Annotated in this window: 59 protein-coding genes and 2 tRNA genes (2 of these 61 running past the window's edge); 11 read left to right on the top strand and 50 right to left on the bottom strand. The window is 54.0% G+C overall.

Annotation, left to right across the window (positions count from 1 at the left end):
* The 8 genes from G7K71_RS15800 to G7K71_RS19565 form a co-directional block, all read right to left on the bottom strand.
* Positions 1-1,550 carry the 5' portion of an FAD-binding protein gene (locus tag G7K71_RS15800; RefSeq protein ID WP_166348295.1) on the bottom strand. The gene continues 52 nt to the left of window position 1, outside the view, so only the first 1,550 of its 1,602 coding nucleotides appear in the window; it begins with the start codon at positions 1,548-1,550; the stop codon falls past the left edge of the window.
* A gap of 14 nt (positions 1,551-1,564) precedes the next feature.
* Positions 1,565-2,248, bottom strand: coding sequence for a 4Fe-4S dicluster domain-containing protein (locus G7K71_RS15795; protein ID WP_166348293.1), 684 nt, complete (start codon positions 2,246-2,248; stop codon positions 1,565-1,567).
* Positions 2,249-2,273: 25 nt separating this feature from the next.
* Positions 2,274-3,137, bottom strand: a complete 864-nt coding sequence (locus tag G7K71_RS15790) for a CoB--CoM heterodisulfide reductase iron-sulfur subunit B family protein (RefSeq protein WP_166348290.1) — start codon at positions 3,135-3,137, stop codon at positions 2,274-2,276.
* A 14-nt stretch (positions 3,138-3,151) separates the two neighbouring features.
* Entirely contained in the window at positions 3,152-3,553 is a 402-nt protein-coding gene (locus tag G7K71_RS15785) for a 4Fe-4S dicluster domain-containing protein (RefSeq protein ID WP_013822599.1), read from the bottom strand.
* Positions 3,554-3,884: 331 nt separating this feature from the next.
* Positions 3,885-4,073, bottom strand: coding sequence for a hypothetical protein (locus G7K71_RS15780; protein WP_166348287.1), 189 nt, complete (start codon positions 4,071-4,073; stop codon positions 3,885-3,887).
* 201 nt (positions 4,074-4,274) lie between these two features.
* Complete coding sequence (locus tag G7K71_RS15775; protein WP_166348284.1) at positions 4,275-4,607, bottom strand: hypothetical protein; 333 nt, start codon at positions 4,605-4,607, stop codon at positions 4,275-4,277.
* Between the two features lie 227 nt (positions 4,608-4,834).
* A complete protein-coding gene (locus tag G7K71_RS15770; protein WP_166348281.1) occupies positions 4,835-5,221 on the bottom strand; it encodes a DsrE family protein in 387 nt (128 codons plus the stop codon).
* A gap of 471 nt (positions 5,222-5,692) precedes the next feature.
* Positions 5,693-6,001, bottom strand: a complete 309-nt coding sequence (locus G7K71_RS19565; protein WP_243174936.1) for an HD domain-containing protein — start codon at positions 5,999-6,001, stop codon at positions 5,693-5,695.
* 270 nt (positions 6,002-6,271) lie between these two features.
* Between G7K71_RS19565 and G7K71_RS15760 the strand changes: the two genes are divergently transcribed.
* On the top strand, positions 6,272-6,877 hold the full coding sequence (locus tag G7K71_RS15760) for a zinc ribbon-containing protein (protein ID WP_166348277.1): 606 nt from the start codon (positions 6,272-6,274) through the stop codon (positions 6,875-6,877).
* Between the two features lie 214 nt (positions 6,878-7,091).
* On the opposite strand, the gene G7K71_RS15755 is transcribed toward G7K71_RS15760, so the two are convergent.
* The 3 genes from G7K71_RS15755 to G7K71_RS15745 all read right to left on the bottom strand — a co-directional run bounded on the left by G7K71_RS15755 (position 7,092) and on the right by G7K71_RS15745 (position 9,958).
* A tRNA-Leu gene (locus G7K71_RS15755) sits at positions 7,092-7,178 on the bottom strand.
* Positions 7,179-7,345: 167 nt separating this feature from the next.
* The gene (locus G7K71_RS15750; protein WP_166348274.1) at positions 7,346-8,866 is read right to left on the bottom strand and encodes a VWA domain-containing protein; all 1,521 of its coding nucleotides are present in this window, start codon (positions 8,864-8,866) and stop codon (positions 7,346-7,348) included.
* Between the two features lie 18 nt (positions 8,867-8,884).
* Complete coding sequence (locus G7K71_RS15745) at positions 8,885-9,958, bottom strand: hypothetical protein (protein ID WP_166348271.1); 1,074 nt, start codon at positions 9,956-9,958, stop codon at positions 8,885-8,887.
* Positions 9,959-10,078: 120 nt separating this feature from the next.
* Here G7K71_RS15745 and G7K71_RS15740 point away from each other — a divergent pair, with 120 nt between their 5' ends.
* A complete protein-coding gene (locus G7K71_RS15740) occupies positions 10,079-11,068 on the top strand; it encodes a MoxR family ATPase (protein ID WP_166348268.1) in 990 nt (329 codons plus the stop codon).
* A 12-nt stretch (positions 11,069-11,080) separates the two neighbouring features.
* On the opposite strand, the gene G7K71_RS15735 is transcribed toward G7K71_RS15740, so the two are convergent.
* The 14 genes from G7K71_RS15735 to G7K71_RS15670 all read right to left on the bottom strand — a co-directional run bounded on the left by G7K71_RS15735 (position 11,081) and on the right by G7K71_RS15670 (position 23,814).
* On the bottom strand, positions 11,081-11,482 hold the full coding sequence (locus G7K71_RS15735) for a secondary thiamine-phosphate synthase enzyme YjbQ (RefSeq protein WP_243174934.1): 402 nt from the start codon (positions 11,480-11,482) through the stop codon (positions 11,081-11,083).
* Positions 11,483-11,492: 10 nt separating this feature from the next.
* A complete protein-coding gene (locus G7K71_RS15730; protein WP_166348265.1) occupies positions 11,493-11,963 on the bottom strand; it encodes a TIGR00725 family protein in 471 nt (156 codons plus the stop codon).
* Between the two features lie 52 nt (positions 11,964-12,015).
* Positions 12,016-12,657 carry a redox-sensing transcriptional repressor Rex gene (locus G7K71_RS15725; RefSeq protein WP_013822609.1) on the bottom strand — a complete coding sequence of 214 codons (642 nt, stop codon included), beginning with the start codon at positions 12,655-12,657 and terminating at the stop codon, positions 12,016-12,018.
* 239 nt (positions 12,658-12,896) lie between these two features.
* A complete protein-coding gene (gene hemL / locus G7K71_RS15720) occupies positions 12,897-14,189 on the bottom strand; it encodes a glutamate-1-semialdehyde 2,1-aminomutase (protein ID WP_166348262.1) in 1,293 nt (430 codons plus the stop codon).
* Positions 14,190-14,199: 10 nt separating this feature from the next.
* Positions 14,200-14,676, bottom strand: coding sequence for an Lrp/AsnC family transcriptional regulator (locus tag G7K71_RS15715; RefSeq protein ID WP_121451504.1), 477 nt, complete (start codon positions 14,674-14,676; stop codon positions 14,200-14,202).
* A complete protein-coding gene (locus G7K71_RS15710; protein ID WP_166348259.1) occupies positions 14,669-15,139 on the bottom strand; it encodes an AsnC family transcriptional regulator in 471 nt (156 codons plus the stop codon). The genes G7K71_RS15715 and G7K71_RS15710 overlap by 8 nt, the downstream gene beginning before the upstream one ends.
* 3 nt (positions 15,140-15,142) lie before the next feature.
* On the bottom strand, positions 15,143-16,144 hold the full coding sequence (gene nirJ2 / locus G7K71_RS15705; RefSeq protein WP_013822613.1) for a putative heme d1 biosynthesis radical SAM protein NirJ2: 1,002 nt from the start codon (positions 16,142-16,144) through the stop codon (positions 15,143-15,145).
* 22 nt (positions 16,145-16,166) lie between these two features.
* Positions 16,167-17,144, bottom strand: coding sequence for a porphobilinogen synthase (gene hemB / locus G7K71_RS15700; protein WP_313885004.1), 978 nt, complete (start codon positions 17,142-17,144; stop codon positions 16,167-16,169).
* 18 nt (positions 17,145-17,162) lie between these two features.
* Complete coding sequence (nirJ1, locus tag G7K71_RS15695; protein ID WP_166348253.1) at positions 17,163-18,338, bottom strand: putative heme d1 biosynthesis radical SAM protein NirJ1; 1,176 nt, start codon at positions 18,336-18,338, stop codon at positions 17,163-17,165.
* Positions 18,335-19,867 (bottom strand): uroporphyrinogen-III C-methyltransferase, encoded by a 1,533-nt coding sequence (gene cobA, locus G7K71_RS15690; RefSeq protein ID WP_166348250.1) that lies wholly within the window; start codon positions 19,865-19,867, stop codon positions 18,335-18,337. Before cobA ends, nirJ1 begins: the two co-directional genes overlap by 4 nt.
* A complete protein-coding gene (hemC, locus tag G7K71_RS15685) occupies positions 19,864-20,802 on the bottom strand; it encodes a hydroxymethylbilane synthase (protein ID WP_166348247.1) in 939 nt (312 codons plus the stop codon). The genes cobA and hemC overlap by 4 nt, the downstream gene beginning before the upstream one ends.
* 89 nt (positions 20,803-20,891) lie before the next feature.
* Complete coding sequence (hemA, locus tag G7K71_RS15680) at positions 20,892-22,217, bottom strand: glutamyl-tRNA reductase (RefSeq protein ID WP_166348244.1); 1,326 nt, start codon at positions 22,215-22,217, stop codon at positions 20,892-20,894.
* Entirely contained in the window at positions 22,186-22,815 is a 630-nt protein-coding gene (locus tag G7K71_RS15675) for a bifunctional precorrin-2 dehydrogenase/sirohydrochlorin ferrochelatase (RefSeq protein ID WP_313885003.1), read from the bottom strand. The genes hemA and G7K71_RS15675 overlap by 32 nt, the downstream gene beginning before the upstream one ends.
* Before the next feature lie 36 nt (positions 22,816-22,851).
* A complete protein-coding gene (locus G7K71_RS15670; RefSeq protein WP_013822620.1) occupies positions 22,852-23,814 on the bottom strand; it encodes a polyprenyl synthetase family protein in 963 nt (320 codons plus the stop codon).
* Positions 23,815-24,068: 254 nt separating this feature from the next.
* On the opposite strand from G7K71_RS15670, the gene G7K71_RS15665 reads away from it, so the two are divergent.
* A tRNA-Sec gene (locus G7K71_RS15665) sits at positions 24,069-24,166 on the top strand.
* A gap of 69 nt (positions 24,167-24,235) precedes the next feature.
* On the opposite strand, the gene G7K71_RS15660 is transcribed toward G7K71_RS15665, so the two are convergent.
* Together G7K71_RS15660 and G7K71_RS15655 are read right to left on the bottom strand one after the other, a co-directional pair.
* Positions 24,236-25,342 carry a GerAB/ArcD/ProY family transporter gene (locus tag G7K71_RS15660; protein ID WP_166348241.1) on the bottom strand — a complete coding sequence of 369 codons (1,107 nt, stop codon included), beginning with the start codon at positions 25,340-25,342 and terminating at the stop codon, positions 24,236-24,238.
* A gap of 122 nt (positions 25,343-25,464) precedes the next feature.
* Positions 25,465-26,472, bottom strand: a complete 1,008-nt coding sequence (locus G7K71_RS15655) for a restriction endonuclease (RefSeq protein WP_166348238.1) — start codon at positions 26,470-26,472, stop codon at positions 25,465-25,467.
* 137 nt (positions 26,473-26,609) lie between these two features.
* Here G7K71_RS15655 and G7K71_RS15650 point away from each other — a divergent pair, with 137 nt between their 5' ends.
* From G7K71_RS15650 to G7K71_RS15640, 3 genes are all read left to right on the top strand, one after another.
* Positions 26,610-27,164, top strand: coding sequence for an NAD(P)H-dependent oxidoreductase subunit E (locus G7K71_RS15650; RefSeq protein ID WP_166348235.1), 555 nt, complete (start codon positions 26,610-26,612; stop codon positions 27,162-27,164).
* Positions 27,106-28,974, top strand: a complete 1,869-nt coding sequence (locus G7K71_RS15645) for an NADH-ubiquinone oxidoreductase-F iron-sulfur binding region domain-containing protein (protein WP_395858280.1) — start codon at positions 27,106-27,108, stop codon at positions 28,972-28,974. The genes G7K71_RS15650 and G7K71_RS15645 overlap by 59 nt, the downstream gene beginning before the upstream one ends.
* Positions 28,975-29,183: 209 nt before the next feature.
* The gene (locus tag G7K71_RS15640) at positions 29,184-29,954 is read left to right on the top strand and encodes a YkgJ family cysteine cluster protein (RefSeq protein ID WP_166348232.1); all 771 of its coding nucleotides are present in this window, start codon (positions 29,184-29,186) and stop codon (positions 29,952-29,954) included.
* Between the two features lie 41 nt (positions 29,955-29,995).
* Here G7K71_RS15640 and G7K71_RS15635 read toward each other — a convergent pair whose 3' ends face one another.
* From G7K71_RS15635 to G7K71_RS15610, 6 genes are all read right to left on the bottom strand, one after another.
* The gene (locus tag G7K71_RS15635) at positions 29,996-30,838 is read right to left on the bottom strand and encodes a nitrilase family protein (protein ID WP_013822626.1); all 843 of its coding nucleotides are present in this window, start codon (positions 30,836-30,838) and stop codon (positions 29,996-29,998) included.
* A gap of 25 nt (positions 30,839-30,863) precedes the next feature.
* Positions 30,864-31,634, bottom strand: a complete 771-nt coding sequence (locus tag G7K71_RS15630; protein ID WP_166348229.1) for a thiamine pyrophosphate-dependent enzyme — start codon at positions 31,632-31,634, stop codon at positions 30,864-30,866.
* A 157-nt stretch (positions 31,635-31,791) separates the two neighbouring features.
* Positions 31,792-32,259: an N-acetyltransferase gene (locus G7K71_RS15625; protein WP_013822628.1), complete on the bottom strand. Its 468-nt coding sequence runs from the start codon at positions 32,257-32,259 to the stop codon at positions 31,792-31,794.
* Between the two features lie 20 nt (positions 32,260-32,279).
* Positions 32,280-33,059 (bottom strand): phosphoribosylformylglycinamidine synthase I, encoded by a 780-nt coding sequence (gene purQ / locus G7K71_RS15620; RefSeq protein WP_166348226.1) that lies wholly within the window; start codon positions 33,057-33,059, stop codon positions 32,280-32,282.
* Positions 33,056-35,929 carry a phosphoribosylformylglycinamidine synthase subunit PurL gene (gene purL, locus G7K71_RS15615; protein ID WP_166348223.1) on the bottom strand — a complete coding sequence of 958 codons (2,874 nt, stop codon included), beginning with the start codon at positions 35,927-35,929 and terminating at the stop codon, positions 33,056-33,058. Before purL ends, purQ begins: the two co-directional genes overlap by 4 nt.
* A 121-nt stretch (positions 35,930-36,050) precedes the next feature.
* Positions 36,051-36,488, bottom strand: a complete 438-nt coding sequence (locus G7K71_RS15610) for a universal stress protein (protein ID WP_013822631.1) — start codon at positions 36,486-36,488, stop codon at positions 36,051-36,053.
* A gap of 202 nt (positions 36,489-36,690) precedes the next feature.
* On the opposite strand from G7K71_RS15610, the gene G7K71_RS15605 reads away from it, so the two are divergent.
* From G7K71_RS15605 to G7K71_RS15595, 3 genes are all read left to right on the top strand, one after another.
* Positions 36,691-37,977, top strand: coding sequence for an AAA family ATPase (locus G7K71_RS15605; RefSeq protein WP_166348220.1), 1,287 nt, complete (start codon positions 36,691-36,693; stop codon positions 37,975-37,977).
* A gap of 73 nt (positions 37,978-38,050) precedes the next feature.
* Positions 38,051-38,524, top strand: a complete 474-nt coding sequence (gene rnhA / locus G7K71_RS15600) for a ribonuclease HI (RefSeq protein WP_166348218.1) — start codon at positions 38,051-38,053, stop codon at positions 38,522-38,524.
* A gap of 96 nt (positions 38,525-38,620) precedes the next feature.
* Entirely contained in the window at positions 38,621-38,806 is a 186-nt protein-coding gene (locus G7K71_RS15595; RefSeq protein ID WP_166348216.1) for a hypothetical protein, read from the top strand.
* Between the two features lie 15 nt (positions 38,807-38,821).
* On the opposite strand, the gene G7K71_RS15590 is transcribed toward G7K71_RS15595, so the two are convergent.
* The 6 genes from G7K71_RS15590 to G7K71_RS15565 all read right to left on the bottom strand — a co-directional run bounded on the left by G7K71_RS15590 (position 38,822) and on the right by G7K71_RS15565 (position 43,835).
* Positions 38,822-39,301, bottom strand: a complete 480-nt coding sequence (locus G7K71_RS15590) for a DUF456 domain-containing protein (RefSeq protein ID WP_166348214.1) — start codon at positions 39,299-39,301, stop codon at positions 38,822-38,824.
* A 354-nt stretch (positions 39,302-39,655) separates the two neighbouring features.
* Positions 39,656-41,632 (bottom strand): ferrous iron transport protein B, encoded by a 1,977-nt coding sequence (gene feoB, locus G7K71_RS15585; RefSeq protein WP_166348212.1) that lies wholly within the window; start codon positions 41,630-41,632, stop codon positions 39,656-39,658.
* Positions 41,633-41,634: 2 nt separating this feature from the next.
* Positions 41,635-41,856: a ferrous iron transport protein A gene (locus G7K71_RS15580; protein ID WP_041282845.1), complete on the bottom strand. Its 222-nt coding sequence runs from the start codon at positions 41,854-41,856 to the stop codon at positions 41,635-41,637.
* Between the two features lie 214 nt (positions 41,857-42,070).
* The gene (locus tag G7K71_RS15575) at positions 42,071-42,220 is read right to left on the bottom strand and encodes a hypothetical protein (RefSeq protein WP_013822637.1); all 150 of its coding nucleotides are present in this window, start codon (positions 42,218-42,220) and stop codon (positions 42,071-42,073) included.
* Positions 42,221-42,270: 50 nt separating this feature from the next.
* Positions 42,271-42,678, bottom strand: a complete 408-nt coding sequence (locus tag G7K71_RS15570) for a hypothetical protein (protein WP_166348209.1) — start codon at positions 42,676-42,678, stop codon at positions 42,271-42,273.
* A complete protein-coding gene (locus tag G7K71_RS15565; protein ID WP_166348206.1) occupies positions 42,675-43,835 on the bottom strand; it encodes an SAM-dependent methyltransferase in 1,161 nt (386 codons plus the stop codon). Before G7K71_RS15565 ends, G7K71_RS15570 begins: the two co-directional genes overlap by 4 nt.
* 134 nt (positions 43,836-43,969) lie before the next feature.
* On the opposite strand from G7K71_RS15565, the gene G7K71_RS15560 reads away from it, so the two are divergent.
* Together G7K71_RS15560 and G7K71_RS15555 are read left to right on the top strand one after the other, a co-directional pair.
* The gene (locus tag G7K71_RS15560; RefSeq protein WP_013822640.1) at positions 43,970-44,197 is read left to right on the top strand and encodes a DUF1657 domain-containing protein; all 228 of its coding nucleotides are present in this window, start codon (positions 43,970-43,972) and stop codon (positions 44,195-44,197) included.
* A gap of 99 nt (positions 44,198-44,296) precedes the next feature.
* A complete protein-coding gene (locus tag G7K71_RS15555) occupies positions 44,297-44,758 on the top strand; it encodes a PPC domain-containing DNA-binding protein (protein WP_243174932.1) in 462 nt (153 codons plus the stop codon).
* Between the two features lie 52 nt (positions 44,759-44,810).
* Here the strand turns inward: G7K71_RS15555 and selB are convergent, their stop codons facing one another.
* From selB to G7K71_RS15500, 11 genes are all read right to left on the bottom strand, one after another.
* The gene (gene selB, locus G7K71_RS15550; protein WP_166348203.1) at positions 44,811-46,739 is read right to left on the bottom strand and encodes a selenocysteine-specific translation elongation factor; all 1,929 of its coding nucleotides are present in this window, start codon (positions 46,737-46,739) and stop codon (positions 44,811-44,813) included.
* A complete protein-coding gene (gene selA, locus G7K71_RS15545; RefSeq protein ID WP_207712931.1) occupies positions 46,736-48,163 on the bottom strand; it encodes an L-seryl-tRNA(Sec) selenium transferase in 1,428 nt (475 codons plus the stop codon). The genes selB and selA overlap by 4 nt, the downstream gene beginning before the upstream one ends.
* Positions 48,164-48,269: 106 nt before the next feature.
* Positions 48,270-49,337 (bottom strand): cyclic dehypoxanthinyl futalosine synthase, encoded by a 1,068-nt coding sequence (gene mqnC, locus G7K71_RS15540; RefSeq protein ID WP_166348200.1) that lies wholly within the window; start codon positions 49,335-49,337, stop codon positions 48,270-48,272.
* Positions 49,325-50,179 (bottom strand): menaquinone biosynthetic enzyme MqnA/MqnD family protein, encoded by an 855-nt coding sequence (locus G7K71_RS15535; protein ID WP_166348197.1) that lies wholly within the window; start codon positions 50,177-50,179, stop codon positions 49,325-49,327. The genes mqnC and G7K71_RS15535 overlap by 13 nt, the downstream gene beginning before the upstream one ends.
* The gene (gene mqnE / locus G7K71_RS15530) at positions 50,176-51,282 is read right to left on the bottom strand and encodes an aminofutalosine synthase MqnE (protein WP_166348194.1); all 1,107 of its coding nucleotides are present in this window, start codon (positions 51,280-51,282) and stop codon (positions 50,176-50,178) included. The genes G7K71_RS15535 and mqnE overlap by 4 nt, the downstream gene beginning before the upstream one ends.
* A gap of 41 nt (positions 51,283-51,323) precedes the next feature.
* Complete coding sequence (locus G7K71_RS15525; RefSeq protein ID WP_166348191.1) at positions 51,324-52,202, bottom strand: UbiA-like polyprenyltransferase; 879 nt, start codon at positions 52,200-52,202, stop codon at positions 51,324-51,326.
* A complete protein-coding gene (locus tag G7K71_RS15520) occupies positions 52,192-53,628 on the bottom strand; it encodes a menaquinone biosynthesis decarboxylase (protein WP_166348188.1) in 1,437 nt (478 codons plus the stop codon). The genes G7K71_RS15525 and G7K71_RS15520 overlap by 11 nt, the downstream gene beginning before the upstream one ends.
* A gap of 15 nt (positions 53,629-53,643) precedes the next feature.
* The gene (locus G7K71_RS15515) at positions 53,644-54,369 is read right to left on the bottom strand and encodes a demethylmenaquinone methyltransferase (RefSeq protein ID WP_166348185.1); all 726 of its coding nucleotides are present in this window, start codon (positions 54,367-54,369) and stop codon (positions 53,644-53,646) included.
* Positions 54,370-54,388: 19 nt separating this feature from the next.
* On the bottom strand, positions 54,389-55,141 hold the full coding sequence (locus G7K71_RS15510; RefSeq protein WP_166348182.1) for a polyprenyl synthetase family protein: 753 nt from the start codon (positions 55,139-55,141) through the stop codon (positions 54,389-54,391).
* 164 nt (positions 55,142-55,305) lie between these two features.
* Positions 55,306-55,698, bottom strand: a complete 393-nt coding sequence (gene speD / locus G7K71_RS15505; RefSeq protein ID WP_013822651.1) for an adenosylmethionine decarboxylase — start codon at positions 55,696-55,698, stop codon at positions 55,306-55,308.
* Between the two features lie 157 nt (positions 55,699-55,855).
* Positions 55,856-56,505, bottom strand: the 3' end of a protein-coding gene (locus G7K71_RS15500) for a hypothetical protein (RefSeq protein WP_166348179.1). It continues 1,612 nt past the right edge of the window; the window shows 650 of its 2,262 coding nt (coding positions 1,613-2,262); the start codon falls outside the window, past its right edge; the stop codon is at positions 55,856-55,858.

The following is a 56,505-nucleotide window of genomic DNA, read 5'->3' as shown; positions in this document are numbered from 1 at the left end:
TGGCCAAGACCTTCTTTCCGCAGTTCCTCATGGTAGCGTTTGACGTGATCCAGGGTAAGCCTGCCTAATTTTACGCTTTTTGCCCTTTCGGCGGCATTCATGCCGGCCCGGCGGCCAAACACGATGATATCCAGCAGGGAGTTGCCCATAAGCCGGTTGCGCCCGTGCACTCCCCCGGATGCTTCGCCGGCCACGTAAAGATTGGGGATGCTTGTTTCGGCCCGGTCGTTAATCAAAATGCCGCCATTTTGGTAGTGAAGAGTTGGGTAAACCAGGATGGGTTGTTCGGCCATATTTATATTGAAACGTTTATACTGGCGAAACATGGCCGGCAACTCTCTTTCCACCGTGCCCTTGCCGTGAATAATATCGATCATGGGGGAATCAAGCCACACGCCTTGCATCCCGCTGGGCGTGGTTATCCCTTTCTTTCGTTCCTTGCATTCCCGGATGATGGCCGATGAAACCGCATCCCTGGTTTCCAGCGGGTAGACAAATTGCTCACCTTCAGCATTAACCAGCTGGGCGCCGAGACCCCGCACCTTTTCGGTTACCAGTTGCCCGACGATTTGTTCGGGAAAGGCCACGCCGGTCGGATGGAATTGAGTGGCGTCCAGATAAATTAACTTTGCCCCTGCCCGGTAAGCCATGACAATGCCGTCCGCCGTGGCGCCGTAGTGGTTGGTGGTGGGGAAGCCGCCGATGTGCAGGCGGCCGGAACCGCCGGTGGCAATAATCACTGTTTTTGCCCTTACCACCAGGTACTGTTCGGTTTCTAGATTGTACAGTACAGCTCCGGCACACTGCCCGTATTCATCAATAATTAGCTCCACGGCCGGGGAAAATTCAATAACGGGAATACCCCGGTTGCGGGCTTCATCCCGCAGGGTGCGCATAATCTCCGCGCCTGAATAGTCATGGGCAAAATGCATGCGTTTGCGGGAGGTGCCCCCGCCATGAATGGTATGCATGGTGCCGTCGGGGAATTTGCTGAACATGCAGCCCAGGCTTTCCAACCACTGGATGCACAGGGGTGCGTCTTTTACTAAAGCGGCGACCAGTTCGGGGATATTATAATAACCTCCGCCGCCCATCACGTCCAGGTAGTGGATGGCCGGGGAGTCGTTTTCTTTGTCTGCTGCCTGGATGCCTCCTTCAGCCATCATGGTGTTGGCGTCGCCGTGGCGTAACTTGGTAGCGATCAGTACACTGGCTCCCGCTTCGTGGGCTAAAAGTGCTGCCGATGTACCGGCGCCGCCACCGCCAATAACCAGGACATCCACGTCGAAATCTATATTGTCCAGGGAAAAAGTATCGGGATCAAGCATACTGCGGCTTTCCAGCAGGTCGGCATGTTCGTGGGTAAATTTTTCGCCTTTATTGGGGCCTACCTTTACCGGCCTGGTGGCTTCAGGCATATAGTCCGGATGGTAGGAGCGCAAAAGATTTTCTTTCTCTTCCGGCTTCAGACGGGGGAAAGTTTCCTTTAAACGCCGTTCCCTGGTTTGTTCCACGAGTTTAATAGCTTCCAGCATTTCCTGAGTATACATATTATTCACCTTCCTTAAGGTTCAATATCCCGGGCGTTGTATAGCTTTTGTAGTTCCTCTTTATCCATCTTCATCAGCCTGTCCAGTTCCTCATCAAACTTCCCGGCCTTGATTTCTTCTACCCGTTTGGCCAGGTGTTGGGCCGGTGGGGCAATATGGCGGCCATAGAGCCGGCGAGCCAGAATGGCCACATTATATTGAACGATTTCAGCGGGACAGCGGGAAGCACAGAGACCGCACATAATACAATCGAAGGATAAATGGGCCACTTTTTCAATATCTCCCCGCTGGGCCGCGGCTATATAGTCCATTACCTTTAATTCCTGGGGACAGATCTTGGTACACTGGTTGCAACCAAGGCAGCGGGTTGTTTCAGGATAGTACCGCAGCAATGTGGCCAGGGTGGGAGTGAGTTCTTCCAGGTTATAGGTGGCTTTATTGGCCGGGTAAAAGGGGATCTGGGTTAAATACATGTTGTCTTCCACCATGGTTTGACAGGCCAGGCCCACTTTTAGCCTGAAGTCTCCCGGTTTGCGGTAAACCGTACCACAGGCACCGCAAAAACCCCCCCGGCAGCCGCAGCCCCGGATAAAACGGTAGCCCGCGTATTCCATGGCTTTCATAATCGTCAGGCCATAGGGCACCTTATAATGTTTACCCATAATGTATATGTTTACCATTTCTCTTTCTTCGGCCATAATTCTTTCCTCCTTCAAGGCAGATCTACGCTCCCACCAGTAAAGGTCTGGGATCTACATAGTGTTGATCCAGCCCAAGGCTTTCCTGGGGGAGTTCCAGAGCTAAACCTAAAAGCTGGGTAAAATACAAAACGGGGATTTTTTGAAAACCGGCGTTCTTCTGGAAGATTTTTTCCTGCGACCAGTCCAGGTTAAACTGGCAAAGGGGGCAACTGGTGATGATTGCTTCCGCTCCCTTGGCAGTGGCAGAGTTCAGTATTTCCTTCACCTTTTGCATTACCAAATCGTTATCATACAGTATTTGATACGAACCACAGCAGGTTGTTTTATAGGAATATTCTACCACCTCCGCGCCTATGGCACTAACTAGCTCTTCCATAATGGTAGGGTTTTCCGGATCGTCGAAATTCATTTCCGAAGCCGGCCGGACAAGCATGCAACCATAATAACAGGCAACTTTAAGCCCTTTCAGGTTTCTTGTTGCCTTGTCCCTGATTACATCAAGCCCAACATTTTCCTTACAGATTTGCAGCGGGTGGACGGGTTCAATTTCCCCGGCATAATTTTCTTCTAAATAATCATTTAGTTTTTTTCTGGCTTCAAGGTTGTTTTTTATGACATAATTGACCCTTTTTAGTACGTGATAGCAGAAGGAGCAAACCGTAACGAGCTTGCCCCCCTCTTCTTTGGCCGCATTGGCTAAAATGCGTGCTGCCGCGACCATGCCGATGTAATTGTCCTGGGCCAGGGGAAATACCGTGCCGCAGCAGGTCCATTGGGACAGTTCAGTTAATTCGATGCCTAAAGCGGCCAGGGAGCCCCGGGTAGAATCATCCAGACCCTTTGCTTTGCTGTGCAAGGTGCATCCTGGAAAGTATGGGATCCTCATCCTTGTCCCCCCTTTTACGCGCTTAGCTTGCGAAAACCACTGGTTAAGGCCATCTGTGGAACTTCCGTGAGCAATTCTAACGGGATTTTTTCGGCAACCAGTACTTCCCTGCCCTGGCGCAGGTTAATTACCCGCAGGGCTTCCATCAACCGGGCAATGTCTATGCCCCGGGGACAGCGGGCGGTACAAATTAAACAAGTGCTGCACACCCAGATGGATTTTAAATTTAATGCCTTTGTGTTTCCCAGTTGAATCATGCGCATGACCTGGCGCGGTGGAAAGTCCATAACCTCTCTACCCGTACAACTTGCGCTGCAGGTTCCGCATTGCATGCAAAGATTGGCATTTTGCCCGCTTATTTCTTTGATACGCTCAATCAAATCCCGGCTTATTTTACTTGATAGATCCATAGCCATTTTGCATCTTACTCCTTTAAAACAATTTCTTTATTTATCCCACCTTTACTGCTTCCTGGACCTTCCCCTTCCCTCCCACCCTTTCCGAGCAGCATCATTGCTGGGAATTGCATCTTTCCTCTCCCGCTTCTCCTGGGGTTACTAGCAATTTCCTTGCTAGATGACCTGGAGCCTGTTCTGTGAGACTCCCGGGGATTAGTATAATTATTCTTGATAATTACATTAATTCAGCATTATAGCTACAATTCCTGCCCAAAAATAAAAAAATTAAAATTATCAGCACCTTCTAACTTTTATAAATTAACAATAGTTATTAGAAAAAGCTTCTGCATTATTCACTAACAGGAGCGATTCGTGGTACACCCAACCTGTCCAGGTAGTTCACCACTGGAAGGGGCGCTAAACGGCCCTTGACTGCTACTATTCCATCAACCAGGACTACCGGCGATTCCTCAGGAGCCAAATTGCCGTCAAACCGGTAGGTCAACACCACGCCGCTACCATACAGTCGCTCCAGCACGCCCTCTAAAAACCGGTATTGAAAGGATAGATCGCGTTCACCAAACGCGCATCCTTCCGGTAATCAGCCAGGGCGCCCTCCTTCGTTAGACGGAACATTGCCTAAAACTTCCACTCTAACAGGCATCCAGTAGCCCTCCCTACTAATTTGGGGTGGTTAGGATTATGTATACGCCCAAGTTGTGTTTACCGTGGCAGGTGGTCAAATAGTGATAAATTCAAAAAACTGGACCAGTTGATCACCTTTGTTTAAGAGGAGTTCTTCTATCTGGGAGGGAGTTAGACTTCTGATTTCATACGGATTTTCTTTATCAGCCACACTGAACATGACCCTTTTAATCTTTCCTGATTCTATAGCTACCGTAATCACAATATTTTCCTGTTCATTAAAATCCATACTGAATTCAAACTCATCAAAATCTTCCGGTGGATCTGGCAAATAGGTGCAACTAATTCCAAGACAGTTTATCCTCTCTGTGTCTTTTAAATTTTCCGGGTTAATTTCTTTATCCATATATTTGCGAAATCGCTCCATAGAGACTTTCCTCCTTAAAATCCTTAAAATACACTATCTTGTCGATTTTGTCTGATGTCCCGGAAAATGGTGTTTGCATTGTTTTTATTCTTTTCAAAGAAGATAAATCCTGCTTCCGGGCATTTATTACTAAACAAAAATTTCCAGTGCTTAGTGAAGTTGCCGTATGTTGTTCAAGTTATTATTGAAGGGGAAGTTTCTCCCTTCCCCTTCTCGCAGGCACATAGTCAGGGCTTGATGTAAGCATACCCTTCAGTTTGTTTTCTGGCAATTTCTGTTATGCCGGACGCTACAACTGCCACAAAGTTAGGGAGGCTCTCTTCGTCGACATACTGAGCTTTGAGAGCGTTCCGACACGCTACAAAGCTTACTCCCATCTCCGACAACTTCTTCATCTGGTCCATCAGCGATCCGCTAGCTGTTCCGCAGCACTGACCGCCACCCCCGGTCAGCAGGCATCTGTTCCTGAAAACAGAAACCGCCTCACTGTTGGCCACTACTTCGATGTCAGCATTTCCTTGTCCAACATCGTTTAAAAAATTGGTGATGCTCACGAGTGCCCTTTGCCATTTGTCAGATTCGTTAACATGGAAAAGGACTTTAAACCTGCTCATCTCAACGCCCCCTCTCTGCTGAACTCAGGGTAGGGACTTCACCATCTTTGAGCCCATGCTTTTCATCTTTTAAGATACTCAGGCAAATGGTCCGCATTAACAACATCTACATCGCCATTTTTATTATACACCCACATCCTATCCCTCAAAATAACAACTTCCAGGGAAATGCGTCAAGAAAAAACCTGTCAACGCCAGCCAATACCCGAACCACTTCCTCCGGAAACCCTTGCCTCTCCAGCTCCGTCAGAGCTTCGGCTTTCGTGAGGCTCCTGTCCCTGCAGGGCCGGCGCTCCGGGAGTGCCGTGAAGACTTCCACCGCCCGCAACTATTAGCGACAGAGGGTGTATTTCCCCGTTTCTTAAACCGTTCGGGTAGCGGAACTGTCCGGCCTTTCGTGGTGTTCTTTCACTATGCGTTACACCAGCTCCGGCACATCGGGACAGTATTGACGCAAGTAGTACGCTCCCGCTATAGGGTATACGCTGGCGAGTTTGCGGTCCTCACCGTCCAGCCCTTTCTTTCCACTAGTGCCGAGGGGCACGTGATTTTCCCGCAGTCATGGAAGAATACCGCCTGGGTGAGCCATTCCAGCTCCTTTTCTTGCAGGTCCAGCACCCGGCCCACCGCTTCGGCGTATACCGCCGTGGCGATGGCGTGATAATACAGCATCTCGTGCCAGGCCAGCACCTGCACGGCCAGCCTGTTCGGCCCCTGGCGCTTCAACATCTCGGACAGCCATCCGGGCAGGCCCGGGCGATGGGGAATGAGTGCGTGCACGTGCGAACCCCCCTTTCTTTTTACAGTTTCACAAACCTTTTCATTTTTTTGCAAAACTCCACAACAAATCTTTAACAAACTCTTAATTGACCCGCAACAAATGCCTGCTTAAATAAGTATCGAAGATGCCTGCCGCCGAAAAAATTCTTTCGAGGAGGTGGTTACAGAGGATTCCGGCCAAAACCACTTCCGGCCAAACCCGGAGGTAGAAAGCGTCTTCGCTTCTAACCGGGCAGAAGAAGTACGAAATACCAGAGGAGGGAGTTCACGGTGAAAAGAAAAGTTGCCGTGATTATCGCTGTTGCCTTTGCTGCGGTTGCGCTTCTTTCGGGCGTCGCCCTGGCACAAACCACACAGAATCAGTCCGGGGTACCCGCACCGTTCCAGGCCTTCCTGGAAAAATTGGCGGCCAACCTGGGTGTGGGCCAGGATACACTGAAAGAAGCCATCAAGCAAACCGAGTTGCAAATGATTGACGAGGCCGTCCAGCAGGGAAAGATGACTTCCGACCAGGCGGCGAAGATCAAAGAAAGGCTGCAAAACGACCCGTGGGCTTTTGGACGTTTCTTTGGCCACCGAGGCGGTAGAGGCCCAGACATAGCGCTGCTGGCCCAGGCTCTGGGGATGAGTCAGGACGAATTAAAAGCCCAATTGGAAGAAGGGAAGAAAATCGACGACATCGCCAAGGAACAAGGCATAACCATGGACCAGTTGCGCGAGAAAATGCGGGAAGCCAAAATTCAGGCTATTCAACAGGCGGTGAAGGAAGGCAAAATTTCACAGGATGAAGCCGATAAATTGATCCAGCGGCTGCAAAATGCGCCGCAGGACAGAGGTTTCAGGCACTTTGGCCCGCCTGCCTCTGACGCGCAGTAAGTCGTCATTCCGGCACAACCCTGTTAGAATTTCGGCGGCCTGCCCCGGAGAAGGGGGCGGGCCGCTCCGTTTTCGTCCACCAATAAAAAACCGGGTGCCCTTTTACGAGTACCCGACTGTAACCCAAGTTTCCTGAGAACCCACGGGATATTGTGTGGAGAAAAACAAAAGACTTCCAGGTCGGAAACCCTGAAAGCCTTGATTTTACTGGGTTTGGTGCGGCAGAAGGGACTTGAACCCCCACGGGCGTACGCCCACAAGAACCTGAATCTTGCGCGTCTGCCAATTCCGCCACTGCCGCACGTTTTGTTGACAAGTATTATTGTAACATATTACGGGATACTTGACAAGGGGGTAATTTTCATTCATCTAGAAAGGCAACATTTTTTGTTCACGTTGTTCATCTCTTGACCCCTTCAGCAATTACTAATATACGAGAAGCACTGGCAGCTGTCAAGCTTTTTAAAGTTAAAAGATCTGGCGTGCGATTCTGGTTAACTGGGAAAGGTTGCGGCATTCAAAAACGTGCCGGCAGTAGGGTGTGTAAAGATGCATAATGCTGTCTTCCTGGTTCCAGCATTCCCGGGGGGCCGGGTTTAACCAGATCACCTGCCGGACCCGGCGACAAATCTCCCGGAAATACTCTTCCCCGGATGGCTTATAATTGTTCCGGGCATCTCCCAGGATGATCAGGGTAACCTTCCGGTGAAGTACATGCAGGTGTTCATGAAAAAACTGGCGCCAAACCGCGCCGTAGTCGGAAAAACCTGTCCGCCAGATACCGGTTTGCCGCTGGATGTTCCGCACTGTCCTCTCAAGGTCCAGTTCTCTTAATTGGACGGTGACCTCGGCTATGGCGTCAACAAAAGCATATGAACGCACCATGCGGAATTTATTTTGCATAGTGTGGACCAGGAGCAGCATGAACTGGCTGTAAGGAGCCACTGAACCGGAAAGATCGCAGAGCACAACTAAATCCGGTCGTGTTGCCTGGCGGCCCTGGTGACAGAGGATTATGGGCACTCCCCCGGTGGTGGCTGCCAGGCGTACGGTACGGCTTATGTCTACCGCCCCGCGGGTCGCCGGAACGCGCCGGTAACCCTCGCGGGTGGCCAGTCGGCGCCCCAGGCGGGCTACTTGCCTCTTCACTTGTATCACCTGTTCCGGGTCCAGCTCGGCAAAGCAACGTTGGGACAGATTGGCCTCCCGTGCGATGGCTGGAAGCTCCTTTTCTGGTTGCCTTTTGCAGCGCAGCTGTGCGAGTTCCCGGTTGAGCAGGCGTTCCAGCCGCAGGAGATTTTCCTGCTGGCGCAGCTTTTCCGCCTCCCCAAGGGGGGACCGTTCCAGCCAATCCTTTACCTGTGCCCAGTCGAGGCGTATTTTCAACTGGTTTAGCATTTGCCGGGGATCTTCTCCGGGAGCAACTTCATCCGGTGGAACCAGGGTAAATACGGCTTCCCGGGCCAGGGCCTTTAAATCTTCTTCGCTGCCTTTTGCAATGATCATGGCCAGTCGCTGTCCCGCTGCCGCAAGGGGAACCGCACTACCATGTTGAAAATGCCTTTCTCTTCCCTGTTCCGGGCCGTTTCCCTTGCCGCCCCCCTGCCCTCCCGGTTCTCCGCCCCCCGCCGGCAAATCATCTTCACTCTTCAGGGCCTGCCGCAGCCACTCTTTCATCTGTGCCAGTCTGGCGTTAAACTCTTCCCGGGACAGCCGGGGAGGATGAATGGGAATGGCGGTTTTATTGGTTGGCTGTTCCTGCTTTCTAGCCTTTTGTTTGAGTGTTGTCCAGTATAAGTCAAAGAGTTTTTCCAGGATCCTCTCCTGTCCGGTTTCCTTAATTAGGGTGGCCTGCATGGCCAGGAGGAGGTTTTCCCGGGTGGGTTCCAGGAGGGATAGGGCCTGCAAAAGATCCAGCATTTCCCCCGTGGAGACGGGGATGCCGGCCTGCCTTAGCAATTGTATGAAGACAATTAAATACTCAACCATGGTTTCCGGCTGAACTCCTTATTGCCTGGACATTTCCAGTACCCGGTTAGTGAAACTTTCCATGGCCCTGTACAACTGGACTACCCGATCCACTGCCCCTTCCTCTGCCAGGTTAACTGAAGCGGCGAGGCTCATTTGCCTTTCTTTGATGTTATAACTGGCCAGGAAGGTTCCCGGGCGGGTAAAAAGATGAAACCGGTGATCTTTGGTAAATCCCAGGTTTTTAATTAAGGCATGAGGTTCCAGGCTGATTTTATCTATAGTCCGATGCAGGGTTAAATCGGTAAAACCAAGCATTGCAGTCAACTGCTGGTGGAGTTTTTCGGTCAGTAGCTCCGGTTTTTCCAGGTAAAGCTCCGCTTCTATTTTTTGGGCGCTCTGGCGGAAAGTGAGGTGGCCGGCAGGATCAAAAAAGGCCCGCAGGGCATCCTGCTCCTCTAAATAAAGGGTTTGGCCCTGAAAGTGATTTAAAAATTCCGCACAGCACTCCGGCGTTACAACTTTTCGGGTTGATATGGTTAGCACCCCTACCAGGGGTTCTTCCCTGGGTGTGGTTACTTCCGGGGTAAATACCCGCAGCACTTCCGCGAGGGAAATTTTATTTAAGAGCTGCCGGCAATGGTGCTCCGCGTCCCGGAAGTGGGTGGTAAATTTAATCTTGGCCGTGGCTATCCCTCCCTGGACCATCAGGGAAACCGGGCAACTGACCGCCACGTCCCGCGATTGCCACTGCACCTGGAATTGTCCGGCCAGCTCTTCCGCTTCCAGGTCGAGATGTTCCAGCAGGGTTAACCTTTCCATAATTTCCGGTAACGGGCGGGCTATGGCGGTAACCAGAATTTTTTGATCGGTTACCGGCTCGAAGTAAGAGGAAGAGTAGGTATGGGGTACAATGGAAAAAAGCCGGGGGACGATTTTCTCTCCCCATTCCCATTGCCGGGTGGTAATATAAATATAGCTTTGCCCCACGGTCATTTGTAGACCGTCCACAAGGATTTCATTCCCCCGGGTGCACAGGCCCGGTTGTTCCGCCAGAAAAGTCAGCAAGGCGGGCTTTTTGTCCATGTTGCGGGTGAGAATCTCAATACGCACGTTTTGCCACCCGTTATGTAAAGATTTTTAGACTGCGTCTTTTTACTTTCATTTTGTCGGTTCGACTGTGGTTTCGTCAAGGTGCATTTTGCCAGTGTTTCTACGGAGGTAGGAAAATGTATGCACCGCCTGTTCCGCAGTGTGCAAACTGTAGCCGATGGCCTTTTGCGGCAGCAGTATCTGTGTAACCGTACTGTGGCCACTACCCTTTTCCTGGCCGCCCACCTGGGCAAGCCGCTGCTGGTGGAGGGACCGGCGGGCGTGGGTAAGACAGCCCTGGCCCAGGCCCTGGCCGGAGCATTGAATACCCCGCTGGTTCGCCTGCAATGTTATCCCGGTCTGGATGAAGCCAAAGCCCTTTACGAGTGGAATTATCAAAAACAGCTACTTTACATCCAGGTTGCCGCTGGAAGTAAGCAGGTATGGGAAGAACTGCGCCAGGATATTTATACACCGGAATTTTTACTGGCCCGGCCGCTTTTGAAAGCTTTTTTGTCCGAAAAACCGGTGGTCCTTTTGGTGGATGAAGTGGACAAAAGCGATGAGGAACTGGAAAGCTTTCTTTTAGAGGCCCTTTCCGAGTTTCAGGTTTCCATTCCCGAACTGGGTACCATACGGGCCAGGCATATCCCCTTCACCCTGCTTACCAGCAACAGCAGCCGGGAGTTCAGTGATGCCTTAAAAAGGCGCTGTTTGCACCTGTACATCCCCTATCCCACTGCTGAGCAGGAGCGGGCCATTGTTGCTTTAAAGGTTCCCGGAATTGATGGTCGGCTGGCCGCTCAAGTGGTTGATTTCGTTCACAATCTGCGTCGTTTACCCCTCAAAAAAAGCCCCAGCATAGCCGAAACCCTGGACTTTGCCCGCACCATGCTGCTGCTGGAGGCAAAGCAACTGGAGTTGCGGGTGGTAGCTGAGGCGCTGAATGTCTTGCTGAAATACCAGGAAGATGTGGAAAAAGTCATGACCAGGCTGGGGGATTTGCTGCCGGAAGTCCGGGAGGAGGATGGTGTCCCTGCCGCCCAGGGTACCCTTCCCCGTGCGGTGGCGGCAGGTGAAGAAACGGAAGAGGAGCCAGGGGGCGTGGACCTGTCCCGCTTCAACTTTTAGATGTGAGGAAATCTAATCGGCTACCACCTTGACCAGCACTTTGCGCTGCCGGGGTCCGTCGAATTCGCAGAAGAAGATCCCCTGCCAGGTACCCAGGACCAGCTGGCCGCCGGTCACCAGCACGGTCAGGGATGAGCCCACGAGGCTGGCCTTGATATGGGCGTCGGCGTTTCCTTCCAGGTGCCGGTAGTTTCCCTCCCGCGGTACCAGCCTGTCAAGCCCGGACAGTATGTCATGGGCAACTGACGGGTCGGCGTGCTCGTTAATGGTAATGCCGGCTGTGGTATGGGGTACAAAGAGGTGGCAGCATCCTTCGGAGATTTTTTCCGCCTGAACGATTTTCCTTACTTGAGAAGTAATATCCACAAGCTGGGAGCGGGCTGTAGTGTTAACGGTTAGGGTATGGATCATCATGGTTCCCCTTTCAAGTAGAAATTAAAAGCAGAGCCAGCTCCACTGCTTCCCGGGCACTGGTAGCTGGGCGTATGCCACCGGACAGGCCGGGGCGTTCCAATTTCCAGGTGCCCAGGCCAATTACCGGCTTGTTCATTTTAAGAGCCAGGCCGATTTCCGAAAGAGTGCCGTAACCTCCACCGATGGCAATGAGGGCATCGGCGGCACAGGCTATAATGGCGTTTCGCGCATCTCCCAGTCCGGTGGGCAGGGCCACCGTTAAATAGGGATTACCTTCCCCGCGGTGGCGGCCCGGGAGAATGCCGACGACCATTCCTCCTGCCTGGCGGGCGCCCCGGGAAGCGGCTTCCATAATCCCGCCCCGGCCGCCGCAAATTAAAATAGCCCCTCGCCGGGCGATTTCACGGCCCACTTCCTCGGCCAGTTCCCGTTCCGGCTCTGTACATTCGGCTCCACCAATGACACCGATATACCAGGTCATTTTCTATCACCGGCTAAAGGAAAGGCCGTGGTGCACGGCCTTTCACGGTGTTTTACAGGCGTTGGGCGGACTTGAAGCCCAAATTAAAGGTGAGTATTTCCAGTTTCACGGACAGGTCCACATTGCGGATCTCTATCCCTTCCGGCAGGTTCAAGGCTACCGGGGCAAAATTTAAAATTGCCTCCAGGCCGTTTTTAACCATAAAGTCGGCCACATCCTGGGCCGCCCGGGGAGGTACGGCGATAATGCCGATGCGGGCTTTGTGTTCCTGAATTACCTCGGGCATTTTTTCCATGGGCAACACTTCAAGTTCGGCAATTTTCTTGCCTATTTTGGTCAGGTCGTTGTCAAAGACGCCTACAATTTTAAAACCCCGGCTGTTAAATCCCTTGTACGTGCATAGTGCATATCCCAGATTACCGGCACCTACCAGAATCAACGGCCAGTCCTGGTCCAGCCCCAGAATCTTTTTGGTGTAGCGCATGAGATCTTTGACATTATAGCCAACTCCCCGGGTGCCAAATTCGCCAAAGTAGGCCAGATCCTTGCGCACCTGGGCCGGACTTACTCCTACCCCTTCAGCGATTTCCCCGGAGGAGACAGTGGTTACTCCGTTACGGTCCAGCCGTTCAAGATACCGGGAATATATCGATAGCCTGGTTACTGTGGCTTCTGGGACGCGCAGGGTCTTCATCAAATCGCCTCCTTGCTCTTATATTCTATGCAAATAAGGGGCCTTATCCCGGCCCCGGTAGAAGACCGGTTTTTTAAGTTATAAAATTCACATGCTAGGTATTTTATATCATTTGTACCCCTCTCTGTCAAATGACTTTTTCCCGGAAAGCAAAGAAAAGCCCCGAAAAGAAGTTTCTCCCCGGGGAATGGTTGCGAACATAAATTCGCCCTCTCCCTTCAACCCTGTAACTTTTATTTTTATATCTTGCTGGCAGCGGCAAAGGCCTTCCGGGCTGCTTCCACCGTCCGCTGGATTTGTTCGTCCGTATGGGCCAGGCTGACAAAGGCTGCCTCGAATTGGGACGGGGCCAGGTAAATCCCCTGTTCCAGCATAGACTGGAAGAAGGCAGCAAAGCGGCGGGTATCGGCCGTGCAGGCAGTGGCATAATCCACTACCGGTGTTTCGGTAAAGAAAGTGCAGAGCATGGAACCAACCCGGTTAAAGGAGAGCACAAGGCCTGCTTCCCCGGCGGCTTCGGCCAGTCCCCGGGCGAGAAGGGCGGACTTGCGCTCCAGTTCTTCGTAAGTGCCGGGCCGTTTTAGTACCTTTAAGGTGGCCAGGCCCGCGGTTACGGCCAGGGGGTTGCCCGAAAGGGTGCCTGCCTGGTAAACCGGGCCTTCCGGCGCCACCTGTTCCATGATGTGCCGCTTTCCACCGTAGGCGCCCACGGGCAGGCCGCCGCCGATGATTTTGCCCAGGCAGGTCAGGTCGGGATCGATATTGTACAGGGCCTGGGCGCCGCCGTAAGAAAGCCTGAAGCCGGTGATCACTTCATCAAAGATCAATAATGCTCCGTAACGGCGGGTGATTTCCCTGAGGCCCTCCAGAAAGCCTTCCCTGGGCGGTACTACGCCCATGTTGCCCGCTACCGGTTCCACAATCACGGCGGCAATATCCTCGCCTTCCCGGGCGAAGATTGCTTCTAAAGTATCCAGGTCGTTATATGGGGCCGCAATGGTGTCCGCCGCCGTGCTGGCCGGCACACCGGGGCTGCTGGGCACCCCCAGGGTAAGGGCCCCGGAACCGGCTTTAATCAACAAAAAGTCGGCGTGGCCATGGTAACAGCCCTCAAACTTAACAATTTTATTGCGCCCCGTATACGCCCGGGCCAGCCGCAAGGCGCTCATGGTTGCTTCGGTGCCCGAGTTTACCAGGCGCACCATTTCCACGGCCGGTAGCGCTTCTACAATGGCCCTGGCCAGCTCAATTTCCAGTTCGGTGGGAGCACCAAAACTGGTGCCGATTTCCAGGCATTCCTGCAGGGCCGCCGTTACTTCCGGGTGCCGGTGACCCAGGATGAGCGGTCCCCAGGAGCCCACGTAGTCTATGTATTCATTGCCGTCCACATCATAAATCAGCGCTCCCTTTCCCCGGGCAATGAAAAGGGGTTGTCCCCCCACGGCTTTAAAGGCCCTTACGGGGCTGTTTACGCCGCCGGGCATGTAACGGCGGGCCTGGGCGAACAGTTCCTTAGACCTTTCGTAAGACAAGATACCACCCTCATTTCTCCACAAAGTATTTCATACTGCTCTTTTTTAATTCGGCTATACTAAATAACAGACGGTAGTTGGCAACCCCGCTGGTCCGGGAGAGCCGGGCGGCAATCTCCCGGCAATCCTGGGGCGTCTGTCCGTGGACCACGGTAAACAAGTTGTACGGCCAGTCGGGTAGCCGGGCGGGACGCTGGTAACAGTGGGAAACCTCATCAAAGGAGGCCATCAGCCGGCCCACTTCTTCCATGCGTTCCTCCGGGACTTGCCAGACCACCATGGCGTTGGAAACGTAACCCAGGTCCTGATGGCGCACGGCCGCCCCAAAACGCCGGATCACCCCCCGGTCGACAAAATCCCGCACCTTGGCCAAAAGCTCTTCCTCACCAATACCCAGTTTTTCCGCCAGGGCCAAAAAGGGACGGCTGACCAGGGGAAGACCTTCCTGCAGGGCGCGGATAATTTCTTTGTCCAGCTGACTAAGCATTCTCATCCTCCCCCAGGTCAAAGTTCACCCTGATTTTAAAAATTCTTAAAGCCGGGAGGTGGAGCATATCTGCTATGCCGGTGCGTCTTTTGATTTCCTCCAAGGTATTTTCCAGCTTGGCCTGGGATTCCACCAGCAGCGTAAACCACATGTTGTACGGGTGATCCCGCAAATAATTATGGGTTACCCCCGGAAAGCTGTTGATCACGGCCGCCACTTCCTCAATTCTCTCCGCCGGTACTTTCATAGCACATAAGGTACCGCTGTAACCTACCCGGCGGGAGTCAAAGATAGCCCCCAGCCGCCGGATAACCCCCTTTTCAATGAGACGTTTTAGCCGGGCCAGGATGTCCTCTTCAGTGGTGCCCAGGGTTTCGGCGAGTTTTTTGTAGGGTTCCGGTTCGATGGGTAGATGGCTTTGGATTATATTCAACAGTTGTTTATCCAGACTATCCAGAGTCATGAACTATTCCCCCGTTGGTTTTTTGCCTTTCCGGTACAGGCACCAGGGGTCCTCAGCCATATAATCCCCGTGGTAGAAGTAGGCCCGGGCCCGGCAACCACCGCAAATATTCCGGTAGTTACAGCTGCCGCAACCGCCGCCGTACCCGCCGGTGCGCAGCCGTTTGAATACCGGGTTATTCTGCCAGATAAGGCTAAAGGGTGTTTCCCGCACATTGCCCACGGGCATGTTTAAATAGGCACAGGGCTGGACGTCCCCCTTCGGGCTGATGATGCAGTAACCCGTGCCGGCCAGGCACCCCTTTTGAAAGCGCAGTTTTAAGCCCATTTGGGCGGCAATGCGCATAAACTGGGGGGCACAGGTGGGCTTTACTTCAATGGGCACTTCCCTTTGTTTTTTCATTAACCGGTGAAGTAAGCGCTCGTATTGTTCGGCCCTGAGGGATTCCTCTTCCATATTTACGGCCCTCCCGGTGGGTACCAGGAAAAACACGTGGTGAGCTACAGCTCCCATACGCACGGCCAGGTCGGTTAACGCCTCTACCTGTTCGTAGTTCCATTCCACTACCGTGGTATGAATTTGAAAGGGCAAGCCGGCTTTCCGGCAGGCTTCCATGCCCTCCACGGCGGCCTGCCAGGCTCCCGGGACACCGCGGAAACGGTCGTGCTGTTCCGGTTCGGTGCTGTCCAGGCTAATCCCCATGGCCAGCGCCCCGGCCTGCTTTAATTTTTCGGCTACACTGCCGGTAATTAAAGTGCCATTGGTACCAAAAACCGGGCGCAGGCCTTTCCGGGCCGCATACCCCACCAGCTCATATATATCGGGCCGTAGAAGGGGTTCACCTCCGCTGAAGATCATAATTTTAAAACGGGCCCGGGCAATTTCATCAATTAGACTGGCAGCTTCGGAAGTACTTAATTCTTCCTCCATCCTGGCACCGGCGTCCCGGTAGCAGTGCCGGCAGGTCAAATTACAGGCGTTGGTAGTATTCCAGGAAACCAGCACGGCTTAACATCCTCTCTAAGAACTAACCTTCTCGTAACCAGCGGGCCACGTCCTTGGCGTGGTAAGTGATGATAATGTCGGCCCCGGCCCGTTTCATTCCGGTGAGGGTTTCCAGGACAACCCGGCGTTCGTCAATCCAGCCCCGCAGGGCCGCGGCCTTAACCATGGCATATTCCCCGCTGACGTTATAAACTGCTACGGGGTAGTTAAAAGCATCCCGGGCCTGCCGGACAATATCCAGGTAGGCCAGAGCAGGTTTGACCATGATAATGTCGGCCCCTTCTTCAATATCCAGGGCTATCTCCCGCAGAGCCTCCCGGGCATTGGGGGGGTCCATCTGGTAGGAGCGGCGGTCTCCGAACTGGGGTGCCGAGCCCACCGCTTCCCGGAAGGGGCCATAATAGGCCGACGCATACTTGGCTGCATAGGACATGATGGATACATCCTGGTAACCGGCTTCGTCCAGAGCACGGCGGATGGCGGCCACCCGGCCGTCCATCATGTCGGAAGGAGCTACCATGTCGGCTCCGGCCCGGGCATGGGAAAGGGCCGTACGGGCCAGGAGCTCGAGGGTCGGGTCGTTGAGAATGCGTCCCTGTTCTACCACTCCACAGTGACCGTGGCTGGTGTATTCACAGAGACAGACGTCGGTAATGACCACCAGTTCGGGGAACTCCTTCTTAATTGCCCGCACGGCCTGCTGCACAATCCCCTCATCGTCATAAGCTTCCCGTGCTGTTTCATCTTTTTCCCGGGGAATGCCGAAAAGGAGAATGCCGGGTATGCCCAGATCGACCACCCGGGCTGCTTCTTCCAGGAGCATATCCGGGGAAAGATTATACACCCCGGGCATGGCTTCTACGGGGCTTTGAACCTCCCGGCCGTGGGTGACAAAAAGCGGGTAGATAAGGTCGTCTACCGTCAGGCAGGTTTCCCGCACCAGGCGGCGGATGTTTTCCTTCACCCGCAAACGGCGGGGACGGGTTATGGGAAAGGCCACCGGACGCACCTCCTTGTTCTAAGCAATACCGATTTCTTCATCCGTCAAGTAGCAGGCGGGATCGGGTGCCCAGAAATCGTTAAATACCGCTTCTGCCCGGGTACGGAAATTGCCGTTACATATTTCCAGCCAGCGGCAGCGGGCACAGCGTCCCTTTAAAAGAGGCCGGCGGTTTTTCAACCCGGCCAGAATGGGCTGGGAGAGATCCGTCCAGATTTCACCGAAGCTTTTCTCCCGCACATTGCCGAAGGTGTGCTGGGGAGTAAACTGGTCCGGATGGACGTTGCCTTCCCAGTCCACGGCGGCAATGGCTATGCCGGAACGGTTGCCCCCGTTGTGCAAAAGCAGCTGGTAAACCCGCTCTGCCCTTTGGAGGTCCCTTTCCCGCAATTTCAAGTATACATAAATCCCATCGGCATGATTATCCACGGTTAAAATCTCTTTGGACAGGCCCCGGCGGTGGAAATCAAGCGTCCGTTCCATGATCAGGTCCAGGGCGGCCCGGGACTCCTGCTGGGTAATATCGTCTTTTAACATTTCCTTTCCCCGGCCACTGTAAACCAGATGGTAAAAACATACCCGGGGGATGTTTTCCCGCTCAATGAGGTCAAAGATGGCTTCCATCTGGTGAAAGTTATGCCGGTTGATGGTAAAGCGCAGCCCCACCCGCTGCCCCACCGCCAGGCAATTGCGGATGCCCTCCAGGGCGGCTTGAAAAGCTCCCGGCCGGCCCCGGAAGTGGTCGTTGTTTTCCCCGGTGCCATCCAGGCTGATGCCTACGTAGCCCACGCCTATTTCTTTTAAACGGCGGGCTACGGCGGGGGTAATCAGGGTGCCGTTGGTGGAAACGGTGGTGCGGATGCCCCGGCTGGTGGCGTAAGCGGCCAGTTCAAAAAAATCCTGGCGCATTAAGGGTTCGCCGCCGGAAAATAAGAGTACCGGTACCTTGAAGGCAGCCAGGTCATCAATAAATTTTTTGGCTTCGGCCGTAGTTAATTCACCGGGGTGCTTCTGGTTGTCTGCATTGGCATAACAATGAATGCAGCGCAGGTTGCAGGTACGGGTCATGTTCCATACCACCACCGGTCCCTGGCCCGCGGTTGTTCCGTGGATCTGGTTGCGGGAGGAAGGGGTGTAACGCAGCTGATCACCAAAATTGGCGGTATCCAGGAGCAATTTACTGATACTGATCATCTTGATTCCCCCCCTTGGGCTGCCTCAATAACGACCTCCAGCAGGCCTTCAATGGTATAGCGGCGCGCCTGTACGTGCACGGGCAGGCCCAATTCCCGGGCGGTCTGGGCCGTTACCGGGCCGATACAGGCCACCGTTACTCCCTGCAGCAACCGGGGCAGCTTGTGTTCTTTCAGCAGTTCAACGAAATTGCGCACGGTAGACGAGCTGGTAAAGGTAATGATGTGAATCTTTCCTTCAGCCAGCATTTGCCTGACCAGTTGGGTATCCTCCCCGGCTGGGATGGTGCGGTAGGCCACCACCTCGTCAACCACTGCTCCCAGGCCGGATAGCAGTTCGGTCAACACTTTCCGCGCAATGTCCGCCCGGGGTAAAAGGATGCGGTCGCCGGGTTTGATCTGGCCTTTTAAACCGGCAATGATTTGTTCTGCCCGGTATTCATCGGGTACGTAAGTAACTTTCAAAGCATACCTTTCCAGGGCTTCTTTAGTTTTGGGTCCAATGGCGCAAAGATTAGCCCCTTTTAGATCCCGCACATCTTTCCCCTGTTGCAGCAGATGGGCAAAAAAGAAGCGCACACCATTGACGCTGGTAAAGATAATCCAGCGGTAGGAATCCAGCCGGGCAATGGCTGCATCCATGGGTTCGTAGCTTTCCGGTTCTACGATTTGGATGGTGGGAAACTCCACCGCTTCTCCTCCCAGCGCCTCAATGGCCCGGGATAACTGGCTGGCCTGTTCCCGGCTCCGGGTGACCAGGACCCGTTTCCCGAAAAGGGGCTTCTTTTCGTACCAGGACAGCTTTTCCCGCAGGGTTACCACTTCGCCCACAATGATTACGGCCGGGTTGGTAACGCCTGCTTCCATGGTCCGGGAAACAATATTTGCTAAAGTACCCACGACGGTTTTTTGCTCCGGACGGGTTCCCCAGCAGATTACCGCCACCGGTGTTTGGGGGTCACGACCGTGGCTGGTGAGCTGTTTGACAATGGATTCCAGGTTGGCCATGCCCATCAGAAGAACCAAAGTGTCCGCCCCGGTCGCCAGCTTTTCCCAGTTAATGCGGGAACTTTCCTTAGAGGGATCCTCGTTGCCCGTGATCACTGCCAGGGTAGAGGTGCAATTCCGGTGGGTAACCGGAATGCCCGCATAGGCCGGTACGGCAACAACCGAGGTGATTCCCGGCACCACTTCAAAGGGGACGCCTGCTTCCGCCAAAGCCTCGGCCTCTTCCCCGCCCCGGCCAAAAACAAAGGGGTCCCCCCCTTTCAGGCGCACAACCACCTGTCCTTTGAGAGCCCTTTCTACCAGGAGCTGGTTGATTTCTTCCTGGGTCATGGCATGTCCGGCGGGGCTTTTGCCCACATAAACCAGCTCTGCCCCGGGAGCAGCATGGGATAACAGCTTGGGACTGGCCAGGCGGTCGTAAACAATAACGTCGGCTTTTTGAATACAGGCCAGACCCTTAACAGTAATCAGTCCCGGATCCCCGGGACCTGCTCCTACCAGATAAACAGTTCCCTTTTTCATTCAAGATCAAACTCCTGTCGCGCCTTTTTTAAGATTTCCCCCGCCCCCAGTTTTATTAATCGGACGGCCAGCTCCTCTCCCAGCTTTTCTGCCTGGTTTGGCGGGCCGGAAATGCTATCCCGCACCAGTTGGCAGCCGTCAAAACTGGCAACGGCTCCTTCCAGGAGCAACTGCTCATGCTGTATTTGTCCCAGGGCGCCAATAGGTACCTGGCAGCCGCCTTCCAGTTTCCTCATCAGGGCCCTCTCGGCGGTAATGGCGGTCCGGGAAGCGGGGTCATCCAGGGGGCGAATTAATTCCTGCATTTCCGGATCGTTTGCGCGAATTTCAATGGCAATGGCTCCCTGGCCTACGGCGGGCAGGCAGATGTCAAAGGGGATAAGCTGGGTGATGCGGGCATCGTACCCCAGGCGGTGTATTCCGGCGTAGGCCAGAATTATGGCATCCAGATTTAATTCCTCCAGTTTGCGCAGCCGGGTCGTCAAATTTCCCCGGATGGTGGTAACGTTAAGGTCAGGCCGGAAATGGAGCAACTGGGCAGTGCGCCGCAGGCTGCTGGTACCGATGCGGGCACCCGGGGGCAGGGTTTCCAGGGTATGCCCATAGCGGGAAATCAACACGTCCCCAGGGTATTCCCGCTGGCAAAAGGCCCCGATGATAAGACCCTCGGGCAAACGGGTGGGGAGGTCCTTCATGCTATGAACGGCCAGATCAATTTCCCGGGCCGATAGAGCCAATTCCAGTTCCTTGGTAAACAGGCCTTTATCGCCTATTTTAGCCAGGGCCACATCCAGGATGTGGTCTCCCCGGGTTTTCATCCCGCGCAGGACAAACCTTTTCCGGGGGTACAGTTTTTGTAATTTTTCCAGTACCCACCGGGCCTGCCACATGGCCAGCTGGCTGTCCCGGGTACCGATGATGATTTCTTGCTTCATAAATTTGCCTCCATGAATAAGACCCGTTCTTTTGGTCCGGAGCCGGGCACTGTTGCCACCAGCTTACTCCCATTTGGAAAGATTTAATCTTATCTGCCGGTAGCCAGGTTACCCTGCACAGGCTCTTTGCCACCCTGGGACTGTTCCCCCGGGAGTTCCAGTTTGAAAAGATTCTGCAATACTTTCATATACAGGTGACCCTCGGGGGTAAGGGCATAAGCTTTAAGCTGGGCCACCGGTACGTGCAGCAGCTGGTTGACAATGGAGTTGGCCAGGGAACTGACCACCTTGCGATCATGTTCGGAAATGTCCCCCAACCGGTTGAGTGCCCGGCGCAATTCCTTTTGTTTAATTTCTTCTCCCCGTTGCTTCAGGGCCGCAATGGTGGGTACGACAAACTGCATACTCAACCATTGCATAAACTGATCCAGTTCTTCCTCAATGATGCTTTCTGCTGCCACGGCGGCCTTTTTACGCTGGGCCAGGTTGTGGTCCACCACCTGTTGCAAATCATCGATATCATAAAGAGTTACTCCCGGCAGTTGGCCCACCGCCGGGTCAATGTCCCGGGGTACCGCAATATCGATGATCATCAGCTCCCGGCCCCGGCGGCGGGCAATGGCTTCCGCCACGTCATTAAGGCGCACCACATAATGGGAGGCCGCGGTACAGCTGATGATAATGTCCGCTTCCTCGATATGCTGGTAAAGTTGATCGAATTTTACTGCCCGGCCGTTAAACTGGGCGGCCAGACCCACTGCCCGCTGGTAGGAGCGGTTGGAAACAATCACTCCCGACACCCCGTTGGCTACCAGGTGGCGGGCGGTCAACTCGCTCATCTTGCCGGCGCCAATAACCAGTACGGAGCGACCGGAAAGGTCCTTGAATTGTTGTTTGGCCAGCTCCACGGCGGCATAGCTGATGGATACGGCGTTCTGATCGATACCCGTTTCCGTGCGCACCCGTTTGCCTACCGTGATGGCCTGCTGGAACAGCGTGTTCAGCACCCGGTTGGTTGCCCCGTACTGGCAGGCCAGCTGGTAGGCATGACGCACCTGGCCTAGAATCTGGGTTTCCCCCAGGATCATGGAATCCAGGCCGGCTGCCACCCGAAAAAGGTGGCGGATGGTATCATAGAGGGTATGGGCGTAGGTATAGTTTTTAATTTCCGAAATGTCCACACCGGATTTCCGGGAGAGGAAGTCCCAGATGGCATTTAACCCCTCGTCCAGTTCCCGCGTGGCGGCGTAAATTTCCGTCCGGTTACAGGTGGACAGGATGATACACCCTTCAATGGCGGGATAACTGTTTAACCGGGCCAAAGATGCTTCCAGGGAATGATCCGAGAAGGAAAGCCGCTCCCGGATTTCCACTGGTGCTGTTCTATGGTTCACTCCGACCGCGATGATAAGCATTGATTACCCGCTCCTTTGCTTGCTCGAGTTCTCCCCTGGCCAGCAGTTGCAAAACCTGATCATCCAGGATGGCCGTTAGCAAGTCCCGTCTTTTCCTGGGGTCGGCTGTATTGTCTAAAATATCGTGGCGTATTTCGCCCAGTAAATCAACCAGAAGACCGTATTCCGGTCCATAACGTTCTTCGAGCTCCTCTTTAATCTTACGGGCCAGCAGGGGGCTTTTGCCGTCAGTGGAGACGGCGATTTGCAGGGAACCCCGCCTTACCACCGCCGGGACATAAAAATTGCCGTGGGGTGGATCGTCCACCACGTTCACCAGCATGTTTCTGGCCATTGCCTCGGCTGCCACCCGGCGGTTGATCTCATCCCGGTCGGTGGCGGCGATTACTAAAAAGATGCCTTCCAGGTCTGTAGTTTCGTATTCCCCCTGCCGGTAGCTGATTTCTCCTTTTTCCGCCACTTCTCGTAAGGTTTGGGTAAGGGTTGGACTGACCACCTTTACTTTAGCCTCACAGGCCAGGAGGGATAAAACCTTACGCTCGGCTACGCCGCCGCCGCCCACTACCAGGCACGGGCGCCGGGATAAAATTAAAGACACAGGGTAAGTCTTCGGCAAGAAGCCTCAGTCCTTTATCTAGAATTTTCTAATGCTTATAAAATCTGCAATAGCTTCTAATATTTTCTTGGCGGGGCGTGCAGGCAAATTCTTTAAAGCCCCTTTAGCTTTCCAGATGTATTTTTCAGCTATTTCAATGGAGTATTTAATCCCGCCACAATGCTGGATTATGGTAATTGCTTCCTGGACCTGTTCCTCATTCTTATCCCGGCATAAAATCAACGTTCTTAAACGTTCTCGCCGGGGGCTGTGCTCCAGGGCGTAAATCATTGGCAGGGTAATGATGCCCTGGCGCAAATCGCTGCCCACCGGTTTGCCCAGTTGGCGCTGTTCGGCCACCAGGTCCAGGATGTCGTCGGTTATTTGAAAAGCCATACCTATGTTATGCCCGTACCGTCGTAAAGCGAGATGTATTTCCTTCGGAGCACCGCAGGCTACGGCCCCTAACTGGCAGCTGGCGGCAATGAGCAGGGCGGTTTTGCGGTTAATGCGATAAAAATAGTCCTTTACCGTTTGTCCGGTATCAAAGCATCCGGAAATTTGCTGGATTTCTCCTTCACACATTTTTACGCTGGTATCGGCCAGCACCCGGGGTATCAGGGGTTCATCATAACTGGCAATAAGAATCAGGGATTGGGCAAGCAGGTAGTCTCCAATATGAGTAGAAATCCGGTTTCCCCAGCGAGCTTTAATGGTGGGTACACCCCGGCGGGTCATGGCCGCGTCCACCACATCGTCATGAACCAGGGTGGCCATATGGATGAGTTCTAAAGCTACCGCCAGAGGTAGAACCCGCTCCAGGTGAAAATTGGCGCACTTACCTCCTAACAAGCTAAAGGCGGGGCGCAGGCGCTTCCCCCCTGCCTTTAAAAGATGGGTAGAGGTTTCGGTGAGAAAGGGATCCGGGGTTTGCAAGGTGGCTTGTAATTCCCGTTCTACGATGGCCAATTCATCTTTGATTTCTTCAAACAACTCCAGCATCTTTTCTTGAAAGCTCACCTGCCTGTAATCAAGTCAAACCCCGGCTTTTCGTATTATTCCACGGGTAACTGGCAAAATCCTTCTCAAGCCAGCTACCGGACAACTCTCTAATCTAGGGTATTATATTTTTCCCTTAAAATCAATGGCAGTGGATGGAGAGGTGTAGTTATTGATAAATCTCGGGCAACATGCTATAATATCTTCTGCCTCCTTGTAAAAATACCGGGGAACCAGTAATCTAAACCCAGACTTTCGGGAGTGGATGGGGCCTGGTGGCCCTCCTGGTCTTCAAAACCAGCTGTGGGGCGGCAATCCCGTCCCGGGTGAGTTCGATTCTCACACACTCCCGCCATAATTGTTTTAGGCCAGGTCCAGCTGGTTAACACCCGGCTGGATTATTTTTTTAGCCAAAATTCCCGGTTTACTTTGAGGGGTTACGTTTAAAGGCGGGTTTTTCTCTTAGGAAAGCCAGGAGAAGCAAAAAGGTGGGAATGCCCATTTCAAAGAGAAAGGCGTAGGGAATCCAGGGACCGTTAATCCAGGCCACCATTTCCGTTAAATTTTTAAACTGGCTCAGGGACAGGGCAATGAGCAGAATACTTAACGGAACGATAACGGTTCGATGGTCTTTAAGTCTGAGCAGTTGGACGGTGCCCATTATCGCGGCATAATGAAATAAGGCTATCTTTCCAAAGATACCCACGATCCAGATTATAATCCAGATGGCGTCAAGCCGGGTTAGAAAGGTACCAAAACCGGCCAGCCTCACCAGTTCGAAGGTGGCAAAATTAAACCTTCCGGTGGAGACATCGAAGACGGCGGTACAGGCGAGGGCGTTTATAGTAAGGATCAATCCGATGGCCGCTACGGCAATGATTCCGTTGCGCCGTGCCAGATCAGGCCTGGCCAGGTATGGAAAGAACATGCCCAGGAGAAACACCTCCCCCCGCCAGGCAATTGGATTGAGGCTGGCCCGGATGATGGTTTTGAAATCATGTTGGAGCATCGGGAACAGGTTGGCCGGTTGCATGTGCCCGGATACCAGAATGAGAATTAAGCCAAAGAGGATTAGCATCAACGGGTAGATTAATTCCATGACCCGGGCTACCACTTCCAGGCCATGGTACACGCCATAGCTGCAGACAGCAACCATTAAAGCGGAAAAAACTACCTGCGGGGTTTGGGGCATAATGGCAGCAGCAACCAGTTCACCAAATTCCCGCACGATCACTCCGTTCACGTGCAGAAAAAATAGCACGTAGAAAAAAGCGATGATTTTTCCCAGCCAGGGTCCCAGCAGTTTTTCTATGTACTGCACAATAGTCCGGTCGGGAAAACGCCGGCCCAGGGCTGTAATTACCAGGATGACGTAAAAACCGGGCAGGGTGGCCAGAACCGGGGTTACCCAGGCATCCCTTTCCACTATGGATGCAGTAAACCCGGGCAAAAAGACCAGGGCCGTAGCACCAACAACATTGATGAGCAAATATACCATTTGCAGACCTGAAATCTTCCCCGGATCGTGCATCGTGACACCTCAATAAATTACATATCGATATTGTTAGTAACTTACATTAATTCTATGTACCATCAAAAACATAACTAAAAGGGCCACCTTTGACGGTGGCTCCACATTTTTTCCGAGAGTCGTTATATTTCGGGCTGGAGGTCGTGGAGATCCGGCGGCGCCGTTTCCCTTTCCCCGAAAACCAGACAGAACACGGCCAGCACGAGGTTGACCGCGGCCAGGAAAAGGTAAGCCTTGCCGACCGGATTGTTTATCCCTAACAGGAAATGGAAGCCAGTTAAAAGCGCTCCGGCGGTCAAGTAAGCGCGCCCCTTTTTATAATCAAGGGCAACTCGCTTAAAGGCAGACAGGGACGGGAGGGATATGGTTTTTTCCGCCGTTATCTGGTCTGTAGACTCCTTTATTTTTTCTGCCTGGGCCACGAGGTACAGCAGTTCCTTTTCCGGCACCAGGGCAATGCGGTATTGGCTGCGCAGGGAAGCCACCAGCCGTCTGGTGCTCGGGGCAAATTCCCCGGGGGTAACCAGGAGGGCGTACTGATAACCCTGCTTTTTCATCGTCCTGACCAGGTTATGCACCGCGGAAACATCCACCGGACTCTGGTCGGCGGGTATAAACTCGACGAGTACGGGTACATTACGGTAAGTTGCCTGGATAACTCCGGCCGGTACTTTTGCCGTCTTGTCCCTTTTTCTACCCTTTGGCCGCGCCTGCTCAAACTGGGGCAGGCTTTCCAGGATCGGCCATAAAAAGGAAGCCAGTTCTTCAGCAGTTCTGAAGTGCTTTAATTTCTCCCGGTACTTTTCAGCTAAAGAGCGTATTCTGCGATAGATGGTTTCCGTCTGGAACCTTTTCTTTTGGATTTTTGCCGCCAAAAGACCGGTGGAACTTACGAGGGCCAGGGAAAAGCACAGAGCGATCTTACCGGGCCAGAACGTGGTTAAAAACATGAAACTCAATAGCCACAATATTAAAAGAGTACCGTAGAAATCCAGCCAGCGGGCAATACAGTTGCGGCTGTCTTCTTTTGGTTTGACGTAGTAACGCAAAAGTTCACCCCGCTGGCGGCGTTTTTGCCAGGACCGGTAGGCCAGATACAAGGCGCGGCGGGGAAATTTAAATACTTTCATACTGATCCTCCTTTGAGTTTGTTTTATGGTTTATCATTCTTACGTGTAGGATTACCATTTTTTGTATATATGATTCCTTAAAGAGGTGAATTTATTAATTCTTCCCACGGCAAACTATCCTGTAGGAGGTGAAAGCCGTGGCCGGCGGGGAAAAGGAGTTGGACGAAAAGTACCGGCAGCTGGACGAGATAATTGAACGCTACGGCCAGCAAGAGGGACAGCTAATCCGCATCCTGAAAGAGGCTCAGGATATTTTTGGTTACCTCCCGGAGGAAGTGCAAACCTATATTGCCGGCAAGCTGGACCTGCCGGTAAGTGAGGTTAATGGGGTGGTCACGTTCTATGCCCTCTTTCACACGGAACCCCGGGGAAAATACGGCATCAATGTCTGCCTGGGAACGGCCTGCTACGTTCAGGGCGCCCAGGGTATTCTCGACGAGTTCAGGCGACAGCTGGACCTGCACGAGGGCGATACCTCCGCTGACGGTTTATTTACGGTGAAGAGCACCCGCTGTGTGGGTGCCTGCGGGCTGGCGCCAGTTTTAACGGTTGAGGATGAAGTGTACGGAAAATTTCGACGCCAGGATGTGGCCAAGCTGTTGCGGAAGTATCGGCGCAGGGAGGTGACTGCCGGTGATCAACGGGCTGAACGACCTGATCGATATCCGGAAGAAACGGCTCCCGGACATTAACGCCCGCAGGGAAAAGCCGGGGGCGGCCCCCGGCTGGCAGGTGCTGGTCTGTACCGGTACGGGTTGCACCTCTTCGGCCAGCCACGAGGTGAGGGAGGAGCTGGCCAGGCAGGTTCAGTTAAAGAAGGTCCAGGCCCGGGTGTTCAGGACCGGTTGTTTTGGTTTTTGTAAAATGGGACCCCTGGTGGTTATTTATCCCGGGCAAACTCTTTATTGTTTGGTAAAAAAAGAAGATGTTGCCGAAATTGTGGAAAAACATTTGCTGGAAGGTCAGGTAGTGGAACGCCTCCTCTATGAAGAACCGGCTTCCGGGGAAAGAAAGCGACGCCTTTCAGATATCCAGTTTTTCCGCGCCCAACACCGGGTAGCCCTGCGCAATTGCGGTTTAATCAACCCCGAGGATATTACAGAATATATAGCATGTGAGGGCTATTTTGCCCTGGCCGATGTCCTGCTAAATTGGACGCCGGTCCAGGTGGTGGATGCTATTAAGCGATCCGGTTTGCGGGGACGGGGCGGTGCGGGTTTTCCCACCGGCCGCAAATGGGAGCTGGCGGCGGCCGCGGAGGGACCGGTAAAATACGTGGTTTGTAATGCGGACGAGGGGGATCCCGGGGCGTTCATGGACCGGAGTATTCTCGAGGGGGACCCCCACAGCGTGCTGGAAGCCATGGCCATTGCCGGCTATGCCATTGGGGCCCGGGAAGGTTATATTTACGTGCGGGCAGAGTATCCCATTGCCGTGGACCGGTTGGAACGGGCTATTGCCCAGGCCCGGCAGTATGGATTACTGGGGCGGCGCATATTCAATACTAATTTTGACTTTGACATTGACCTGCGCCTGGGTGCCGGCGCCTTTGTTTGCGGCGAGGAGACCGCCCTTTTGCGTTCGGCCGCTGGCGAGCGGGGTGAACCCCGCCCCCGCCCCCCCTACCCTGCCCAGTGCGGTCTGTGGGGAAAGCCCACCCTGCTGAATAATGTGGAAACCTACGCCAATGTGCCGGTGATCATTCGCGAAGGGCCCGCCTGGTTTGCCTCCCTCGGTACGGAAAACAGCCGGGGAACCAAGGTCTTTTCCCTGGCCGGCAAGGTCCTGAATACCGGTTTAATTGAGGTGCCCATGGGAACTACATTACGTACTGTAGTTTTTGACATTGGTGGGGGGATTCCCGAAGGTCGGCAATTCAAGGCGGTACAAACCGGCGGCCCCTCCGGGGGATGTATTCCGGAACGTTACCTGGATACGCCCATTGACTACGAATCCTTAAAGCAGCTGGGCTCCATGATGGGTTCCGGAGGCATGATCGTTCTGGACGAAACCGATTGCGTTGTAGACATTGCCAAGTTTTACCTGCAGTTTAGCCAGGATGAATCCTGCGGCCAGTGCACTCCCTGCAGGGTGGGAACCAAGCGCATGCTGGAAATTCTGGAACGGATCACCCAGGGAAAAGGGGAAATGGAAGATCTTAACGAACTGGAAGAACTTTCCCAGGAGGTTATGGACGCATCACTGTGCGGTCTGGGCCAGACTGCGCCCAACCCTGTTCTTTCTACCTTAAAATACTTCCGGGACGAATATGAGGCCCACATCAGGGATAAGCGCTGTCCCGCCGGAGTCTGCCGGGCATTGTTGGACTACGTAATAGATGAAGAAAAATGCGTTGCCTGCGGCTTGTGTGCCCGGGAATGTGTCGCTAAAGCCATTATGGGGGAAAAGAAAGGTAAGCCTTATTTTATTGACCGGCAGAAATGTTTGAAATGCGGGGCCTGTTTGGCCCGCTGCCCCAAGGGAGCTATTTATACCGCTTGAGCAGGGGACGGGTGCATTTTCAATGTGCCTGTCCCTTGTATTTCTGGCAGGAAAGATTGGCTTGCTATTTCGGACAAAAAAGGGTTATAATGAGTTAGTCTAAAGAGAGAGGACAGGTTGGCCGCGGTGAGAGGCGGCGATTGGGAAAACCTTGTTTTACAATTAACTTAACTATAACTTAACTACTGGGAAGAGGGGATACAAAAATTATGGCCAATGAAAAACCGTTTCTGAGCAGTGACAGCAAGTTTCACTTTTCCTGCCATCCGGGACTTTCCTGTTTCACCCACTGTTGCCGGGATGTAAACATTTATCTCTCACCTTTTGACGTCCTGCGCATGCGCAAACGGCTGGGACTTTCCTCGGGGGAATTTCTGGATCGTTATACCGTCTCATTGATTGGAGAAGGAACCGGCTTACCCGTGGTACTCTTGAAAATGGATGAAGAACAGGATAAAAAGTGCCCCTTTGTAACTCCCCGGGGATGTAAGATCTATGAGGATCGCCCCTGGGCGTGTCGCATGTTTCCTTTAGACAGGTGTTCTGAATATGATCAGTTCACTATCTTAACTGACCCGTCCCGTTGCCGGGGCCTGGAAGAGCCTCAAGAACTGTACGTTGAAGATTATCTCAGGGAGCAGGGACTGTTCATCTATGAGGATGTAGAGGCCATCTTCAAGCTGCTTTCCAACAGCCCCCGGGTACTGAACGAAAAGGTGGCCAACCCGCGCATTATCCAGATGTATTATATGGCCTGTTATGATCTGGACAAGTTCAGGCAGTTTATCTTTGAAAGCAGGTTCCTGGATGTTTTTGAAGTGGAGCCGGAGGTCGTGGAACGGATCAAAACCGACGACCTGGAATTGTTGCAGTTCGGGTTTAGATGGCTGCAATTTGGTATGGTGATGGGAGACGCCCTGAAAATCAAGGAGGAGGCTCTCCAGGAAGCTAAAAGGAAACAGGCTGCCCGTGAGGGCTAAAGGATTATGCGCATAAATTAACCCCGGCAAGATTTCCGGGGTTAATTTGTTAACTGGGTATTTACTAATAACTGGTATAACTCCGGTCTCCTGGACTGCAGGTAAAAGCTGTGGCGCATACTGGTAGCCTCATTGTGGCGGATGGTATTGATGAGCCGGGAGTCCAGGTCAACCACCAGCAACCCTTCCTTTCCCCGAAAATCTTCGGCCACCACATTGCCCTTAGGATCAATAACCAGCGCTCCGCCACAGAATTCCTGGTTTTCCCCGGTCGGCCCCACCAGGTTGCAGGCCGCTACGAACACGCTATTATCGTAGGCCCGGGCAGAGAGATACTTGAGCCAGATATCCCTCCGGTCCCCCACAATAGTAGGTGAGGCGTGAGGGGCAAAAATAATTTCTGCTCCCTGTAATGAGAGCACAGTGGTAACTTCAGGGAAATGCAAGTCCCAGCAAATTTCCACACCGAACCGGGCTTTTTCCGTTTCAAAAACCGGCAGCTGGTCGCCGGGGGTGAAATGTGGTTTCTCGCTCCTGCCCAAATGGGTTTTGCGGTATTTATCCACCTGGCCGTTGGGGTATGCTACCACCTGGGTGATGTAGGGTTTCTCGCAGCCGGAGGTTTCCGCCAGCCCGGCCAGTATGACCATGTTAAAGGAGCGGGCCAGCTGGCTGATGTGGTTCGTGCTTTCCCCGGGAATGGGTTCGGCAAATTCCCGTGCCCTTTCCCGGTTATACCCCTGCACGCATAGCTCGGGGAAGAGAATCATCTCCACCTTCCTGCCGGCCGCTTCCTCCACAAAGGCAGCTATTTTCTCCCGGTTCTTTTTTACGTCGCCAATGGTTACCTGCATTTGAACCAGGGCAATGCGCAGATCTTTCATTTTTCTCTCCTAACACCCCCCACCATTATATTTCTGCCTTTTCCCCCGTTTCCCTACCTTTCCCCGGAACCTTTATTTCACCTATCTTAAAAAATTTGGGCATGACCTCTTCGATATATTTCCATGTTTCTTCCGCATTGGTTCGCCAGTTGGTGGGGCAGGAAGATAAAGCTTCCACAAAGGAAAAACCATTTCCGGCCATCTGGTTTTCCAAAGCCTTTTTTAAGTAGCCCTTCAACTGGCGCAGGTTGGCTATGGTACCCCGGGCCACGTAGGCTCCTTCCCGGGTGATGGCAGCAACCATCTCCGGTCCTAGCATGGGGTAGCCCGTTTTCAGGGGGTCCCGGCCGTAGGGGCTGGTTTCCGTTTTCTGGTCCGGCATGGTGGTGGGAGCCATCTGGCCGCCGGTCATGGCATAGACGGTGTTGTTGACCAGAATCACGGTGATTTTCTCATTGCGTGCCGCGGCGTTGACCAGGTGCTGGGAGCCGATGGCATAACCGCCCCCGTCCCCCATATAGGCGATACAGATTAGCTCCGGCCGCGCCCTTTTGATGCCCGTCATGACCGGGGTGGTGCGCCCGTGGTGGGTTTGCACGGTATCGAGATTAAAAAAGTCCCAGGACAGCAGGGAGCACCCGATGTCACAGCCAAAGACGGCCCGGTCCTGAATGCCCAGCTCATCAATGGCATCTCCCAGGGCTTTCAGGACCAGGCCGTGGCCGCAACCGGGGCAGAATTTGTGGGGTTTGGTATCCACCCGCCAGCATTTAGGCATTACCGGCTGTACACTCATGGGTAAACTACCTCCAGGGGGAAAGTTTAAAAGCTAAACGTTAGGTCAAATCTCTTGGACTTCCAGTATAGTGTGTACACCGGTAATGCCTTTTATTAATAACTATGGTAATGTCGCATAAGCTTTGACACAAAAAGGGGACGAACTACACCCATTATTACTGCAGAGTTTTAACCAGCTCGACGATCACTGCCTCCTCTTCACAGTTGGGGAACTTGGGGCAGTTGATGCACTCCTTCCACACCTTCTGAGGCAGCTTTTCCTTGGGGATGGGCTGGAAACCGCACTTGATAAAAAAGCCCGATTGGTAAGTGAGGGCAAAAACCCGGGGAAGCCCCAGTTCCCGGGCTTCCTCGAGAAAAGATTGGACTAGGCGGCGCCCAATGCCCCGGCGGGTGTAACGAGGGTCTACTGCCAGGGCCCGGATTTCCGCCAGGTCTTCCCAGATGATGTGCAGGGAGCCAGCGCCTATAATCTGCCCTTTTTCCTCGGCTACCGTAAATTCCCTTACGGCCTCATACAGAGCGGAGCGGGGACGGGCCAGCATCAGTCCCTGGTCCGCGTAATAATTGATTAACCTGTGTACCGATTCCATATCGGTAATTCTGGCCTTGCGAATGTTCATCCTTTTCGGTTCTCCTCTTCTCACATCTCTTGAGCATAAACCACAGCGTTGCGGAAAATGGGCAGGCCGTGGGGTTCGTGGAATTGCTGGCGCCGCCAGTTGGGGTGCTGGGTGAAATCCACGAAACGTTCCGGATGGGGCATTAGCCCCAGCACCCGTCCGCTGGGATCGCAAATGCCGGCAATGGCGGCCAGAGAGCCATTGGGGTTGTGGGGATAAATGCTGGTGGGGTCACCGTTGCTGGTGGCGTAACGGAAAACCACCTGCTTGCCCGCTTCGATGCCGGCCAGAGTCTGGGCATCGGTATAAAATTTGCCTTCCCCGTGGGCGGCCTGGAAATGCAATACCCTGCCGGCCAGTCCCCGCGTAAAGATACAGGGCGTGTCTTCCACCCGCAGGTGAACCCAGCGGCACTCAAAGCGGCCGCTGTCGTTGTGCATGAGGGTGGTCCTGATGTCCCCCATTTTAGCTGCAGGCAGAAGTCCGGTACGGACGAGCACCTGAAAACCGTTGCAAATCCCCAGCACCGGCTTGCCGCTGTCCACAAATTCCTGTAACTGTTCCATTAGGAAAGAGGTCAGTTCCACGGCCAGTATTTTGCCCGAGTGCACGTCATCCCCGTAGGAAAAGCCACCGGGAATAACCAGGATCTGATACTCGGTGAGCTTTTTCTCTCCTGCCCGGAGCTGGTTGACGTGTACCAGATGGGGGTCCCCCCCCGCCCGTTCAAAGGCATAAGCGGTTTCCCGGTCGCAGTTGGTACCATCGGTACGCAAAATACACACCTGCGGTTTTTTCATGCTCCCACCTCCCGGCTATGACCGGTACTAGGACTGCCGAAGATCCGGGCCATGGGTTCCTGCCAGGCCCTTTTCAGGTTGGCCAGGGGAACACTGCAAAGCCGGCGCCCCTCCTGTTCCACCACAACTGCCGGATCATCCGTGGTTTGCCCCAGCACAAGGTATGGTAAGCCGGCAAGCGTTTTTTCGGGTTTTTCTGTGGGGGCCATTTCAACCAGGAAGCACCCGCTGGTTTCATTAAATAGAAAATAATCCGGGCGCTCACCGGCAGGGATGGTGATCCGGGCTCCCACGCCGCCGCCAAAGCACATCTCAGCCAGGGCAGCGGCCAGCCCCCCTTCGCTGATATCGTGACAGGCCAGGATCTTTTCTCCCTGGATAGCCTTGTGAATGCCATCCCACACTCGAGTGACAATCTCCAGGTTGATCCGGGGGAGGTTTTTACCCAGGCAACCAGCTAAATCAAAATAAACCGATCCGGCCATTTCGGAAAGATTACGCTGGCCCACCAGGATAATTAAATTTCCGGCTCCCTTAAAATCCGCTGAAACGGTACGTTTTACATCGGGAAGACGGCCAAAAACCGAAACACAGAGTACCGGTGGAATTTTGATCACCTCTCCGCCGTCCCCGCGGTAGGTGCTGGACAGGCTATCCTTTCCGGAAATAAAGGGCATTCCGGTGGCCCGCACAAAATCCACGCAGGCATCCACGGCCCGGTCCAGGGCACCCAGTGCCTCCTCATCGGGGAAGGGCCAGATGAAGTTGTCAATCAATACCAGCTCTTTCGGGTTGGCCCCTACCGCCACAGCATTGGAAACTGCTTCCGTCGCCGCCCAGAGGCTACCGTAATAGGGATCTATTTGATTTAAAACCGGATTTAGACCGTGGCTGATCACCACCGCGGCGGGGGAACCAAGCAGGGGAGTAAGGACCACCGCGTCGTTGGGGCCGTCCTGCTCCACCCCACCAAAGGGCGCCAGGGTACAGGAGCCCTGTACTCCGTGGTCGTACATGCGTACAATGGGTTCTTTGGAACACACATTCAGGTGGCCCATCACCTGGCAGTAAGTCTCCTCCCAGTTTCTTGGAGTTGAAACTTGGGGGTCGGTCAGCGCCGGCTGTTGCCAGCGGGCAGTGAGGACCCGTTTGGGCAGGCCGTGGTGGAGAAATTCCATATCCAGATCGCAAATAGTTTGATCCTCATAGGTTACCACCAGCCGCCGGTCGGAAGTAAATTCCGCCAGCACGGTAGCCTCGACGTTCAGCCCCCGGCAAATCTCCAGCAGCCGCTCCAGGTTTTCCGGGGATACGGCAATGACCATGCGCTCCTGGCTTTCGGAAAGCCATATTTCCCAGGGCTTAAGACCCTGGTACTTCAAAGGCACTCTCTCCAGCCAAACTCTGACGCCGGTTTTTTCTCCCATTTCGCCCAGGGCTGAGGAAAATCCCCCGGCCCCACAATCGGTGATGGCCCTGATGAGACCGGCTTCGCTGGCCGCCAGCACGGCATCGGCCACGCGCTTTTCTTCGATGGGATGGCCGATCTGGACGGCGCTAGCATTTACCTCGGTAGTCCGGTGGGTCATTTCCCCGCTGGAAAAGGTGGCCCCGTGAATACCGTCCCGGCCCGTCCTCCCGCCGATGACCACGGCCAGATCTCCTGGCTGTGGTTGGCCTTTCCGGCAGCGCTCCACAGGTAGCAGCCCGTATGCCCCCACGATCACCGAGGGCTTGGCCCGGAAGTCACGGTGGAAATGCACCGAGCCGTTATTGGTGGGGATGCCCATGCGGTTGCCGTAGTCCCGCACCCCGGCCACCACCCGGCGCAGCAAATAATGGGGGGAGAGGCAACCCGGGGGAATATCTTCCCGGGGGGTATCGGGTGGTGCAAAGCAGAACATATCTGTAGAAGCGATTACCCGGGCCCCCTGGCCCGTGCCCATGATATCCCTGAATACCCCCCCGCTGCCCGTCATGGCCCCCCCGTAGGGCTCAATGGCGGAAGGGGAATTATGGGTTTCTACCTTGCCGCATATAGCCCAACCGTCGTAAAACTCCATCACCCCGGAGTTATCCACAAAAGCCGAAAGCACCAGGGGGTGGTTGGTCGCGGCGGTTGCATCCTGCAAACGTTTTAAGAGGGGTTCCTTTTCCCTGCCGTCAATCAGGAGGCGCGCCTTAAAGGTTTTGTGGCCGCAGTGCTCGGACCAGGTTTGGGCCAGGGTTTCTATTTCACAGTCCGTAGGATCTCTGCCGATGGCTTTAAAGTAATCCTGGATGGCATGCATTTCTTCCAGGTTGAGGAAAAGTCTGTCGCGGCTCAACTCCATCAGTTCCGCATCGCTCATCCCGCGTAGGGGGATGATTTCGGTCCGGCCCGGTTGGCCCGGGATGAGGAGGGTGGCGGGTTTTTCGGTGACCACCCGTTCCACGGTGGTATTGACCAGCAGCCGGTTAAGGATGATTTCGATATCCCGTGAATTGATGTCCGGGCCGTAGAAACCATATTCCCGGCTGGAATCGGCGGCCACCAACCCTTCAACTCCCAGGTCCCGGGCTGCCTTCATCAATGAGACGGCCTCGGGGTTCATGACCCCCGGCTTGTAGGCCACTTCCACTACTACCGGAGCGTCTTTGATGATGGGGCCGTTGATGGTGTAGTCCTGAAAAACTGCTTCGGCCAGCAGTTTTTCGGCCAGCAATTGGGCCTTTGACTCATCGATACCTTCAAAACGGTATACCTTGGCCGTACGCACCCTTTGGACCGCATTTATGCCCAGGGCATACTTTATCTCATGGAGAACCTCCTCCCCTGCCGGATCAGGCAGATGAGGACGGTTCGTGACCCTGATCTCTACAATAGCCACCTGTATTGCCACCTCCTGGATGAAGACTTCAGGAAAAAGAAAATTTCCCGGCGGCGTACCGCCGGGAGCATAACTCCCAAAGAAATTTTAGTATACTTGTGCCGGAAAAACAAGAGTCTTCTTAGCGGACGATGAGCACCGGGCAGGGAGCATGACGAACCACCCGGTTGCTCACGCTGCCCATTAAATAACCGCGGATTTCCCCGAGACCACGGCTGCCCATGATAATGATGTCGTAACGACCTTCCCGGGCTTCCCGGCAGATTTCTTCCGCCGGGTTGCCCCAAACGGATTTAACTTCTAAATCCAGGCCGTAGTGCGCCAGTTCCTCCTTAACCCGGTTTAAAATCTCTTTTCCATTTTCCTCCATTTGCTTTTCAATATTGTGGTAGACTTCGCCCAGCCTGTCCTCATACTTATTCACATAAGGCGGCAGGGGCGGAATGACATGAAAGATAGTTAGATGGGCTTTGAAATGCTTGGCTAATTGCGCCCCGTGTTCGGCAGCCAGGGCTGCCCGGTGAGAACCATCCACTGGAACAAGCATTTTACGATACATAATAACCCCCCTTTAAGGAACGTGTTCACATTCACAAACCCCTTTTTTATGTTACTTCATGGATAGAAAACCTGTCAATCCTTTTAAAACATTTCTCAGGTCGATGGTCTATATCATGAAGTTTATTGAAATTGCGTTGGTGAAAAGATAGAAGTGTTGACTGTTATGGTACCTGCTTAGAGAATTTAAGGAGGAAGAATGCATGTCCATCACCCTGTCCATACCAAAAACCTCCCTGGTGGTTTTGTGTGGTTCCGCCGGATGCGGTAAATCCACTTTTGCCGCCCGCTGGTTTAAGGATACCCAGATTGTCTCCTCCGACCGTTGCCGGGCGCTGGTTAGCGATGAGGAAGAAAACATGGCTGCCTCACCGCAGGCTTTTAAAGTGTTTCATTGTCTCATTGAGCAACGTCTGGCCCTGGGGCGGTTGACGGTAGCCGATTCTACCGCTTTAACTGCCCGCGCCCGCCGGGATTTGTTGAAACAAGCCCGCCAGTATGATTTCCAGGCCGTCCTGATCGTGTTTAATTTTCCGGAAAAGCTCTGTCAAAGGCTTAATGCCGGGCGACGGCGGGTGGTGGAATCCCGGGTGATTACCGAACACCAGCGCCTGCTCCGGGAGAGCTTATCCACCGTGCACCGGGAGGGCTTTGACCAGGTGTACATCCTTGACCCTGAGGAGGCACGCCGCGCCCGGGTCGAAATCGTCCCTTTGCCCGTGGAATCACCGGCCAGGGGCCCCTTTGATCTCATCGGTGATGTTCATGGCTGCCTGGTGGAATTGGAGGATCTCCTTACACGGTTGGGTTACCGGCGCCAGGGGAAAATCTGGTTTCACCCGGAAAACCGGAAGGTGGTTTTTCTGGGTGATCTGGGGGACCGGGGACCCTTTAACCTGGCCGCCATTAACCTGGCCATGGATATGGTGGAGGCGGGGCACGCCCTGTATGTGCCGGGAAATCACTGCAAAAAACTGGCCGGGTTTCTTTCCGGGCGCCGGGTACAGGTGCGCCACGGTCTGGAGAAAACCATCCGGGAACTGGAGCGATTAAGCCCGGCGGAACGGGACGCCTTTGCCCGGCGTTTTTTGCAATTCTTTCACCGGGCTGTTCCCTATCTTATTTTGGATGAGGGGCGGCTGGTGGCGGTTCATGGTGGAATTAAAGAGAAAATGATTGGCCGCCTTTCTCCCCGGATCAGGGATTTCTGCCTTTATGGCAATGCCACCGGGGAAGTAACTCCGGAGGGTTTACCCGTGCGACGGGACTGGGCCAAAGAATACCGGGGGCAGGGACTGGTGGTTTATGGACATACACCGGTACCCCTGCCTGTTTTTCGTAACAACACCATTGATATCGACCAGGGTTGCGTTATGGGGGGAAAACTAACCGCCCTTCGTTATCCGGAACGGGAGATCGTGCAGGTGCCGGCCAGGCAGGTGTATTATGCCCCCGTGAAGAGCCTGGCCGGGCGGGTGGCGGCAAAATAAATTTTTACTAGTACCCCGGATAAGGTGGTGTTACAATATAGGAGTAATTTAGCATTGACTGGGGAAAATATTGATGGCTGATCTGCCGGAAGTGGAGATATATACCGATGGTGCCTGCAGCGGTAATCCCGGACCCGGTGGCTACGGGGTGGTGTTGCGCTACGGTAACCACATTAAAGAGATATCCGGGGGATACGCGCAGACCACCAACAACCGCATGGAATTAATGGCCGTAATTGAAGGGCTGAGAGCGCTAAAGCGCCCCTGCCGGGTCACCATCTATACCGACAGCCGGTATATTGTGGATGCCATGACCCGGGGATGGGTCAGACGCTGGCAGGCCAACGGCTGGCGCCGGGAGAACGGCGAGCCGGCCAAAAATGCCGATCTCTGGCGGCAAATTCTTTCCCTGGCCAGCAAGCATCGCATCACCTGGGTCTGGGTAAAGGGCCACGCCGATAATATCTACAATAACCGCTGCGATCAGCTGGCGGTGGAGGCCAGTCGCCGGGCTTCTTTGCCCGTGGACCCGGGTTTTCAAGCATGATGAGAGCCGGGTTCGTTTAAGGGGCTTTCTGTTAAGGTATGACGCCATTGATAACAAAAATAAATAAAAATAACCGTTGTGGAGGTGCTCTTGCTATTGCACCGTGTCAAACGCAAGGGACAGGTGAGCCGGGTGCACGTCCTGCTCACGGGAGAAAATCCGGGGGAAGAGACCAGGGTAAGTCAGCCCGGCCCTAACCAGGAAGTTGACGGCTTCCAGCTGAACACCGCCGGTGGGCCCCTGGATGAAGAATTCCGGGAGAAAGGCCCCCGCCGGGATTAAACACAGGTTAGGCCATCACCAGATGGCTGCAAAAAACCAGACGATCATCCCTATCTCCAGTACCAGTTTGACGGCCATCCCTCCTGCAAGGCCGACCAGGGAACCCCAGCCGGCCAGAATGGCCTGGGTTAAGGGTTTGCGGGCAAGCAGCTCCCCAATTACCGCCCCTACCAGGGGGCCAAAAACTATACCCGCGGCTCCAAATACAATTAACCCCAGGATCATACCAGCCGCGCTACCCCAGATGGCATAAGCGGAACCACCGTAGCGGCGTACCGCCCAGGCTCCAGCCAGGTAATCCAGGGCCAGTACTAGAGCCGTTGCCAGTGCCTGGCCCAGGTAAAAGCCCCATCCCAGGGTAGAGAAACCGGTGGCCAGGCCATAAACCAGCATTCCCAGCCAGATGAGCGGTGCGCCGGGTAGGGCCGGCACAACCGTCCCGGCCAGGCCGGCAGCAAAGAACAGGCACGCCGTTATCAAACCCAGGAGGGACATTTTAGTCTACCTCCCCTGTTTTTAGATTTATATGCAACGTTCGACAACCTATGATGCTTCCCCTGTTAAAAACAGGGGCCGGTTTGGAAACCAGCCCCTTGAGCCATTTCAGATTCCTTTCCGTGGCCCCTTATCAGCGTGTCCCGCCGACAGGGGCATGCACCCCCCGGTGCATTTTTTGCAGCTGCCCTGGCAGTACTGCCATGTCCATAGAAAGTGGTTGCAACGGGGGCAACGGGTAGCGTTAACCTCAGTTACTTTATAACCGCAACAAGGGCAAATGTCTTTAAACATTGCATACCCTCTCCCTCCCTGTGTCACTAGTGGCGGCTCCCGGGAGCACCTTTAGATTCCCTACCCCGGAATATTGGTGGTGGGTCTGGCCCGGCGAAGGAACATGCACATTCCCACAATGGCCAGGGTAAGGGCTGCGAAGACCAGTATTACCGGCAAAACCTGCACTTTCCCGTTGGCGGGGCTAAAGAGCCGGGCCAGCTGGGCTACCAGGCCGCCCACGAGAAATGCCGCTACCCAGCTGCTACACCAGATCATCAGGGCTTCCTTTTTGGTCCGTTCCTTAAAAATTACCAGTATGGAGGCAATGCAGGGTACGAACAGGGTGATGGTAATCAGGGCCACAATGGTTTGGAGCGGGGTTAAGGCCAGATCCGTTAACCCGGCGGCCCCAAAATCACGCCGTACAATCCCCATAATGAAGGCCGTGGCCGCCTCGCGGGGGAGGTTCAGCCAGCCCACGGTGAGGGGCGCCAGGAGGTTTTGTAAGAACTCCAGGATGCCCGTTACCTGAAAGGTACTGATGATCAATGCCCCCAGGGCAAAGAGTGGCGCGGCTTCCTTAAGGAAATGGTAGGACTTGGTGCCAGTCTTCTTTAACACGTTGTCCAGCCGGGGCAGCCTCAAAGGAGGCAGATCGATGAACAGGTCAGCCGACTTACCCGGCAACAGGGTGGACAGCAGCGTACCGGCCATCACCAGCACGCTGAAGATCACCAGGGCATACAGGGCTACGTACTGCGGTCCCAGTGTGGCCAGCATGCCGGCGATGACCCCCAGTTGGGCGGAGCAGGGAATGGTTAACCCCAGCAGAAAAATGGCGATCTTCCTCTCCCGGTCCGAAGATAAGAGCCGGGTGGTGATGGTGGCCATGGTTACGCAGCCAAAACCAAGAATAATGGGAATTACCCCCCGGCCATTTAACCCAATGGAGGTTAACAGGCGGTCGACCAGGGTGGCAATCCGGGGTAAATAACCCGAGTCTTCAAATAAAGACAGGAAGAAATAGAACCCTACCACCAGGGGCATCAACAATCCCAACAGGTAGGTCACCGTCATGGTAAGCAAACCGAACTCGCCAATCAAAATGGCACCCGGTATGGAAGACTGGGGTATAAATTGTTCTACGAATTGACGCACCGCAGGCTCATATATGCCCTGCATAATGGTTTCCTCAGTAATACCTACAACGGTGCCGGCGATAAAAACACCAATGGCTTTGTACATGGCCCAGAGGGCCAGCAACAGGATGGGAACCCCCGTAAGCGGCTTGATCATCCAGCGTCCCAAAGTGGTGGCCACACTGGCGCCCCGGGAGGTTTCCCGCACCACCTGCTGGCAAATTGCGTTAACCCTCTCCCTCCGGCGGCGATAAATTTCCTCTCGCCGGGTGTCCGGCTCCAAGCCGTGGCGAGCGGCAATTACCGGGTCTCCTTCCAGGACCAGCAGTGCTTCCCCCCGGCTACCCACCCGGTTGAGCAGTTGGTTGAGCTCCTTTTCCAGCCCCGGTGTGGCGTGTCCCGGCCGGGCGGTAAAGAGTTCCGCCTTCAAGCGGTCAAACCCCTCTTTTTTCACGGCCACCGTGGGGATGACGGGCACTCCCAGCAACTGGCTTAACCGATCCACATCAACTTCAATGCCCATCCTCTTAGCATCGTCCATCATGTTCAGGGCAACGATTACCGGTACTCCGGTATCGATGATTTGCTGGGTGAGGAAAAGATCCCTTTCCAGATGGGCGGCCGAGACCACATTGAGCACCAGGTCGGCGGAAAGGATGATGTCGCGGGCAATACGCTCTTCGTCGTTAAAGGAGGATATACCATAAACCCCCGGTGTATCAATTACCACGTCAGAGCCGTAACGCCCGTAGGAAATATCCAGGGTCGTTCCCGGGTAGTTGGAAACATCCACATACATGCCGGTAAAGTGGTTGAAAAATACCGACTTTCCCGTATTGGGATTACCGGCCAGCACGATGCGCCGGGCCCCGGCAGGTATTTCTATTTTAAGTCCGGGACAATGGCAGTGAGCCATGGTTAAAAACTCCCTTCCACTTCGATCTGCCGGGCCAACCCGCGGCCGATAGCGATTTCCTGACGGTTTTTGCTGATCACTACCGGTCCCGCAGGTACTACTTCACAGCAAGTTACAACTTCCCCTTCAGCGATGCCAAAACGCAGGGCCTGTGCCCGAACCAGTTCCGAGGGTATGGATAAAATGCGGCAACGCTGACCTCTTTTCATGCGATCAAGGGTCACGGCAAGTCCCTCCCTATGTATGTAAGGCGTAGATAAATGCATGATGATGAGAATCATTATCACTCAGTGGTAATACTATTAAAGCGAAAAGCAGGTTTTACGTGATTTGTGAGAATGAATCTCAATCTAGATACAGTTTAAACCCTCCTGCTTGCCCCTGTCAAGCTATTTTTTAAAAAAATAACGGGGTGTGGAACCCCGTTTAGGCTAGTTTTTACAGGTCGTCATCCGCTTTCGCGCATTCGGCGCAAGAATCAGCGGAAAGATCATTTTCTGCCGGACAGCCACCCGTGCCCTCCAGAGCCGGGCAGGCAGTATCGTTCCTGCGTTCTGCTGCGCGATTGGTTTTGTCGTCACGGGACATATTTTATCACCTCCTGGAACATATTTTGTCCCCGGAGGCACAAAAAAAAGCTAACGAAAATTGGTATTAATTTTTAAACAGAATTTTAAATTATTTAACAATTGTTGCATGGCCTGCCGGGAATTCTCAACCAGGAGGTTTATATCTTCCGCTTGCGCCCTTTCCACATGGAGCCCGGCTACCACGACCACCGGCTGGCCGCTGGCTTTGGCCAGTTCTTCGGCCAGGGGTTTGGCTATTTCGTCGTCCTTGTGCCCCAGCCTGGGTACCACCGTGGAGGTACAGCTTAAGCGGCCGGGATCGGCCAGGCTGGGGCGGGGAATGCTCAAAACTACCGCTCCAACATGGGGCTTTTCACCGCCGAAAAGGGAGATTATAATACCCTCGCCGGTGACGGTTGCCTGCAGCTGTACCCGGTGTTTTCCTTCCCCGGCAGCAAAAAAAAGGTTTTTGATCATGGCTGCCCCCTGCCTTTTGGTCCCTTTGTAAAACCGAGCAGGTCAGGTTGCCCAACCCCTTTGCATAGCGCCAGAACCTTAAAGATTCCTCCCATTCCTTCCGGTAAAAGCAGTTTTTTTACGGCCATGACGGTACGCGTGGTCCTTTCGTCAAAAACGTATTCGGGGGCGGACCGGGGAATGGCCTCCATAATGCCCAGGTTCAGCAAGAAATTCATTTGGGTGGTATACCCGACGGGGTGCAGGCCGGCCTCCCGGCCCCAGTGCATGAGGGCGGAAAAATTAACATGGGCGGTGATATCCTGCTGCCCCACATTATTCAGGGGATCGCTACCTAAACGATGTTGCCGGTAACAGCGCAGGGTGCCTTCAAAGCGGGAAGGATGGTAAAGCTCCGGGGATTCCATGCCGTAGTCAATAATGAGTACAAAACCCCGCCCCAGCCCGCCCGCCACTTCCCGCAGCCATTCCCGGGCAGCCAGATTTACTTCCGCTGCCTGGCCAGGTGCAAGTTTTATGCCCAGGGTGGTAAAGTATTCCTCCAGGAAGGGGGTGGAAAGTTCACCCTCCTCCTCTACCAGTCTGCCGTCACGCCAGTTAACGTAAATTTCCTTGAGCCCTGACGCAGTTTGGCGCACCCGGTGGACCGGAAAAGCGTCCACCAGCTCGTTGCCAAAAATGATTCCATTAATATGGCCAGTATCTCCTACCTCAGACAGGGCATTGACCCAGGATAATTTTTCCTTTGAAAAGGGGGTCAGAAGCTCTTTTTGCCGCCGGACCATCTCCAGGCTGGCCTCGATGATATAATAGCGCACCCCTTCCCATGCCGGGGGAAAAGATGTAGCCAGTGCGTTCAGGATGTCCCGGGCTAAAAGGCCTTTACCCGCTCCATATTCTACGAGCACCCAGTTTTGCGGCCGCCCAAGGTATTCCCACATCTGGAAAAACTGTTTGGCCAGCATGGCCCCGAAAAGGGGATGTACGTCGGCGCTGGTGTAGAAATCACCACGGGGCCCAATTTTTTCCCCAGCGCCGGTGTAATACCCCAGTCCGGGGTAATAAAGGGCTATTTGCATAAAATCTTTAAAAGTAATGGGCCCCCGGGCCTTAATTAAAGCGATAAGTTTTTCCAACAGGGGGTTCAAATTACTCACCTTTATTGCACCCAGTTTTTTTATGAGTTAATTTTGTATATTTGTCCATAATAATCCGGTGATATCTTCTCGTAAAAACGTCCACACTAGAACTGCAATTGAAAAATTTTTCTTAAAAACAAGGAGGTAAATCTATGACCATTGGCGAAAAGATGCATCAAACCCTGGCCTCTTTGGAAAGTGCGGCTGCCAATTTAAAGACCTTCTCCCTGGATACCCAGGATCAGACGGCCAAACAAATGTTTGCCAGTTATTCGCAGCAACTGGAGAACATTTGCAAGGGCCTGCGGGGACGGGTTAATTACATTGAACAGCAGGAACCCCAGTACAAAGTATTGCAACCACAGCAAAAGCAGCAGTAGCGCTAATCTCGCCTGGACGCAGCATAGCCGGAGGACGCGGGGTTTTTCCCGGGTCCTCCCTGTCTTTCAGCCAGAGTCGGGAGAAATTTTAACAGGAGGATGGTCAGAATTTATATGCTCGTACAACCGGTAAGCCGTGGGCGCATGATTATGGGACGACTAAAAAAGGGATCCGATTTACTGGCTTCCCTGACCCAGCTTTGTGTGAATGAAAATATCCAGCTGGGCGTAGTGCGGGCCATTGGGGCGGTCACCCGTGCCCGGGTGGGCTTTTATCACCAGGACCGGCGCACCTATACCTATCTGGAGTTTGATAATCCCCATGAAATCATCGGCCTCGAGGGGAATATCTCCCTTAGGGACGGGCAGCCCTTCATTCACGCTCATATTGCCCTGATGGCTGCAGATGGACGTATGGTCGGCGGCCACCTGGCGGAAGGGACAGAGGTTTTCGCCTGCGAATATGTGATTACCGAACTCCTCCATGAGCATGAACGCGACTTTGAACGGGTCTTTGATGAAGCTACGGGGCTATACCTCTGGCCCATGGCCGGGGACTAGTTATCCCCCAAAAAGGGCCAGGGTGGATGGCCGGCTGTAACCGTATTTACGGTTATGACCGGTTTTTTTGTTTCTCCGCCCGGGTGAGGACCCGCTTATCCTCCACCCGCCGGGTAGTTTTTTCCCGGTCAAAATACTCTAAGAGGGGCAGCGCGTACTTCCGGGACGTTTGCAGCAAATCCCGGGTTTCTCCCACCGTGATTTCTCCCTTTTCCCGCAAATAGTCAACCAGTGCCTGCCGGGCCCTGTCTACACAGTCCGGGTGAAAGTACAGATCGTCGGCTACCCGCACCAGCAGGCCTTTCTTGAGCAGGTATTGCAAAATCTCCTGGGCCGCTGGGCCTTCCAGCCCTGCCCTGCGGGCTGCCTCACCCCAGGCAGGTGGCTGGTAATTTGCCTCCCTGTACATCTCAAGCAACTGCTTTATTTGTTGTTCCTGTTTATGGTTGGGCCTCGGGGTAAATTCAGGCAGGGCTATATCCTGGGTGTAAAGCTTCACCAGCCCATCTTCTTCCATAACCTGGAGAAGAGACTGAAACTGTTTGCTGTTCAGCCCTGCAAGAAGGCGGGAACGCATTTCTTCTTTGGGGAAACCTTCCCGCAGCGGAAAGTCCCGGTGGTATTCCTGCAGGATTAAGCGCATATTTTCCGCCCACTGCAGATAGACTTCCTGGAGAAGATAATAAACCTGGTTTTCGGAGGGTATGGGGCGAACCTGCTTTTTTTCCACCAGGGAGAGCAGGGTATCCTTTACTGTCTTCTCATCCAGCCCGCTGGCCTTAACCAGTTCTTCTGCCGTAAGGATAGTCCGGTGACTATTGAGTTGCTGAAGCAGGAGTTCTTCAGGTGTACCCTTTTCCCGGGTTAAGAGGCTTTCAATTACTTCTGCGCGCAGGCGCCGGTGTTTTGGTGCTACCGGATCAATGATCCTACCGCCGCCAATGGTGCGTACCGGGGAATAGGAACGTACGACAAACCGGTCCCCCTGCACGGCTACCGCGGGTTCCTCCAGCTCCAGCTGGGCCAGGGCCGTCTCCTCCGGGGCCAGTTCATCCCGGTCCAGGAGGATTACCCGGCACATAATTTCCGCCGTTCCCAGGTGCAGGCGCACCCGGCTCCTGTTTTTCAAGGGTCTGGCTGTTCCCAGCAGCACAAAGCGGACATCCAGGCGGTAGGAGGGGGTCAGACTGCCGGGAGTGGCCAGGACACTGCCCCGGGGCACTTCCTCGACTTCTACCCCGGTCAGGTTTACCGCTACCCGCTGTCCGGCCCGGGCTTCTTCCACTTTCCGTCCGTGCACCTGCAGCGTGCGGACCCGGGAGGCTATTTTGCGGGGCATAATTTCCAGCGCATCCCCGGCGCGCAGTATGCCGCTCCACAAAGTACCGGTGGCTACGGTGCCAAAACCGGTGATGGAAAAAACCCGGTCAACAGGGAGTCGTACGTGACCGGTGGCCGGTTTTTCCTTGACCTCCTGCGCTACCAGATCGATGGTGCGTAAAAGTTCGTCCAGCCCCTGACCGGTAACACTGGAAACCTCCACCACCGGTGCACCTTCCAGGGTGGTACCCTTGAGAAAATCCACCACCTCTTCCCGCACCAGGTCCAGCCATTCCCGGTCCACCAGGTCCACTTTGCTCAGCACTACTACTCCCCGCGGTATTTGCAGGAGGTGAATGATATCCATATGCTCTTTTGTTTGGGGCATAATTCCTTCATCGGCGGCAATGACCAGGAGCACCAGGTCAATACCACCGACACCGGCCAGCATGTTTTTGATAAAACGCTCATGGCCCGGGACATCTACGATGCCGGCCTGCCGGCCGCTGGGCAGGGTTAATGAAGCAAAGCCCAGTTCAATGGAGATACCCCGTTCCTTCTCTTCCTTTAAGCGATCCGTATCTACTCCGGTAAGAGCCTTGACCAGCATGGTTTTGCCGTGATCCACATGACCGGCGGTTCCGATGATCAAATAGGTCACCTTTCGACCTCCTCCCCGGGTTGAAGTGCTGCTGTGACGGCTTGAACCAGAATCTCCTCTTCTCCAGGTAAAACGGTGCGGATGTCCAGGATCAACCGGTCATCCTGCACCCGTCCCATGACCGCCGGTTCCCCGGTCCGTAAGATCCTGGTCAGATTCTCGCTATCCGTTTGCCGGGGTCGCACTGTGACGGCCATGGAGGGCAGGTCGGCCGTAGGCATAGCCCCTCCCCCTACCCGGGAAATGACAGGTTCTATCTCAATGAGGGCCTTTTCTCCGACCATCTGGCGCATTTGCTCCGCTAGTTTCCGGGCCCGTTCTTCCAGCTCGGTTACGCTTGCAGTGAGCATGCGTAGGGTGGGGATATGGACTAAGGCCTTGTCGGGCTCGAGGTACAGCCGCAGGGTGGCTTCCAGGGCGGCGGCGGTAAACTTGTCAATACGTATGGCCCGGGTCAGGGGATTTTTCTTCATTTTTTCGATGTACTCGCGCCGGCCCACGATAATGCCCGCCTGGGGACCACCTAAAAGCTTGTCGCCGGAAAAGGTGACCACATCGGCGCCAGAGGCCACGACCTCCTGTACCGTTGGTTCAGCAGGGAGTCCAAAATGGCTTAGGTCCACCAAAAAACCGCTGCCCAGGTCGCTCATCACCGGTAAACCATATTCTTTGCCCAGTATGACCAGTTCGTTAGCGGTAATTTCCCGTACGAAACCTACCATGCGGTAGTTGCTGGTATGAACATGCAGGAGAAGAGCGGTCCGGTCGGTAATGGCCCGGCGGTAATCATCGGGATAGGTCTTGTTGGTTGCTCCCACTTCCACCAGGGTGGCTCCGCTTTGAGCCATGACCTCGGGAATGCGAAAGGAGCCGCCAATTTCTACCAGTTGGCCCCGGGAGACAATAACTTCCCGGCCCCGGGCCAGGGTGCTCAGGGCAAGCAAAACAGCGGCGGCATTGTTGTTCACCACCATGGCTGCCTCCGCTCCGGTCAGACTGGTGAGCAGCCCTTCCAGGGGAGCATAACGGGAGCCCCGGCGACCGCTCTGAAGATCCAGCTCCAGGTTGCAGTAGCCGGAAGCCACCATCTCCACTGCGGCCCGGGCGGTATGGGCCAGCACGGCCCGGCCCAGGTTGGTATGCAGCACTACCCCCGTGGCATTGATCACCCGGCGCAAATTTGCCCGGGAGCGGCGGGCGGTTTCCCGGATAACTTCCCCCACTACCCGGGCGGTAATTTCTGCGCGCCCCATCTCCTCCTTTGCCCCCTCCGTTAAGAGGGCCTGGCGCCAGCGATCCAGAACTTTCCGGACCGTTTCTACCACCAGGTTGCGGGGCTTTTCCGCCAGCAGGTCTGCCACTTCCGGCGAGCGCAATACTTCGTCCACTGCCGGCAATTTGCGTAAAGCTTCTTTATTGTCCATGATTCTGTTTGCCTCCGCTACCATTGTCCCCAACATTATAGGGCAAGCATGCCGTTCAAAGCAAGTGCGCGGGGTATGCCCGGTTTGCTCTGCCCAGCTTCCCCTATCAATATTCCCGGATGATCTGATAAAAAGTGGTGCGCTGGGCCGCGGTGAAACCCGCCTCCCTGATGCAGCGGATTATTTCCGGTAACGGCACCCGGTAGTTTACCCCCGCTGCCCGGACCACATTTTCCTCCAGCATGGTGCTACCGAAATCATTGGCTCCAAAGAAGAGGGCTATCTGGGCTATTTTGGCTCCCTGGGTGACCCAGGAAGCCTGGAGGTTGGGTACGTTATCCAGCATCAGTCTGGCTACGGCCAGGGTGCGCAGGTAATCAACCCCGGTTGCCGTTTCTCCCCCCAACTCGGTATTTAGGGGTTGGAAGCTCCAGGGGATGAAAGCGGTAAACCCCCGGGTTTCGTCCTGAAGCTCGCGCACCCGCACCATGTGCAGCACCCGCTCTTCCGGAGTTTCTATATGTCCAAACATCATGGTGGCGGTGCTTTTCATCCCCAGGCTGTGGGCGGAGCGCATTACCTCCATCCATTCGGCCCAGGAAACCTTGTGGGGGCTGATGACCCGGCGGACGCGGTCCACCAGTATCTCCGCCCCTCCCCCGGGCAGGGAGTCCAGTCCGGCTTCTTTCAACCGGGCCAGTACCTCCTTCACCGGCAGGCCGGACTTCCTGGCTATGTGCACTATCTCCGGTGGCGAAAAGGAGTGAATATGGATCTGGAAACGTTCCTTGATGGAGCGCAGCATGTCCAGGTAGTAGTCCAGGCCCAGATCCGGGTGTAGCCCTCCCTGGATAAGCACTTCCGTGCCTCCCGCCCGGATGGTTTCTTCGATCTTTTGAAAAAGTTCTTCCTTAGTAATTAAATAGGCATCGGGATCTTGCGGGTGGCGATAAAAGGCACAAAAACGGCAGCGACAATGGCATACGTTGGTATAATTAATGTTGCGGTCAATGATAAAAGTCACCCGGTTTTCCGGGTGCAATCTACGGCGTACCTGGTCGGCCGCCCTGGCCAGGGCCAAAAGGTCGGCCTTTTTGAGGATTTCCACCCCTTCTTCCAGGGAGAGCCTTTCTCCCGCTGCGGCTTTCTCAAGCAGAGCCGTTACCTCTGGCACTTGTCTTCACCCCAGACTGAAAGCCTGACCCTTTCTTCGATGATGCCGCTCTTGTAGGCATAATCATAAAAAGTGAGCAATGCCCGGCGGTAGTCCCCGTCAAAGTCGTAACGGATGGTGTGAAAATAATCTTCCAGTACCATCAGGGGTAGTCCTGTGCGCCGGTGTGCTTTTTTAATAAGTGTGGGCAAATTCCCCATGCCTATTTCCAGGGAGTGGTAGAGCAGTTTGGCCAGGGCTGTGGCTTCCCGGGGGTGGGCTTCGGCAAATTCCCGCCTGATCACCCACAGGGCATAAACCATCTTTTCCCCGGTGAAGTCTTTCCAGGCCTGACCCAGGTCGGTGATGAACACCGGCATGCCCTCCCCGATTACCTGCTGGTGGGCCAGCATGGCGTCGTCACCAATGAGCAGTGCCCCGTCCCCTATTTCCAGCATGGTTTTTAAATCTGCTTTCACCGGGTAGAGTTCTACTTCCACGTGGTAGTAATGTTCAAAGAGGATACGCAGTAAAACCACGGAGGTAGCCGAGGTCGTGGTTACGCAAACCTTTTTTCCCTCCAGTTCGGTAACCGGGAGGTGGCTGAAGAAAAGGACGCTGGCCACCCTGCCGTCGCTTGCTATGGATAGGCGGGGTAAAATGAAACAATCCCCGGCGTGGCGGGCGTATTCAATGGACGAAAGAGGGGTACAGTGGAGATCTCCCTCGAAAAACATGCGGTTTAACCTGGTAGGTGGTCCCTTTACCAGTTCCCCATCCAATGGAAGTAACCCTTCCTCCAGGGCATGGTAGACCGGCAGACAGTTCAGGTATTCTATCTGCCCCAGGCGCAACCTGGTCACTGCAACCCCTCCCGAATTACATTATACAGGGTGTCCCGCTCCACCGGTATTCGCCCTGCCGCCCGGATCATTTTAATGAGTTTTTGCTTGGGCATGTACTGGTCCGTTTCAGCACCCGCGTCGTGGGCAATTTTTTCCTCCACCACCGTGCCGTCCAGATCGTCCACTCCAAAGGAAAGGGCTACCTGGGCCAGTTTAGGGCCAATCATAATCCAGAAGGCTTTGATGTGATCGAAGTTATCCAGCATCAGGCGGGCAACAGCCAGCACTTTTAAATCCTCGTAACCGGTAGTGCCGGCCAGTCCCAGGGATTCCAGCTCGGTGTTTTTGGGATGGAATGCCAGGGGGATAAAGGCCAGAAAGCCACCAGTACGGTCCTGGAGCTCCCGTAACCGGATTAAATGATCCACCCGTTCTTCAATGGTTTCAATGTGGCCGTAAAGCATGGTAGCGTTGGTCCGCATGCCCAGGCGATGGGCCGTTTCGTGCACTTCCAGCCAGCGGTCGCCACTGATTTTGCGCGGGCAGATCCGCTCCCGCACCCGGGGGGCAAAAATTTCCGCCCCTCCGCCGGGTAAGGAGTCCAGTCCGGCGTCTTTTAGCAGTTCCAGGGTTTTTTCAAGGGAGAGTCCGTTGCTCCGGGCGAGGTAATCCACCTCCACAGCTGTAAAGGCTTGGATTACCGTTCCCGGCAGGGCCCGTCGCACCCGGCGCAGCATTTCTAGGTAGTATTCCAGGTCCAGGGCGTCATTTAAACCGCCCACAATGTGAATTTCCGATACACCCTGTCCCCGGCATTCCAGCGCCCGGGCTTCAATTTCATCAAGGGTCATGGTATAGGCTCCCCGGTCACCGGGGTCCCGTCCGAAGGCGCACAGGGGGCAACGATTGATACAAATATTCGTATGGTTGATATGCCGGTTGACAATGAAGTACGCGCGGTTGCCGTTTTTCCGCTGGCGGACCTGGTCCGCCAGGTAACCAATGGTTAAAAGATCCCCGGATTTAAATAAACGCACCCCGTCTTCAAAACTCAGGCGTTCTCCCACCTGTACTTTTGCGGCGATATCCTTTAGCTCTTCAGAAACAAAAAATTTATCCATTATCTCCTTCTCCCTTAAAAATTTTTACTTGTCTTCCCCGGCTAAAAAAGGTGCAGGGGAAAAAGAACGTCTAAAAGGGTAAAGACAAACATTACTACACTTAAAGTCCCGTTAAGATTGAAGAAAGCCACCCCGGCACGGGAAAGATCCTGGGGTGAAACCAGGGTATGCTGTTTGAATAAAAGGGCCACAGCAATCAGTACACCTGCCAGGTAAAATATTCCAAGGTTTAACACAAAGGCCACGGTGATGAAAAATAGCGGTGCGACAATGTGAAAGAAGGCTGAAATCAGTAAAGCCCGTTCCAGGCCAAAACGGGCCGGAATGGAGTGTATGCCGTATTTACGGTCAAAATCATAGTCATCGCAGGCATAGATTATATCAAAACCTGCCACCCAGAAAAGAACTCCCAACCCGATGAGTACAGGGGCCAGATCAAAACGGTTGGCGATGGCAATCCAGGCACCCACCGGGGCCAACCCCAGGGCCAGACCCAAAAAAAGGTGGCAGGTCCAGGAAAAACGCTTGGTAAAGGAATAAAAGGAGAGAACCGCCACTGCGATGGGAAAGAGCTTAAAGGCTAGAGGGCTCAACTGGTACGCCGAAAAAAACAACAGGGCAAAGGAAAGGATGATCAAAAGCCCCACTTCCTTTACGTTAACCAGCCCCCGGGGTAACGCCCGGTTGGCTGTACGGGGATTTAGCGCATCAATATGCCGGTCAATTAACCGGTTGAGAGACATGGCGGCAGTGCGGGCCCCCACCATGGCCAGGGTTATCCAGATCAGGTCGTGCAGGCTGGGTATTTGTTTTTGTACCAGGAGCGCACCCACATAAGCAAAGGGCAGGGCAAAAATGGTATGTTCAAATTTAATCATTTCCAGGACAATGCGTGTTTTATATACTATCCTATAGACCATAGCTCTCCCACTTCCTGTCTACAAGTTCCTTGATGTCGCGGCTCATCTCTATATCCGGGGGCCATTCCCTCATGTGCCCTTCCCCGGGGCCTTTTTGAGTGGCGTCAATGCCCATTTTGCTGCCGTAGTAAGGTAAGGGTGAAGAATGATCCAGGGCGTCTAAGGGGCCCTCCACCATCAGGACGTCCCGGCGGGGGTCCACATTATTGAATACCCTCCACATTACTTCGGAAAGGTTTTGTACGTCCACATTTTCATCCACCACAATGATCAGCTTGGCCAGCATCATCAGCCCCATTCCCCACAGGGCGCACATCACCTTTTTGGCCTGGCCGGGGTAACGCTTTTTAATTGATACAATTACACAGTTATGAAATACTCCCTCAAAGGGCATGTTTATATCCACAATTTCCGGTAGCTGTAGCCGCATGAGGGGCAAAAAGATGCGCTCGGTGGCCTTGCCGAGATAAGCATCTTCCATTGGTGGTTTGCCCACAATGGTCGCGGTGTAAATAGGGTTTTTACGCCGGGTAATACAGGTTAAATGGAAAACCGGGTAGTGATCCGGCAGGGAATAATAGCCCGTGTGGTCACCAAAGGGCCCCTCCAGGCGGGTTTCCCGCGGGTCCACATAACCTTCCAGGATAATTTCGGCATTGGCCGGGACCTCCAGGTCCACCGTTTCACAGCGTACCAGTTCCACCGGTTCCTTACGTAAAAAACCGGCAAAGAGCATTTCGTCGATTCCGGGAGGCAAAGGAGCCGTTGCGGCGTAAATAACAGCCGGGTCAGCGCCGATGGCCACTGCTACGGGCATGGGCCCGTCATAGTTTCGTACATGTTCTGCCCCTCCCTTGTGGATGTGCCAGTGCATACCGGTGGTGCGTTCGTCAAAAACCTGCATGCGGTACATACCCACATTGCGCCGTCCCGTAAGAGGGTCCCGGGTGAAGACCAGGGGTAGGGTGATAAACGGCCCCCCATCCCGGGGCCAGCATTTGAGCACGGGCAGTTCTTTCAGGGAAGGGTTGTCCCGGATAATCACTTCCTTGCAGGGGCCGGTCTTTACTATTTTTGGTATAAACGAGGACAACTGAGCCAGCTTCGGTATGGCTTTTAACTTATCTATAAAAGTTACAGGCAGTTCGGCAGGTTGCAAAATACTGATTAATTCTTCTCCAATTCGATCCAGGCTTTCTACCTCCAGGGCCAGACACATCCGTTCCAGGGAACCAAAGGCATTGGTCAACACGGGCATATCATAACCCCGCACATTTTCAAAAAGCAATGCCGGCCCGCCGGCTTTGCAAACCCGGTCTGTAATCTCGGTTATTTCCAGTTCCACATCCACTTCCGTGGTGATTCTTTTTAACAGGCCCTTCCTTTCCAGTACCGAAAGGAAGGCCCGCAAATCTTTATAAGCCATGATACTACCCCCGCCTTAAACCACGGTACCCACGTGTACGGTAACAATTCCCCCGGTAAGCTCGTAGTAGCGGGCATCTGCCAGGCCCACATCACTGAAGAGCTCTTTGATTTCCCGTTGATGGGGAAAATCCTTTAAAGAATTGGGCAGGTAGCTGTACGGGCCGTCGAAGCCTATTCCCAGACGCCCTAACAGGGGTACCAGGTGATTGAAATAAAAGTAATAGAGTTGCTTGAATAGGGGGGCGCTGGGTTTGGACAATTCCAGGGATACCACTTTGCCCCCCGGCCGGACCACCCGCGCCATTTCACTGATGGTTTTGCGGATATCGGGTACATTGCGCAGGGCAAAGCCAATAGTGGCACAGTCAAAGGTATTATCCGGGAAGGGCAAATTAACGGCATTTCCCTGTACAAACTGGATTTGTTCGGAAAAGGGAGTTTTTTTCACGTTTTCCCTGGCCTTGGCCAGCATGTTTTCACAGAAGTCCAGCCCTACCACCCGGCCCCGGGGACCAACCAGGCGTGCTTGCTCGATGGTGAGCATCCCGGTGCCGCAACAGACATCCAGCCCACAGCCTCCCGGTTGCAGGCCGGTCTGGGCGGCGGCGAAACGGCGCCAGTACTTGTCCCGGTTAAAGCTTAAGGCCGTATTTAAAAGGTCGTATCGGTGGGCAATGGAAGAAAAGATGGCATGTACATATTCTTCTTTGCTGCGATAGGGTGATGGAATGTGGACCATCAATCTTGCTCCTTTTTGCTTATCCTACCTGGACGGCCAGTCCCGCGTTTTGTTTTTGGAAAAGCCGGATTAATTGTTCTAAAGTATCGCGGCTTTCCCCGGGGGGAAGTCCGGCCAGAGCCACAAGGGCTTCCCCAAGGTAGCCGTTGGTTTCCTGGGCATATTCGCTTAGTCCCACGGCCATACCAAAGCTTGTTCCCAGCCTGTCCAGCGCTTTTTGTTCACGTTCCGACGCACCGGCCAGGTCGCCGGCCAGACGGCAGCCGCCGCCAAAAAGGATGGCCGTTTCCTTAAAGACTATTTGTTTGAGCAAATCTGCATTTTGGAGCCCATCCCCACTTTGAACGCGCAAGATGCCGCCTTTACTCATTTCACAGATTATTCTCGAAAGGGGATTTAAGTACTTCACCACACCGTGGTCGCACAGGCATGTAAAAAACCGGCTATAAAAGTAATCACCCACAAGCACTGGAAACTGGTAGCCGTCTTTCGGGTCCCCCGGTACGGGGCACTCCCGGACATTACGGTGTATGCGGGCAGCCAGGTAGATGAACTGTATGACGGCTGCCAGGGCAACGGCCTGGGAATTTAGAGGGGCAAAAATCCTGGCCGACAACAGTACCAGGGCGGGGCGGATGAAGTCATGAAAACTGCCGGGTATCAGACGGGTAAACCTGCCAAGGTGCCCGGCCCGGATCTGGTAGGTTTTGGCCAGTATGTTTTGCGCTTCCTGAAGTTCTGCTTTAATGGGGGCGAGCACCCGCTCGAACATTTTAAACCTCCTTTTATCCTAACTTAGTATTGATTCGTTACGGCTAAAAAATTTCCTTCCTGGTGTGAAAAATGCCCCAAAAATGCAGTGAGCCCTGCAATCTTTTTTCAGATCGCAAGGCTCACTAGCCCTTGGTTAGCCGGGTACTAATAAAAATCCCCCTCCTAAAGATTGACAGCTACCTGTTGATCAGCCAGTTGTTCAGCCACAGGAAAGATACCGCGTTTGGTTTCTCTGGCCGACATGTGCTTGGCACGAAATTGGCTGGTCAGGTAGTTGCAGGCATCCCAGGGATTGACCTTATCGCCACAGGTAAACACATCCACCGCTGCATAACCCAGTTCCGGCCAGGTATGGATGGCCAGGTGGGACTCGGAGATAACCACCACGCCGCTGACTCCCTGCGGGCTGAATTTATGGAACACGCATTCTCGCACTTCCGCTCCTGCTTCGAGGGCTGCATTGACCATGATTTCTTCCACTTTTTCGATGTCGTTGAGGATGTCGAATTCGCAGCCATAAATTTCAGCCAAGACATGGCGGCCCAAGTGTTTCATCTTAGTTATCTTCCCCCTTTGACCCAAAATATTATTGGAATCAAGCCATCTGACAAACTCGACATTTGTCAGGATTGGCCAATTCCAATCAAGTTCAATTGTAGCATAAGATTTGCGGTTGTCAAATAAAATTTTAAAGGTCCTGATAGGGTTTCTTTTACATTTTTGGTGTTTCTTCGCCAATTTCTTTAAGTACCAGATAAACCATGGGCGGGGCGCCAAAAACCATGGTGGTAGCTGCGGCCACTATCCCAGAATCATTAAAAATCAGGGCCAGGATGCTGGCCGTCGTGACGCCAACAAAGCCGCGAAACAGGTCGGGATACTTGCTCCTGATGGCCGCCATCACGCCTACTGGCCGGTGAAAGAGCAGCACCAGGCTACCCAGGCTGGCCAGGAAAATGCGGCTCCAGATGGTATAACGGACCAGCTTGATGTTCAACTCCGACTTGCGCTGGATAATATCCACCACTACCGGCCAACCGCCCTGTAATACAAGGGCCGTATTGCGCCCGATGTGGGACTGCAGCCAGGGCGGGCGATGGAGATCGTAAATCATAAAGGCCACCAGCACGGCCATCGCACCCAGGCCAATCCGGATAACGTTGTGAATGGTCAGGGGCCGTCCTGTGAGCAATAAAAAGGTAGTAAAGAACGCACCGGCTGCGGCTATGGTTCCCCCCACATTGGTACCCAGTTGCGGGGCGGCCAGAACATAAATGGTGACCAGGTAAATTACCCCCGTAAAGGATAACAGGGGTTTCCGCCAGTGGGGTAACCGGGTTAGCAGGGCTGTAGAGCCAATAA

Origin of the sequence: Desulfofundulus sp. TPOSR (assembly GCF_011393055.1) — a bacterium.
Classification (GTDB): domain Bacteria; phylum Bacillota; class Desulfotomaculia; order Desulfotomaculales; family Desulfovirgulaceae; genus Desulfofundulus; species Desulfofundulus kuznetsovii.
This window is presented reverse-complemented; position numbering and strand designations above follow the sequence as displayed.

Excerpts from the sequence above, each read along its gene's own strand:
- G7K71_RS15605 (WP_166348220.1), top strand. The coding sequence starts at position 36,691 with ATGTCCATCACCCTGTCCATACCAAAAACCTCCCTGGTGGTTTTGTGT.
- purQ (WP_166348226.1), bottom strand. The coding sequence starts at position 33,059 with ATGAAAAAACCGCAGGTGTGTATTTTGCGTACCGATGGTACCAACTGC.
- G7K71_RS15735 (WP_243174934.1), bottom strand. The coding sequence starts at position 11,482 with ATGATGATCCATACCCTAACCGTTAACACTACAGCCCGCTCCCAGCTT.
- G7K71_RS15610 (WP_013822631.1), bottom strand. The coding sequence starts at position 36,488 with ATGTATCGTAAAATGCTTGTTCCAGTGGATGGTTCTCACCGGGCAGCC.
- G7K71_RS15710 (WP_166348259.1), bottom strand. The coding sequence starts at position 15,139 with ATGACTCTGGATAGTCTGGATAAACAACTGTTGAATATAATCCAAAGC.
- G7K71_RS15625 (WP_013822628.1), bottom strand. The coding sequence starts at position 32,259 with ATGAACATTCGCAAGGCCAGAATTACCGATATGGAATCGGTACACAGG.
- G7K71_RS15640 (WP_166348232.1), top strand. The coding sequence starts at position 29,184 with ATGGCCAATGAAAAACCGTTTCTGAGCAGTGACAGCAAGTTTCACTTT.
- G7K71_RS15660 (WP_166348241.1), bottom strand. The coding sequence starts at position 25,342 with ATGCACGATCCGGGGAAGATTTCAGGTCTGCAAATGGTATATTTGCTC.
- G7K71_RS15775 (WP_166348284.1), bottom strand. The coding sequence starts at position 4,607 with ATGGAGCGATTTCGCAAATATATGGATAAAGAAATTAACCCGGAAAAT.
- G7K71_RS15555 (WP_243174932.1), top strand. The coding sequence starts at position 44,297 with ATGGTCAGAATTTATATGCTCGTACAACCGGTAAGCCGTGGGCGCATG.
- mqnE (WP_166348194.1), bottom strand. The coding sequence starts at position 51,282 with ATGGATAAATTTTTTGTTTCTGAAGAGCTAAAGGATATCGCCGCAAAA.
- G7K71_RS15740 (WP_166348268.1), top strand. The coding sequence starts at position 10,079 with ATGCACCGCCTGTTCCGCAGTGTGCAAACTGTAGCCGATGGCCTTTTG.
- hemC (WP_166348247.1), bottom strand. The coding sequence starts at position 20,802 with ATGAAGCAAGAAATCATCATCGGTACCCGGGACAGCCAGCTGGCCATG.
- G7K71_RS15715 (WP_121451504.1), bottom strand. The coding sequence starts at position 14,676 with ATGCTTAGTCAGCTGGACAAAGAAATTATCCGCGCCCTGCAGGAAGGT.
- selA (WP_207712931.1), bottom strand. The coding sequence starts at position 48,163 with ATGGACAATAAAGAAGCTTTACGCAAATTGCCGGCAGTGGACGAAGTA.
- G7K71_RS15515 (WP_166348185.1), bottom strand. The coding sequence starts at position 54,369 with ATGGTCCACATTCCATCACCCTATCGCAGCAAAGAAGAATATGTACAT.
- G7K71_RS15560 (WP_013822640.1), top strand. The coding sequence starts at position 43,970 with ATGACCATTGGCGAAAAGATGCATCAAACCCTGGCCTCTTTGGAAAGT.
- G7K71_RS15770 (WP_166348281.1), bottom strand. The coding sequence starts at position 5,221 with ATGAGCAGGTTTAAAGTCCTTTTCCATGTTAACGAATCTGACAAATGG.
- G7K71_RS15790 (WP_166348290.1), bottom strand. The coding sequence starts at position 3,137 with ATGAGGATCCCATACTTTCCAGGATGCACCTTGCACAGCAAAGCAAAG.
- nirJ1 (WP_166348253.1), bottom strand. The coding sequence starts at position 18,338 with ATGATCAGTATCAGTAAATTGCTCCTGGATACCGCCAATTTTGGTGAT.
- G7K71_RS15570 (WP_166348209.1), bottom strand. The coding sequence starts at position 42,678 with ATGATCAAAAACCTTTTTTTTGCTGCCGGGGAAGGAAAACACCGGGTA.
- cobA (WP_166348250.1), bottom strand. The coding sequence starts at position 19,867 with ATGAAAAAGGGAACTGTTTATCTGGTAGGAGCAGGTCCCGGGGATCCG.
- G7K71_RS15590 (WP_166348214.1), bottom strand. The coding sequence starts at position 39,301 with ATGTCCCTCCTGGGTTTGATAACGGCGTGCCTGTTCTTTGCTGCCGGC.
- G7K71_RS15575 (WP_013822637.1), bottom strand. The coding sequence starts at position 42,220 with ATGTCCCGTGACGACAAAACCAATCGCGCAGCAGAACGCAGGAACGAT.
- G7K71_RS15510 (WP_166348182.1), bottom strand. The coding sequence starts at position 55,141 with ATGTTCGAGCGGGTGCTCGCCCCCATTAAAGCAGAACTTCAGGAAGCG.
- speD (WP_013822651.1), bottom strand. The coding sequence starts at position 55,698 with ATGAAACACTTGGGCCGCCATGTCTTGGCTGAAATTTATGGCTGCGAA.
- G7K71_RS15785 (WP_013822599.1), bottom strand. The coding sequence starts at position 3,553 with ATGGCTATGGATCTATCAAGTAAAATAAGCCGGGATTTGATTGAGCGT.
- G7K71_RS15655 (WP_166348238.1), bottom strand. The coding sequence starts at position 26,472 with ATGAAAGTATTTAAATTTCCCCGCCGCGCCTTGTATCTGGCCTACCGG.
- G7K71_RS15630 (WP_166348229.1), bottom strand. The coding sequence starts at position 31,634 with ATGAGTGTACAGCCGGTAATGCCTAAATGCTGGCGGGTGGATACCAAA.
- G7K71_RS15730 (WP_166348265.1), bottom strand. The coding sequence starts at position 11,963 with ATGACCTGGTATATCGGTGTCATTGGTGGAGCCGAATGTACAGAGCCG.
- G7K71_RS15670 (WP_013822620.1), bottom strand. The coding sequence starts at position 23,814 with ATGCTGGAGTTGTTTGAAGAAATCAAAGATGAATTGGCCATCGTAGAA.
- G7K71_RS15795 (WP_166348293.1), bottom strand. The coding sequence starts at position 2,248 with ATGGCCGAAGAAAGAGAAATGGTAAACATATACATTATGGGTAAACAT.
- G7K71_RS15750 (WP_166348274.1), bottom strand. The coding sequence starts at position 8,866 with ATGGTTGAGTATTTAATTGTCTTCATACAATTGCTAAGGCAGGCCGGC.
- rnhA (WP_166348218.1), top strand. The coding sequence starts at position 38,051 with ATGGCTGATCTGCCGGAAGTGGAGATATATACCGATGGTGCCTGCAGC.
- G7K71_RS15525 (WP_166348191.1), bottom strand. The coding sequence starts at position 52,202 with ATGGTCTATAGGATAGTATATAAAACACGCATTGTCCTGGAAATGATT.
- hemA (WP_166348244.1), bottom strand. The coding sequence starts at position 22,217 with ATGCTTATCATCGCGGTCGGAGTGAACCATAGAACAGCACCAGTGGAA.
- feoB (WP_166348212.1), bottom strand. The coding sequence starts at position 41,632 with ATGGCTCACTGCCATTGTCCCGGACTTAAAATAGAAATACCTGCCGGG.
- G7K71_RS15520 (WP_166348188.1), bottom strand. The coding sequence starts at position 53,628 with ATGGCTTATAAAGATTTGCGGGCCTTCCTTTCGGTACTGGAAAGGAAG.
- G7K71_RS15635 (WP_013822626.1), bottom strand. The coding sequence starts at position 30,838 with ATGAAAGATCTGCGCATTGCCCTGGTTCAAATGCAGGTAACCATTGGC.
- G7K71_RS15725 (WP_013822609.1), bottom strand. The coding sequence starts at position 12,657 with ATGAAGACCCTGCGCGTCCCAGAAGCCACAGTAACCAGGCTATCGATA.